This window comes from Thalassovita sp. (assembly GCF_034670005.1).
Classification (GTDB): Bacteria; Pseudomonadota; Alphaproteobacteria; order Rhodobacterales; family Rhodobacteraceae; genus Thalassobius.
The window spans coordinates 169,166-210,572 of sequence record NZ_JAXMOH010000006.1; the positions used below are offsets into that span (position 1 = coordinate 169,166).

The 41,407-nt window shown below is 58.2% G+C and carries 35 protein-coding genes, 1 tRNA gene and 1 pseudogene (1 of these 37 only partly in view); 20 read left to right on the top strand and 17 right to left on the bottom strand.

The features are described 5' to 3' along the window. On the top strand, positions 1-538 hold the end of the coding sequence (locus tag VOI23_RS12565) for an MATE family efflux transporter (protein WP_323785199.1). It extends 794 nt beyond the left edge of the window; only the last 538 of its 1,332 coding nucleotides appear in the window; the start codon falls outside the window, past its left edge; its stop codon occupies positions 536-538. A 57-nt stretch (positions 539-595) separates the two neighbouring features. On the opposite strand, the gene arsC is transcribed toward VOI23_RS12565, so the two are convergent. Genes arsC through VOI23_RS12585 form a run of 4 tightly spaced genes read right to left on the bottom strand, consistent with a single transcriptional unit; the run spans position 596 to position 3,697 of the window. Beyond that, positions 596-934, bottom strand: coding sequence for an arsenate reductase (glutaredoxin) (gene arsC, locus VOI23_RS12570; protein WP_323785200.1), 339 nt, complete (start codon positions 932-934; stop codon positions 596-598). Continuing rightward, positions 931-1,989, bottom strand: coding sequence for a quinone-dependent dihydroorotate dehydrogenase (locus VOI23_RS12575; RefSeq protein ID WP_323785201.1), 1,059 nt, complete (start codon positions 1,987-1,989; stop codon positions 931-933). Before VOI23_RS12575 ends, arsC begins: the two co-directional genes overlap by 4 nt. Then, on the bottom strand, positions 1,986-2,324 hold the full coding sequence (locus tag VOI23_RS12580; RefSeq protein ID WP_323785202.1) for a DUF952 domain-containing protein: 339 nt from the start codon (positions 2,322-2,324) through the stop codon (positions 1,986-1,988). Before VOI23_RS12580 ends, VOI23_RS12575 begins: the two co-directional genes overlap by 4 nt. Positions 2,325-2,380: 56 nt before the next feature. Continuing rightward, the gene (locus VOI23_RS12585) at positions 2,381-3,697 is read right to left on the bottom strand and encodes a hypothetical protein (RefSeq protein WP_323785203.1); all 1,317 of its coding nucleotides are present in this window, start codon (positions 3,695-3,697) and stop codon (positions 2,381-2,383) included. Positions 3,698-3,986: 289 nt separating this feature from the next. Here VOI23_RS12585 and VOI23_RS12590 point away from each other — a divergent pair, with 289 nt between their 5' ends. Continuing rightward, positions 3,987-5,546, top strand: coding sequence for a bifunctional metallophosphatase/5'-nucleotidase (locus VOI23_RS12590; protein WP_323785204.1), 1,560 nt, complete (start codon positions 3,987-3,989; stop codon positions 5,544-5,546). Positions 5,547-5,616: 70 nt separating this feature from the next. Here the strand turns inward: VOI23_RS12590 and VOI23_RS12595 are convergent, their stop codons facing one another. Next, on the bottom strand, positions 5,617-6,165 hold the full coding sequence (locus VOI23_RS12595) for a cysteine hydrolase family protein (RefSeq protein ID WP_323785205.1): 549 nt from the start codon (positions 6,163-6,165) through the stop codon (positions 5,617-5,619). 66 nt (positions 6,166-6,231) lie between these two features. Here VOI23_RS12595 and VOI23_RS12600 point away from each other — a divergent pair, with 66 nt between their 5' ends. Beyond that, entirely contained in the window at positions 6,232-7,179 is a 948-nt protein-coding gene (locus tag VOI23_RS12600; protein WP_323785206.1) for a GlxA family transcriptional regulator, read from the top strand. A 345-nt stretch (positions 7,180-7,524) separates the two neighbouring features. After that, a tRNA-Gly gene (locus VOI23_RS12605) sits at positions 7,525-7,598 on the top strand. A gap of 89 nt (positions 7,599-7,687) precedes the next feature. Here the strand turns inward: VOI23_RS12605 and VOI23_RS12610 are convergent. Then, positions 7,688-8,206, bottom strand: a complete 519-nt coding sequence (locus VOI23_RS12610) for a winged helix DNA-binding protein (protein WP_323785207.1) — start codon at positions 8,204-8,206, stop codon at positions 7,688-7,690. A gap of 276 nt (positions 8,207-8,482) precedes the next feature. On the opposite strand from VOI23_RS12610, the gene VOI23_RS12615 reads away from it, so the two are divergent. The 6 genes from VOI23_RS12615 to VOI23_RS12640 are packed head-to-tail and all read left to right on the top strand — an operon-like array spanning position 8,483 to position 13,908. Continuing rightward, positions 8,483-9,445, top strand: coding sequence for a TRAP transporter substrate-binding protein (locus tag VOI23_RS12615; protein WP_416376532.1), 963 nt, complete (start codon positions 8,483-8,485; stop codon positions 9,443-9,445). Between the two features lie 51 nt (positions 9,446-9,496). Continuing rightward, the gene (locus tag VOI23_RS12620) at positions 9,497-10,045 is read left to right on the top strand and encodes a TRAP transporter small permease (RefSeq protein ID WP_323785209.1); all 549 of its coding nucleotides are present in this window, start codon (positions 9,497-9,499) and stop codon (positions 10,043-10,045) included. Between the two features lie 7 nt (positions 10,046-10,052). Then, a complete protein-coding gene (locus VOI23_RS12625; RefSeq protein WP_323785210.1) occupies positions 10,053-11,348 on the top strand; it encodes a TRAP transporter large permease subunit in 1,296 nt (431 codons plus the stop codon). Next, entirely contained in the window at positions 11,348-12,112 is a 765-nt protein-coding gene (locus VOI23_RS12630; RefSeq protein WP_323785212.1) for an allophanate hydrolase subunit 1, read from the top strand. Before VOI23_RS12625 ends, VOI23_RS12630 begins: the two co-directional genes overlap by 1 nt. After that, positions 12,109-13,122 (top strand): biotin-dependent carboxyltransferase family protein, encoded by a 1,014-nt coding sequence (locus VOI23_RS12635; protein ID WP_323785213.1) that lies wholly within the window; start codon positions 12,109-12,111, stop codon positions 13,120-13,122. The genes VOI23_RS12630 and VOI23_RS12635 overlap by 4 nt, the downstream gene beginning before the upstream one ends. Before the next feature lie 3 nt (positions 13,123-13,125). After that, positions 13,126-13,908: a 5-oxoprolinase subunit PxpA gene (locus VOI23_RS12640; RefSeq protein ID WP_323785214.1), complete on the top strand. Its 783-nt coding sequence runs from the start codon at positions 13,126-13,128 to the stop codon at positions 13,906-13,908. A gap of 62 nt (positions 13,909-13,970) precedes the next feature. Here the strand turns inward: VOI23_RS12640 and VOI23_RS12645 are convergent, their stop codons facing one another. Together VOI23_RS12645 and VOI23_RS12650 are read right to left on the bottom strand one after the other, a co-directional pair. Then, entirely contained in the window at positions 13,971-14,591 is a 621-nt protein-coding gene (locus tag VOI23_RS12645; RefSeq protein ID WP_323785215.1) for a LysE family translocator, read from the bottom strand. Then, the gene (locus VOI23_RS12650) at positions 14,584-15,048 is read right to left on the bottom strand and encodes an Lrp/AsnC family transcriptional regulator (RefSeq protein WP_323785216.1); all 465 of its coding nucleotides are present in this window, start codon (positions 15,046-15,048) and stop codon (positions 14,584-14,586) included. The genes VOI23_RS12645 and VOI23_RS12650 overlap by 8 nt, the downstream gene beginning before the upstream one ends. 240 nt (positions 15,049-15,288) lie before the next feature. On the opposite strand from VOI23_RS12650, the gene VOI23_RS12655 reads away from it, so the two are divergent. From VOI23_RS12655 to hisG, 5 genes are all read left to right on the top strand, one after another. Then, a complete protein-coding gene (locus VOI23_RS12655) occupies positions 15,289-17,085 on the top strand; it encodes an ABC transporter transmembrane domain-containing protein (RefSeq protein WP_323785217.1) in 1,797 nt (598 codons plus the stop codon). 174 nt (positions 17,086-17,259) lie between these two features. Further along, the gene (locus tag VOI23_RS12660; RefSeq protein WP_323785218.1) at positions 17,260-19,146 is read left to right on the top strand and encodes an acyl-CoA synthetase; all 1,887 of its coding nucleotides are present in this window, start codon (positions 17,260-17,262) and stop codon (positions 19,144-19,146) included. A gap of 226 nt (positions 19,147-19,372) precedes the next feature. Further along, positions 19,373-20,863, top strand: a complete 1,491-nt coding sequence (gene hisS / locus VOI23_RS12665; RefSeq protein ID WP_323785219.1) for a histidine--tRNA ligase — start codon at positions 19,373-19,375, stop codon at positions 20,861-20,863. Next, the gene (locus VOI23_RS12670; protein ID WP_323785220.1) at positions 20,856-21,941 is read left to right on the top strand and encodes an ATP phosphoribosyltransferase regulatory subunit; all 1,086 of its coding nucleotides are present in this window, start codon (positions 20,856-20,858) and stop codon (positions 21,939-21,941) included. The genes hisS and VOI23_RS12670 overlap by 8 nt, the downstream gene beginning before the upstream one ends. Then, positions 21,938-22,633 (top strand): ATP phosphoribosyltransferase, encoded by a 696-nt coding sequence (hisG, locus tag VOI23_RS12675; protein ID WP_323785222.1) that lies wholly within the window; start codon positions 21,938-21,940, stop codon positions 22,631-22,633. The genes VOI23_RS12670 and hisG overlap by 4 nt, the downstream gene beginning before the upstream one ends. A 142-nt stretch (positions 22,634-22,775) precedes the next feature. Here hisG and VOI23_RS12680 read toward each other — a convergent pair whose 3' ends face one another. Continuing rightward, complete coding sequence (locus VOI23_RS12680; RefSeq protein ID WP_323785223.1) at positions 22,776-23,207, bottom strand: DUF1489 domain-containing protein; 432 nt, start codon at positions 23,205-23,207, stop codon at positions 22,776-22,778. Positions 23,208-23,403: 196 nt separating this feature from the next. On the opposite strand from VOI23_RS12680, the gene VOI23_RS12685 reads away from it, so the two are divergent. Then, on the top strand, positions 23,404-25,668 hold the full coding sequence (locus tag VOI23_RS12685; protein WP_323785224.1) for an adenosylcobalamin-dependent ribonucleoside-diphosphate reductase: 2,265 nt from the start codon (positions 23,404-23,406) through the stop codon (positions 25,666-25,668). 879 nt (positions 25,669-26,547) lie between these two features. Here VOI23_RS12685 and VOI23_RS12690 read toward each other — a convergent pair. From VOI23_RS12690 to VOI23_RS12720, 7 genes and pseudogenes are all read right to left on the bottom strand, one after another. Then, complete coding sequence (locus VOI23_RS12690) at positions 26,548-26,895, bottom strand: hypothetical protein (protein WP_323785225.1); 348 nt, start codon at positions 26,893-26,895, stop codon at positions 26,548-26,550. Between the two features lie 252 nt (positions 26,896-27,147). Further along, complete coding sequence (locus VOI23_RS12695; protein ID WP_323785227.1) at positions 27,148-27,609, bottom strand: hypothetical protein; 462 nt, start codon at positions 27,607-27,609, stop codon at positions 27,148-27,150. Between the two features lie 400 nt (positions 27,610-28,009). Beyond that, positions 28,010-28,753, bottom strand: a complete 744-nt coding sequence (locus VOI23_RS12700; RefSeq protein WP_323785228.1) for an HNH endonuclease — start codon at positions 28,751-28,753, stop codon at positions 28,010-28,012. A gap of 83 nt (positions 28,754-28,836) precedes the next feature. Next, the gene (locus VOI23_RS12705) at positions 28,837-30,363 is read right to left on the bottom strand and encodes an AAA family ATPase (protein WP_323785229.1); all 1,527 of its coding nucleotides are present in this window, start codon (positions 30,361-30,363) and stop codon (positions 28,837-28,839) included. 135 nt (positions 30,364-30,498) lie between these two features. After that, on the bottom strand, positions 30,499-32,997 hold the full coding sequence (locus VOI23_RS12710; protein ID WP_323785230.1) for a S8 family serine peptidase: 2,499 nt from the start codon (positions 32,995-32,997) through the stop codon (positions 30,499-30,501). An 85-nt stretch (positions 32,998-33,082) separates the two neighbouring features. Beyond that, positions 33,083-34,096 (bottom strand): ATP-binding protein, encoded by a 1,014-nt coding sequence (locus tag VOI23_RS12715; protein WP_323785231.1) that lies wholly within the window; start codon positions 34,094-34,096, stop codon positions 33,083-33,085. 321 nt (positions 34,097-34,417) lie between these two features. Beyond that, positions 34,418-34,597 (bottom strand): annotated as a pseudogene (locus tag VOI23_RS12720) (IS3 family transposase); the annotation flags it as partial. 225 nt (positions 34,598-34,822) lie between these two features. On the opposite strand from VOI23_RS12720, the gene VOI23_RS12725 reads away from it, so the two are divergent. From VOI23_RS12725 to VOI23_RS12740, 4 genes are read left to right on the top strand one after another with little or no spacing between them, the layout of a single operon-like run. Beyond that, positions 34,823-35,500 carry a hypothetical protein gene (locus VOI23_RS12725; RefSeq protein ID WP_323785232.1) on the top strand — a complete coding sequence of 226 codons (678 nt, stop codon included), beginning with the start codon at positions 34,823-34,825 and terminating at the stop codon, positions 35,498-35,500. Further along, positions 35,493-37,685: a Mu transposase C-terminal domain-containing protein gene (locus tag VOI23_RS12730; RefSeq protein WP_323785233.1), complete on the top strand. Its 2,193-nt coding sequence runs from the start codon at positions 35,493-35,495 to the stop codon at positions 37,683-37,685. The genes VOI23_RS12725 and VOI23_RS12730 overlap by 8 nt, the downstream gene beginning before the upstream one ends. Before the next feature lie 3 nt (positions 37,686-37,688). After that, entirely contained in the window at positions 37,689-38,660 is a 972-nt protein-coding gene (locus VOI23_RS12735) for a TniB family NTP-binding protein (RefSeq protein WP_323785234.1), read from the top strand. Between the two features lie 2 nt (positions 38,661-38,662). Continuing rightward, the gene (locus tag VOI23_RS12740) at positions 38,663-40,486 is read left to right on the top strand and encodes a TniQ family protein (protein WP_323785235.1); all 1,824 of its coding nucleotides are present in this window, start codon (positions 38,663-38,665) and stop codon (positions 40,484-40,486) included. Between the two features lie 706 nt (positions 40,487-41,192). Here the strand turns inward: VOI23_RS12740 and VOI23_RS12745 are convergent. Then, a partial coding sequence (locus VOI23_RS12745) for a hypothetical protein (protein ID WP_323785236.1) occupies positions 41,193-41,407 on the bottom strand: 215 nt, incomplete at its 5' end.

Sequence of the window (41,407 nt, forward strand, 5' to 3'; positions counted from 1 at the left end):
CCTGGCGGCAAATCAGGTCTTGCTGCAATTCCTCTACATCACAGCCTATGGCATGGATGGTTTCGCCTTCGCCGCCGAGGCGTTGGTCGGTGGCTACATGGGCGCGCGCGACCGCCTGAAGATGCGCCGCGCCGCGCTGCTGTCCAGTTTCTGGGGGTTGATGGTGGGGCTGGCGATGACGCTGTTCTTCGCGTTCGCCGGAGGCATGATCATCGACATCATGACCACCGCCGCACCGGTGCGCCACGAGGCACGCGTGTTCCTGATCTACATGGTGCTGGCACCGGTGTCGGGCGTGGCGGCCTGGATGCTGGACGGGATCTTTATCGGCGCTACCGGCGGGCGCGACATGCGCAATATGATGCTGGTCAGCTTCGTCGTCTATCTGGTTGCACTGGCGGTGCTTTTACCGATCTTCGGAAATCACGGCCTGTGGATATCCCTGTTGATATCCTTTGTCGCAAGAGGCGTGACGCTGGCTCTGCGATATCCGGCGCTGGAACGGCGGGCACTGCCTGCAGAGGCGGTGTCGGACTGATTTCCACAGGGATCCGCCTTTGGATAACTTGTGGAAATCCCGCCGCGCTGCTTGGTGTCACAGAATGTCCAGCACCGCCTCGGGCGGACGTCCGATCACGGCCTTGCCGCCGCTGAAAACGATTGGGCGCTCGATCAGGACGGGATTGTCCGCCATCGCCGCGATCAACACGTCGTCAGGGTCGGTTTTCGACAGGCCCAGATCCTTGAATAACTGTTCCTTCACCCGCATCATCCCGATTGCAGTGACGCCCAAAGCGTCCCGCGCGGCACGGATTTCATCCGCGCTTGGCGCGTCGTCCAGGTATTTCCGGATCGTGAAGTCGCCACGACTTTCGATCAGCGCCAGAGTCTGCCGCGATTTCGAACAGCGCGGATTGTGCCAGATGGTGATCACAGCCAGTCTTCCCTTTTTGTTGCGATAGCCTCGGACACATTGGCAAATCCATCGCGCTCCAGCAGCCGGTCGAGGCCACGGGCAATTTCAGCGCCTAGGCTGAACCCTTGATAGATCAGCGCGGTATAAAGCTGTACCGCCGACGCCCCGGCACGGATTTTGGCATAGGCGTCCTCGGCGCTGGAAATGCCACCGACGCCGATCAGCGGCAATCGGCCATCGAGCCGGGCGGACAGCTGCGCCAGCACGCGGGTGGATTTTTCGAACAAGGGCGCGCCGGACAGCCCACCGGCTTCGGACGCATGAGGGCCGTGCAACCCGTTACGGTCCAACGTCGTATTGGTGGCGATCACCGCGTCAATGCCGGTGGACAGTGCCACTTCGGCGATGTCGCCGATTTCCGTATCACTCAGGTCGGGGGCAATTTTCAGGAAGATCGGGATCGGACGGTCCAATGCGTTGCGTGCCGCGATCACCCCCGACAGCAGCCCGGTCAGGGCGGCGGCCCCCTGCAGATCGCGCAGTTTTTCGGTATTGGGCGAGGACACGTTGACGGTGGCGAAATCCAAGTTAGCGCCGCAATGGCTCAGCACCCGGGCAAAATCGCCGGCCCGGTCATCGCTGTCCTTATTAGCGCCAAGGTTCAGCCCCAGCACCATGTCGCGCGGACGCTTGGCCAGCCGCGCACCGATCGCCTCCATCCCGTCATTATTGAACCCGAACCGGTTGATCGCAGCACGATCTTCGGTCAGCCGGAACAAACGCGGCTTGGGGTTGCCCGGTTGCGGGCGCGGGGTCGCGGCGCCAACCTCGACGAAGCCGAAACCCGCGCGCGACAGCGATAGCAAAACGCTGGCATTCTTGTCGAAACCGGCGGCGATCCCGACCGGGTTGGCCATGTTCAGCCCCGCCACTTGGGTGCGCAGCCGGGGCGAGGTGACCAGACCGGACAGCGGCACCGCCCCCAACTGCAGCGCCTTGATCGCCAGCCCGTGGGCGGTTTCCGGGTCGATCCGGTGCATCGCCGTCAGACCCAGTTTTTCGATCAGTTTCATCGCACCCCCTCGGGGAACAGGTGTTCGCCATCGACCAATGGCAACGGTTTCGACCACAGCACATCGTCGAACCGCAATTGCCGGTAGAGATGCGGGAAAAGTGCGTCGCCGCGCGACACTTCCCAATGCAGCGCGTCCCCCAAAGCTTCGCTTTCCAGCGCCAGCAGGACCAGCCCGTCCTCGGCTTCGAAATGCTTGGCGGCGGTTTCGGCCACCTGTTCTGCGGTGGAAAAATGGACGAACCCGTCGGCCACATCGATGGGGGCACCATCGGTTGCGCCGTTTTCGACCAGCGATTGCCATTCCTCGGCACGGAAAATCTTGAATATCAGCATGAGGCTCAGATGCCGCGAGACGGACCTTTGGTCAAGGGGCTTGTGCCCGGACCCGGTCAGTTCGGGTCCAGCCGGTCGATGTAATCGATTGTCTTTTCGATCGAGGACAGCGTGCTGACAGGGGTTGCAAACCAAGACAGGAACATCGTCGCACGGATATCGTGGTCCTGCATGCCTCGGGCGCGCAGGCTTCTGGGGTCGGTATAAGGGCGGCGCAGCCGGTCAGCAAAGTCAAACGCCGCGTCCCAATATCCCTGATCGACCGCTTCCTGTGCTTCGACGCAGCCCGACGGTATCGTGACGCCATTTTTACCTTCATATGGCAGATAAGGGATCTGCTTGATCGAGATGATCTTGTTGGCCTGCCAGACACATGGCGCAGTGCCCTGCAAATCACCCTGCGAGATGCTCAGGGGGTGGCGATAGGCGGTGTTGGTGATGAAGGTCAGAACCGGGTTTCTGGCGTGAGGGGGGAATGTCTTGAGCCGGTTCAGGACATGCATGGTCTTGCGCTTGAAAACCGGTTCGTTCGCGGTCACCAGAACGTAAGGGTAATCGAATGCCACACCATCGACGACCAGCGGTTTGACCGATCTGGCATCCGCGCTCAGTTCGGCGCTGAATTTCATCATAACGTCATTGACCAGATCCCCGGTCGGACCAGCCGAGTGGATCGCGGGATCGCCTGCAATCGCCCAGTTCGGAAGATTGAACAACAGCGCCATTTGGACGTCCACGCCGGTGTTGGCCGGATGCAGGTTTATCAGATTGCGCAACTGCTTCATGTAAACGATGACGATCCGGGCGCTTTGGGCTGCGTTGAACCCGCCATGACGTCCCACGCCGCAGCTGAATCCCTTGGTCGAATGCGCAATTACCCTCAGGAAGGGACCATCGACATTCACCGAATGAATAGGAATGCCCTTTTGCAGAAGCCGGGAAACGATATTTTCGTATTCCCAGTTGGCGGCATTTCGGCCGACTTCAGTCGGATCGGCGCTTGATGCGCAGGCCTGGTCCGAAAGCCCGTATCCGCTGATATAGGTCAAATCGAAGTCCCGGCTGTTCCCGTCGCTCAGGACGCCTGACAGGTTTTCCAGATCCTTGTCGGACAGATAGGTGCCGCGTTTGCGGGCGGTCCGGGCAGGGGTATAGGGGGAAATCAATGCCTGAGAAATGACCAGATCGGTTACGCCTCTGGCAAAAAGGGCGGTCCACATCTTCGTCCGTTCGGGCGAAGATGCGGTATCAAACACGTCCGCAAAATCCAAAGACCGCAGATTGGGTCCGAACTGAACCTCCTGGGCGGACGGGGTTTGCGGCAAGGTCGCAATCACGACAGCGAAAATCAGGCGGGCAATCGTTCTGATCATACGTTTTGCCTTGTCTCATGAACAGTTGGGGAAACGGACCGTTGGTCGCGGCACTTACCGCTGTGGTACACCGATAACGATAGCATGGGCTAGGCCCCGTCAAAAAGGAAAACGCAGTGTTTCCCGTACATATTTCCAAGCCCGCAGTCGCCCCTGATCGGGACGACATTCTGCAAAGCACAACCTATCGTTTACTTTGGGTAAATACGAATGTTTCAAATCATAGCTTTGACTCTTTGACCAAAGCTTTGCAGGGTATTTATTATCAGTCCATTTTGGGGGGCAGATCATGCTCAGAAAAATCTTCACAACCACAGCCGCCGTGGCCCTGTCCGCAGGGGCGGCCAGCGCCGACTATTCACTGACCATTCTTCATACCAACGATTTCCATGCCCGTTTTGAACCGATCTCGAAATACGATTCGGGCTGTTCGTCAGAGGACAATACCGAAGGCAAATGTTTCGGTGGCTCGGCCCGGCTGATGACCGCGATCGACGCGGCCCGGTCGCGGAGCAACAATTCGATCCTCGTCGATGGCGGCGATCAGTTCCAGGGCACGCTGTTTTATACTTATTACAAAGGCAAGCTCGCTGCCGAGATGATGAACAAGATGCGCTATGACGCGATGACCGTGGGCAACCACGAATTCGACGATGGCCCCGAAGTTCTGCGCGGTTTCATGGATGCGGTCGATTTTCCGGTCCTGATGTCCAATGCCGACGTGTCTGGCGAAGACATGCTGGCCGGCAAGCTGGCGAAATCGACGGTGATCGAACGCGGCGGTGAAAAGCTGGGCCTGATCGGGCTGACGCCGCATGACACGCCCGAATTGTCCAGCCCCGGCCCCAATATCGTCTTCACCGATCCGGTGGACGCGGTGCAGGGCGAGGTCGACAAGCTGACCGGCATGGGCGTCAACAAGATCATTGTGCTGTCGCATTCGGGTTATAATGTCGACAAGAATGTCGCCGCCGGAACCACCGGCGTCGACGTGATCGTCGGCGGCCATTCCAACACCTATCTTTCCAACACCTCGGATCGGGCCGAAGGCCCATACCCGACGATGGTGGGCGATACGGCGATCGTATCGGCTTATGCCTATGGCAAGTTCCTGGGTGAATTGAACGTCACCTTCGACGATACCGGCAAGGTCTTGGAGGCCAAGGGCGAACCGATCATCATGGACGCCGGCGTTGCCGAGGAGGAAGCGACCAAGGCCCGCATCGCCGAGGCCGCCATTCCGCTGGATGAAATCCGCAACAAGGTTGTGGCCGAAGCCGCCGGGGAAATCATCGGCGCCAAGACGGAATGCCGCGCGATGGAATGCCCGATGGGCAATCTGGTCGCCGACGCGATGCTGGACCGGGTTAAGGCTCAGGGCATCCAGATCGCGATCCAGAACGGTGGTGGGCTGCGCGCTTCGATTGACGCCGGTCCGGTGACGATGGGCGAGGTTTTGACTGTGCTGCCGTTCCAGAACACGCTGTCCACCTTCCACGTGACCGGCGCGACGATTCTTGCGGCGCTTGAAAACGGGGTCAGCCAGATCGAAGACGGCGCCGGCCGGTTCCCGCAGGTGGCGGGGATGAGCTTTGCGTTTGACAAATCGCAGCCTGTCGGCAGCCGGATTTCCGATGTGATGATCGGCGGCGAACCGCTGGACATGGAAAAGGTCTATGGCGCGGTGTCGAACAACTTCGTCCGCAACGGTGGCGATGGCTACGCGATGTTCCGCGACGCGATGAACGTCTATGACTTCGGCCCCGACCTCGCCGATGTGACTGCCGAATTCCTGGCCAAGGATGGCGCGTACCAGCCTTACACGGATGGCCGGATCGTTTCGAAGTAAGCGCGGGACCATTCAGAAGACAGAACGCGCGCGGTTTTCCGCGCGCGTTTTTTTGTGGGCCGGTAGGGCGTCAAATCTGCGTCAGAACCTCTGCCGTCGTCGCCACCTTGGCATATGACATCGCCAACGGTGCCATGAAGGCGGCCTGTACCATTTCCGGCGGCACGGTGATGTCACCGAAAGTGGCTTCTTTCGCGCCGCAGGCATCAAAGGGCAGGGTCACCTTGAACCCGTAATCCACCGCCGCCCGGGTGGTAGCATCGACGCACATTTGGCTTTGCGCACCGCAGATTATCAGCGCCTCGATCTCGTCTCGGCGCAGCAGATCCAGCAGACCGGTTTGGTGGAAACTGTTGGGCCGGTTTTTTGTCAGCACAGTTTCGTCTGCTGTTGGGGTAACGCTGGCATGGATTTCGGCGCCTTCAGACCCGGGCTGAAAAAACGGGGCTCCGGGGGCGGTTTCGTGACGGATATGGATCACGGTCATGCCGGTTTCCCGGGCGCGGGCCAGCAACATGGCGGCATTTTCGGCCACTTTGTCCATCAGTGCCACGGGCCAATTCCCGGATGCGAAATAATCGTTCTGGATGTCCACCAGGATCAGGGCGGTTTTGCTCATCTCAAGCTCCTTTTGTACAGATACAAGGTATATGGCGGCTGTTGACCCGCAGGACGATTGGCGCATATGACCAATACTATGCAGAATCCGTCAAATCAAGATATGAGCGTCGCGCTGGTGGACTATCCCGGTGCGCAGGCCGCCGCGCTGTATGGGTTGGGTGATCTGTTCAAGGTCGCCAACCACTATGCCACGGGGCAGGGGCGGGTCGATGCTGTCCCGCTCAGGTCCCCGGGGACACAACTGTTCGACGTGGTGATCTTTCCGCCCAGCATGGACGGTGCCCGAGGAGAGGCCGACCATCCGCTGACGCAATGGGTGGCCGATCAGCACCAACGCGGCGCGCGGGTCTGTTCGGTTTGTGCCGGTGCGTTTTGGCTGGGCCATGCCGGGTTGTTGACTGGCCGACCCGCCACCACGCACTGGGCGCTTGAAGAAGAGTTTCGTACGGCTTTCCCGCAGGTGCGGCTGATTCCCGAACTGATTCTTGTCGATGACCACGATGTCGTGACGGCGGGCGGGCTGATGGCGTGGCTCGACCTGGGGCTGTTCCTGGTCGGGCTTTGGGGCGGACCACATCTGGTGTCACAGGTGGCGCGGCATCTGCTGGTCGATCCGTCGGGCCGCGAACAGCGAAATTATCGCAGCTTCCGGCCCCGGCGACAGCATGGCGATGCCGCGATCCTGCAGGTGCAGACCTGGCTTGAAGCGCAGTCGGGCGAGACCGTGACGGTCGAAGACATGGCCGCCCGCGCACAACTGAGCGACCGGACCTTTCTGCGCCGCTTCCAGACCGCGACCGGATTGTCGCCATCGGTTTATCTTCAACAGGTTCGGGTGGAAAAGGCACGTGGTTTGCTTGAACGCAGCCGCCTGCCGGTATCGCAGATCGGGTGGCAGGTGGGGTATGGCGACCCATCGGCCTTTGCCCGCGTTTTCAAGGCGATTACAGGGTTGTCCGCCGGCGAATACCGCCGCCGTTTCGGGACTCAGGCGATGCCCCGGGACGATTGAGCGGAACAGCCATCGCTACGGTCGCGGTTCACCGATGCGGACGGAAAAAGACCGCGCGATTGCTCGCGCGGCCAGTCGGGTACGGGGAGAATTTGATCCAGCGCGGCCAGGGAGGAGGTAAAACCGCGGTAAGCGTGGGCTTGGTGGATCATCCGTCTGTATTCTAGAAAACGGATGGAATCTGAATATGTTTAGCGATGCCGCCCGCGTCGGCAGACCGGTCGCGCCAGATGTGCGTAACGGCGGACCTTGGCCTGCACTCCCCTGTCAGCCAAACAGAGCAGAAACTGTCTGCGAGTGGCCTTGACGTTAAAATTTCGATGAAATAGGTAGTGGTCCTGTTGAGCGGGCGTTGTGTAGTGGTAAGACCTTAGCCTTCCAAGCTAATGACGCGGGTTCGATTCCCGCCGCCCGCTCCAAGTCATCACAAAATGACTTTGTTTTTTCAAAACAAATAGAGATCTGGCCCCGACCCATCCCCGATTTTAGTTCGCTGGGCTGATCGGGATCACAACGACGCCGCAGCCCGGCTGGCCTGATCATACTGGCCGGATAATGTTCTCAGGTTGCGGGCAACCTCGCGCAGCTCGGAGCCGTTGAAATCGGTAGGGCCGACCGCTTCAAGAAGGCATTGGCGGCGAATGTCGCGATAGGCACGGCACAGGTCGGCACCGGTGGGGGAGGTCGAATAGAAGACTTCCTTGCCGCGCTTTTCCGATGTCACCAGCCCCGCCTTGAGCAGTTTGCGCAGCGCATAGTTGACCGTGTGCGTGTCTTCGATGTTGAGCAGGAAACAGATGTCCGTGAGCCGCTTTTCGCGGTCGCGATGGTTCACGTTGTGCAGGATCAGGATGTCGAGAGGATTAAGGTCTGGCTGCCCCGCAGCCGTCATGCAACGGGTCATCCAGCGGCTGAAGGCGTTATAGGCGATGATCAGGCCGAATTCGTATTCCGATACTTCCCAGCCTTCGCCTTCGGCTAAGTGGCGCGAAGAAACGATTCTGCGGTTGTCCTGCGATCCGGTCATCTTCAAGTCCTGCATTAAGTTTACATTTTGTATATAAATTACGCAGGAAATTGGTTTCAAACAAGGGAATGTTTGACCTCTTGGACTGGGAAGATTTCGCGCAATTTTTGTGTAACTAGCAGAATATCAAAGATTTAATTTTGACTTGGCGTGTGTTGTCTGCCGAGGCGTGGTCAGAGACATTGTGATAAAACGTTGACAAATCGTCATCGTTTGCCCGACCATGACATCACCAAACGGTATTTCAAGTCCAACGGAGCAAGAAAAATGACATTGATGAAAAAGATTGGCGGCGCCGTATTTGCCGTCGCCTGTGCCACGTTACCGGTTCATGCTGAATCCTGGGATATGCCGACGCCCTATCCCGACGCGACCTTCCACACCGCGAACATCCATGAATTCGCCAAGGACGTCGCCGACAAGACCGGAGGCGCGCTTGAAATCAAGGTGCATTCGGCGGGATCGCTGTTCAAGCATCCAGAAATCAGCAAGGCTGTTCGCAGCGGTCAGGTTCCGATCGGTGAATTCTTCCTGTCGCTGCTGAACAACGACAATCCCGCATTCGGCGCGGATTCACTACCATTCCTCGCGACCAGCTATGGCGACGCGGAAAAGCTTTGGACGGCCCAGAAAGACACCATCGACGCACTTCTCGACAAGCAGGGCCTGATGGCGCTTTATGCCGTGCCATGGCCGCCGCAAGGCCTGTACACGACCAAGGAAATCAAGACCGTCGATGATCTGAAGGGGATGAAGTTCCGCACCTACAACGCGACGCTTGAACAGTTCGCGACGCTTGCGGGTGCCGCTCCGACGCAGGTCGAAGTACCGGATATTCCGCAAGCCTTTACCACCGGCCGGGTAGAAGCCATGATCACCTCGCCGTCGACCGGTGCAAACTCGAAAGCGTGGGATTTCCTGTCGCACTACACCGATATTCAGGCGTGGCTCCCGAAAAACATCGTCGTGGTGAACAAACGTTCGTTCCGCCGCCTGGATGATGCCACCCAGAAAGCCGTACTCGAAGCGGCAGCCGCCGCAGAAGCGCGCGGCTGGGAAATGAGCAAGGCGGAGACCGCCGCGAAGGTTGCCATTCTGAAAGAAAACGGCATCACCGTCGTCGAACCTTCCGCCGAACTTATGGCCGGCCTGAAGGCGATTGGGGCGCAGATGCTCGACGATTGGAAAGTCTCGGCCGGTGCAGAAGGCGAAACCCTTCTCAACGCGTACCAGAACTGAACCTGAAAAGCGGGCGGCCTTGCCGCCCGCATCCTTGTGGAGGATGGGGTCATGCGCCTGATTTTGACGGCACTCTATAAACTGAGCGGCATCGTTGCAGCGCTTTGTATTCTTTCGATTACCGGCCTCGTTTTCGCGCAGGTCTGTCTCAATCTCGTGGACAAGATTGCGGCTGCGGTCACCGGGCAGGCGATCGGCCTGACCATTCCTTCCTATTCGGATTTCACCGGCTTTCTTCTGGCCGCATCCACCTTTCTCGGGTTGGCCTACACGCTTCGGGAAGGCGGGCATATCCGTGTCACACTGGTCACCGGGTTGCTGCGCAACAAGACCCGGCACCGTATCGACGCCGTGGTCCTTGCCGTTGCGCTGGCTATGGTCGCTTACACAGCGGTCTATATGGGCCTGCTCGTCGCCGAGAGCCATACATACGGGGACAGGACCTCGGGTATGATTTCGTTGCCGCTTTGGGCAGTGCAGCTGCCGGTCGCCGTGGGGCTGGTCGTTCTGACCATCGCTCTGCTGGACGAATTGATCTGCAACCTGATGGGTTTGCCTGCCTCCTATGAAGGCAAAGGCGAAAACCTGCTGAACGAGTGAGCCAGCCATGAGCGTTCTGACACTTTCCATCATTCTTTTCGTCCTGCTCTTTATCTTGCTTGGATCAGGGCTTTGGGTGGCGCTGTCGCTGCTGGCCGTGGGCATGTCGGCGATGATGCTGTTTTCCGACGCGCCGCTGGGGCTTGTCATGGCCACGACGATCTGGGGGCACGGCAATTCCTGGGCGCTGGCCGCGTTGCCGCTGTTCATCTGGATGGGCGAAATCCTGTTCCGGTCGCGCCTGAGCGAAGACATGTTCACCGGATTGGCACCGTGGATGAGCCGGCTGCCGGGGCAGCTTTTGCATGTGAATATCTTCGGTTGCGGCATCTTCGCGGCGGTGTCGGGATCGTCCGCGGCAACGGCGGCGACGATCGGAAAACTGTCGATCCCCGAGCTGTCAAAGCGGGGCTACCCCGAAAAGATGGTGATCGGCACGCTGGCAGGGTCGGCGACGCTGGGCCTGTTGATCCCGCCGTCGATCATCCTCATCGTCTACGGCGTGGCGACCGAACAATCCATCGCGCGCCTGTTCGTGGCGGGCATCTTGCCGGGGCTTCTGCTGGTGTCGTTGTTCGTCGGATATGTCATCATCTGGGGCGTGATGAACCGCGACAGCCTGCCGGTCGAAGGCGCGCGCTACAGCTTGCGCGAAAAGCTCTACCATTCCCGCCGCTTACTGCCGGTGATCGGGCTGATCGCGGGGGTAATCGGGTCGATCTACGCAGGTATCGCATCGCCGACGGATGCGGCCGCCGTGGGGGTGGTGCTTGCGCTGGTCATGTCGTGGTCATCCGGATCGCTGACCCGTCAGAGCTTTGTCGAAGGCCTGATGGGGGCAATGGTCACGTCCTGCATGATCGCCTTCATCCTTGCCGGGGCGTCCTTCCTGACCGTCGCAATGGGCTTTACCGGCATTCCCCGGCTTCTTGCCGAATGGATTGGTTCGATGGGGCTGTCGACCTATACGCTCTTGGCGGCGCTCACGGTGTTCTTCGTGATCATGGGTTGTTTCCTTGACGGGATTTCGGTCGTGGTTCTGACCACATCGGTCATCATGCCGATGGTGCTCAAGGTTGGGATTGATCCGCTTTGGTTCGGGATCTTCGTGGTGATCGTGGTGGAGATGTCGCAGATCACGCCGCCGGTCGGTTTCAACCTTTTCGTGCTGCAGTCGCTGACCGGCCGCAATATCCTGACGGTGGCGCGGGCGGCATTGCCCTTCTTCCTTCTCATGCTTGTGGCACTGGCGATCATCGTTGCCGTGCCCGAGATCGTGACCTTTTTGCCGGATAACATGTAATGGCTGAGGGGGGGATGAAACAGGCCGCAGGGCAGGACCGTTGGCCCTGCATCCGGACCGTCGGATTCGACGGAATGCTGGTCAGCTTCGGTGACCGGCTCAACGAACCGGCGAACCGCGCGGCGCTGGCGTTCCGTGCTGCGGTGGAAAAGGAAAACTGGGACGGCGTTGAAGAGAGCTCGACCTCTCTCCTGTCCTGTTTTCTACGCTTCGATCCGCTGGCGCGCAGCCATGCCGACATCGAAGCGCGGTTGCAGCAGCTTCTGGGCCGGACGGATTGGTACGCCGAACCGCTGCCCCAAGGGCGCCGTTTGTGGCGGATACCGACCGTCTACGGCGGCGATCTGGCGCCGCAGCTTGACGAGGCCGCCAAGGTGGCGGGGATGACGCCGGATGAAGCGATCCGTTCGCTGTCTCAGGCGCGGGTGCGGGTGCAGACAATCGGGTTTGCGGCAGGGCAGCCCTATCTCGGGGAATTGCCGGAACGCTGGGACATTCCCCGGCAACAGGCGCTGACCCCGCAGGTGCCCGAGGGCGCGCTGGCGGTGGCGATCAGGCAGCTTGTCCTGTTTTCTGTCTCTACTCCGACCGGATGGCGGCATGTCGGTCAAACCGCGATCCGCCTGTTCCGCCCCGAAAGCGAAACGCCCTTTGTCCTGCGCCCGGGGGACGAGGTGTTGTTCCCGCCGGTATCGCGCGAGGTCTACGAGAACATGCGCGCCTCGGGACCAGATGGCGGCGCGGAATTCGAGACGCTGACATGACCGGGACACTGAGTATTCGCAGGGCAGGGCCGGTGATGACCCTGCAGGATCGCGGGCGGGACGGCTATCTGGCTTACGGGCTGTCGCGTGGTGGCGCGGCGGACATGACCGCGCTCGCCGAAGGGGCGGCCTTGCTGGGGCAGCCGGTTGATTTGGCGGCGCTGGAAATGGCCGGGGTCGGGGGCGAATTCGTCTCTGACGTGGATATGCGCATCGCGCTGACCGGTGCCGAGATGGGCGCGGCAATCGACGGCACGCCGGTGCGCTGGAATGTCAGCCACACCTTGCCAGCAGGGGCAGTGCTGTCGATCGGGGCCGCCAAAACCGGCATCTACGGATACCTCCATGTCGGAGGCGGCTTTGATTGTGACCCAAGCTTGGGGTCCTGTGCTGCGCATCTCTCGGCGGGGATCGGTGCGGTTTTGCGGTCGGGCGACAGGCTGCGGATCGGGACTGACAAATCCGACGAGGTTGGCCGGTTGCTCAAGCCGGAGGATCGGTTCGGCGGTGGCGAGTTGCGGGTGCTGCCCAGCCTGCAAACCGACCTGTTCCCGCAAGACATCCGCGCCGCCTTTGAGGCCACCGCTTTCCATCGGGATATGCGTGGCAATCGCATGGGCGTTAAGATGAATTTCGACGGCCCCGGGTTCCTTGTCGAAGGCGGGTTGAGCGTGTTGTCAGAGGTGATCGTGCCCGGCGATATCCAGATCACCGGCGATGGCGCGCCGTTCGTCCTGATGGCGGAATGCCAGACCATCGGCGGATATCCGAGGATCGGTACCGTTTTGCCCTGCGATCTGGCCCGGGTGGCGCAGGCCCAACCGCAAGCGACCCTTCGGTTCCGTTTCGTGACGATGGAGGAAGCGGTCGAAGCCGAACGCCGTCACGATGCCAGTCTCCGCGCGCTCAGGGGCAGGTTGACGCCATTGGTGCGCGATCCATACGACATGCATGATTTGCTGTCTTATCAACTGATCAGCGGCGCTATCGCCGGAAACGAAGAGGATTGAGCCATGGTGCTTGCTGTCGATCTGAATGCCGATATGGGGGAAAGCTTCGGACCTTGGGTCATGGGCAACGACGCAGCGCTTCTCGAAGTGGTCAGTTCGGCCAATGTTGCCTGCGGCATGCATGCGGGCGATTGGGACACGATGGGCCTGACCATGTCGATGGCGGCGAAAAACAATGTCGGGATCGGTGCGCATCCGGGGTTTGCCGATCTTCAGGGCTTCGGCCGCAACCGGATGACCCTGCCGCTGAACAGCCTTGCCAACCTCGTACGCTATCAACTGGGCGCGGCGCAGGCGATCGCGCGATCGGTCGGAGCGAAGGTGCGTCATCTCAAGCTGCATGGTGCGCTGGCCAATATGGCATCCGAGGACAAACAGATGGCACTGGCCTGTTACCGGGCGGCACTGGATGTCGACCCCGACCTCATCATCATGGTGCTGGCCGGAACGCAGCAGAATGCGGCGGTCAAGGATTTGCAATGCCGTACCGCTTGCGAAATCTTCGCTGACCGGGCCTATAACGATGATGCGACGCTGGTGGATCGCAGCCTGCCCGGCGCCGTCATTCACGATCCCGACCGCGCTGGGCAACGAATGCTGGAAATGGTCAAGGCCGGCGCGATCATCACCGAAAGCGGCACGCATATTCCCACCCGGATCGATACGATCTGCCTGCACGGGGACACGCCGACGGCAGTCAATATCGCGCAAAGCGTTCGCGGCAGGCTCGAAGCCAGCGGCGTTGTGATCGGGCAATTCGCAGGTCAGCCTTTCGTCGCGGACTAGCGATCAGATGGCGGGGCCAAGGCGATTGAGGCGGCGGCCAAACCGCCGCCCGCTTCGGGTTGTCATCCCCAGATCGCGCCAAATGTCAGGCTGATCCCCCAAACGAACAGAATCGTCCCCGCGATCAGGTCAAGCCAGCGCAACGTGTCCTGCGCGATCCGCGCCCGGGCCCAAAGCGCGGCATGAACAAGGATCAGCCACCACAGGGCCGATCCCAGAAACACCCCGGCCACCAACCAGTAAGCCGCGTTCGCCGCGCCGGATGCCGCCGCGCCAAGCCCGGCAACCATCCCGGCAAAGGCCAGAACCGTTGTCGGATTCGACAATGTCAGCAGGTAGGTGGTTGCAAAGGCGCTGAACACTGATTTGGTCGGCGGCGCGGCGATTTCCTTGGGCCGGGCAGCGAAGAAACCGCGCAGCGTCATCAGGCCCAACCAGGCGATAAGCAATCCGCCGAACAACTGCATCGGCGTCGCATAGCGGGTCAGCACCCCGGTGGCTGACACCCCGACGGCAACCAATAGCCCATAGGTGCCATCCGCCGCCGCTGCGCCGAACCCCGTGGCCAATCCGGCGCCGCGCCCATCGGCAACGCTGCGGCGGATACACAGCAATCCGATCGGGCCGACCGGGGCGGCGATTGCCAGCCCAACACCCAGACCTTTGACAAAAATTTCAACCATTTGCACCCTCCGGTATCGCTATTGCCGAGGTTTCCTTGGCGGTGTCGAGCGTGATGATGGTTTCGGTTCGCGACACAGCGGGCAGGGGTTTCACCACATTCCCGAGAAAATTCTGCAACGCCTTGGTGTCGGCCAGCCGCAGTTTCATCAGATAGGAATGCGGGCCGCTGATATGGTGCAGTTCCTGCACCTCATCGCGAAGCGACAGGGCCGCGACGGCGGTGTCTTCGCCGTCGAAATCCATGTCGATCAGAACGAAAGCGCACAGGGCGGCATCGAATCGATCCGGCGCTAGCGCGGCGCGCCAACCGGTAATTGCCCCGGTCGCGGCCAGCCGCCGGATCCGTTCATTGGCCGCTGATACCGACAGTGACACTGCCTGGGCCACTTCGGTACTGGAGGCGCGGGCGTTGTTTTGAAGCAGGGCGCAGATTTTTCGGTCGGTTTGGTCAAGCATGGGAAACTATCCGGTGGCTGATGGATTATGAGATATTTGTTGCGGAGTATGCTCCATTTTTCAAGCAATAATGTTGTTTATATCTTCCAATTCCGCAGGAAATGCGGCTCTCGTTTTGTCTTGCCTCAATCCTGCCGGTGATCCGGTGAAACGTGATCTCTGCCCCGCGACAGTCGCGCCGCTTGCCCGCGCGCGCCGTGTCGCATAAACCCGGCGGCGCAGGACAGGAAAGGAACGCCGATGGCCCGGACCCCGACCACGGTCAATGAGGACCGCGAGAAATCCAAACATGTTGGTGCATTGCGCGATCTCTGGCCGTTTTTAAGCCCTTATAAATGGATGGTGTTTGGTGCCGGTCTGGCGCTGGTGCTGACGGCCAGCGTGTCGCTGACCCTGCCCTTGGCGGTGCGCCGGGTGGTGGATAATTTCAACGGTGCCGATGGCGCATTGCTAGATCAGTATTTTGGCGCGGCGCTGGCGCTTGCCGCGTTGTTGGCGCTGGGCACCGGTCTGCGCTATTCACTGGTGACGATACTGGGCGAACGGGTGGTGGCGGATATCCGCAAGGCGGTGTTCGACCGTATCATCGGGATGAGCCCGGCGTTTTTCGAAAACATCATGACCGGCGAGGTGCTGAGCCGGATCACCACCGACACCACGTTGATCCTGTCGGTGATCGGGTCGTCGATTTCGGTGGCGCTGCGCAATGTGCTGATCGTGTTCGGCGGCTTGGGTCTGATGCTGTTCACTTCGGCCAAACTGACCGGGCTGGTGCTACTGATCGTGCCGCTGGTGATCGTGCCGATCCTGACGCTGGGGCGCAGGCTGCGCAAGCTGAGCCGGGAAAATCAGGACTGGATCGCGGAAAGTTCCGGCAATGCATCCGAGGCGCTGTTGAGCGTACAGACGGTTCAGGCCTTTACCAATGAACGCGGCGCGCGGTGCGATTTCGCCCATGTGACCGAGGCCAGCTATATTTCGGCCAGACGCCGGGTCGCCACCCGGGCGGTGATGACCGTGATTGTGATCTTCCTTGTCTTCGCCGGGGTTGTCGGTGTGCTGTGGATTGGTGCGAACGATGTGCGTTCGGGCACGATGAGCGCGGGCGCGCTGGTTCAGTTTGTGATCTATTCGGTGATGGTGGCAGGGTCGGTTGCGGCACTGTCCGAAGTCTGGGGCGAATTGCAACGCGCGGCAGGCGCGACCGAACGGCTGGTGGAACTGTTGCACGCCCAAGACAGCGTCGCCGATGCGGCCACCCCCGTGCCGGTGCCCGTGCCGGTGACCGGCCATATCCGGTTTGACGCCGTCAATTTCCGTTATCCGTCGCGCCCGGATGTGTCGGCGCTGGACGCGGTCGATCTGGATATTCGTCCCGGTGAAACCGTGGCGCTGGTCGGGCCTTCGGGGGCGGGTAAAACCACGATCATTCAAACCATTTTGCGGTTCTATGATCCGCAATCGGGCCGGATCGAACTGGACGGAACCGATCTGAAGGACATGGCACGCGGTGAATTCCGCAAACATCTGGCGCTGGTGCCGCAAGACCCGGTCATTTTCGCCACCACGGCGCGGGAAAACATCCGCTTCGGCCGCCCCGATGCCACCGATGCCGAGGTCGAGGCCGCCGCCAAGGCGGCCGCTGCGCATGATTTCATCATGAAGTTGCCCGAAGGCTATGAAGCCCAGGTCGGTGAACGCGGCGTGATGCTGTCGGGCGGGCAGAAACAGCGGATTGCCATCGCGCGCGCGATCTTGCGTGATGCGCCGGTTCTGCTGCTGGACGAAGCCACCAGCGCGCTGGATGCCGAAAGCGAACGCGCGGTACAGGCGGCGGTGGATGAGCTGTCGAAGAACCGAACAACGATCATCGTGGCGCACCGTTTGGCAACGGTGAAGAAGGCCGACCGGATCGTGGTGATGGAGGATGGCCAGGTCGTGGCGCAGGGAACCCATGACGAATTGGTTGCCGCAGGCGGGCTCTATGCCCGGCTGGCGCGGTTGCAGTTTACCGACGGCGCTGTCGAAGCGATTTGAAGTCCCCCCTCAGACCGTTTGGATAAACTGGAAAAAAGGGCGTGCTTCACGCCCTTTTTTGGTTTTGACGTTGCGCAAGCCTGTGCGTGGCAGGCTTGTTTGTTTGCCAAAACCCTTTCACATTGGCAGCCAAGGGGAAACGGCCGAACGGGCCGATTGAGGGAGGACAAAGAGATGCAGTTTGCGTCCATTGCAGATACCATCGCTATCGAACAGGAAATGTCTTGGGAAGACCGCGATGCGCCCAAGACGCTGTATCAGTTGCTGACACGCACTAAGGACGCGCATGGCAACCGCGATGCGGTCACCTTTCAGCTGCAAAGCGGCCCCAAGGACCCGGCCGAAACACTCAGCTGGACGGAATTGCACGCCCGCACCTGTCAGGCCGCCAACATGTTTCGTGATCTGGGTATCGGTGAAACCGATGTGGTGGCCTGCGTCCTGCCCAATTGCAATGAAACCGTCCTGACCATTCTGGGCGGGGCGATCGCCGGGATCATCAATCCGATCAATCCGCTGCTGGAACCGGAACAGATCAGCGCGATTTTGCGTGAAACCAAGGCCAAGGTCGTGGTCACGCTGAAATCCTTCCCCAAAACCGACGTGTCTCAGAAAACCGCCGAAGCGGTGCGCCACGCGCCGGGCGTGCATACGGTTCTGGAAATTGACCTGAACCGTTACCTGACCCCGCCGAAAAGCTGGATAGTGCCGCTGGTACGGCCCAAAAGCGAAGGCGGCAGGCATCACGCCGATGTTCTGGATTTCAACAAGACTCTGAAAAAATATCCCCGTTCGCTGGCCTTTGCCGATGCAACCGGGGACCGGGTTGCCGCCTATTTCCATACCGGCGGCACCACCGGCATGCCGAAAGTGGCGCAGCACCGTTATTCCGGGATCATCTATAACGGCTGGTTGGGCGGGACGCTGCTCTATACCTCCGAAGACAAGGTGATCTGCCCGTTGCCGCTGTTCCACGTTTTTGCCTGTCATGTGATCTTGATGGCGGTGGTCACTTCCGGGGCGCATGTGGTGTTCCCAACCCCGGCCGGGTATCGCGGCGAGGGCGTGTTCGACAATTTCTGGCAATTGATCGAACGCTGGAAAATCACCTTTATCATCACCGTCCCGACCGCGATTTCGGCGCTGATGCAGCGCCCGGTCGATGCTGATGTATCTTCGGTGAAAACCTCTTTTTCGGGCTCGGCACCGTTGCCGCAGGAATTGTTCAACCGCTTTGAAAAGGCCAGCGGCGTCACCATCATCGAAGGCTATGGCCTGACCGAGGCGACCTGTCTGGTGTCGTGCAATCCGGTCGGTGGCGAGAAAAAGATTGGATCGGTCGGTATCCGCTTCCCCTATACCGATGTCCGCATTTTCAAGGAAGTGAACGGTGAGCCGGTTGAATGCGCCGCCGATGAGGTTGGCGAAATCTGCATCTCCAACCCCGGCGTCTGGTCTGGAAATACCTACACCGAGGCGGAAAAGAACAAGCAGCTATACCATTTCGACAAATATCTGCGCACCGGCGATCTGGGCCGGATTGATCCCGATAATTACATCTGGATTACCGGGCGGGCCAAGGACCTGATCATTCGCGGCGGTCACAATATCGACCCTGCCGAAATCGAAGAGGCGCTTCTGGTTCATCACGATGTCGCTTTCGCGGGGGCCATCGGTCAGCCCGACGCCCATGCCGGCGAGGTGCCCTGCGCCTATGTCGAACTGGTCGACGGGGCCAGCGTGACTGGCGAACAGCTGATGGAGCATTGCAAGATCCACGTGCATGAACGCGCGGCGATGCCCAAATTTGTCGAAGTGATGGATGAGTTGCCCAAAACAGCCGTCGGCAAGGTGTTCAAGCCCGATTTGCGTAAACGGGCGATCACCCGGGTTTACAACGCGGCATTGGACGAAGCCAAGCTGAACGCCAAGGTGGTCAGCGTGGTCGACGATAAAAAACGCGGGCTGGTGGCGCGGGTCGAACGCACCGGCGTGGTGCATGACGACGAGGTCGGCCATGTGCTCGGGGCCTTCACCCGGCCGTGGGACTGGGCCGAGTAATCAGTTCAGATACCAGGAATGCAAAACGCGGCCCCTCGGGGCCGCGTTTCTTGTTTAGGGTGACGGGGCAGTGGGCTTCGATCCTCTTGGCCATAGGTCAATTCACCTCAGGGTATTCTTGCCCAGATGAAACTGGATTTGTCTGCCGGTTGGGCCAGTGCTAGCTTGCTCCTCGGGCCTGCATCCGCTAGAGCCGTGCGCGAGTTGAAGGCAAGGACCCAAAACGATGGCCAAGCAGAAAAAAGCCCCCCGTCCCAAGGCAGAAACGCCCAAGGGGTTCCGCGACTATTTCGGTGCCGAAGTGACCGGGCGCGCCGAGATGCTGCGCACGATTGCCGGGGTCTATCATCGATACGGGTTCGATGCGCTGGAAAGCAGCGCGGTGGAAACGGTTGAGGCGCTGGGGAAATTCCTGCCCGATGTCGACCGGCCGAACGAGGGCGTTTTCGCCTGGCAGGAAGCGGATGAAGATGGTCGCGGTGACTGGCTGGCGTTGCGCTATGACCTGACCGCGCCGCTGGCGCGCGTTTACGCCCAGCATCGCAACGATCTGCCGACCCCTTACCGTCGCTTTGCAATGGGTCCTGTCTGGCGCAATGAAAAGCCGGGGCCGGGGCGGTTCCGCCAGTTTTATCAATGCGATGCCGACACGGTCGGCACCGCTTCGATGGCCGCCGATGCCGAGGTCTGCGCGATGTTGTCGGACGCGCTCGAAGCGGTCGGCATACCGCGTGGCGATTACGTGGTGCGGGTCAACAACCGCAAGGTTTTGAACGGCGTGCTGGAGGTGATGGGGGTCGATCAGGGCGAGACCCGCGAAGCGGTTCTGCGCACCATCGACAAGTTCGACAAGGTCGGCGAACATGGTGTGCGCGAACTGCTGGGCAAAGGGCGGCTGGATGCCTCGGGTGCCTATATCGACGGGGTTGGTCTGAGCGCGGAACAGGTCGAGCCGGTGATCCGCTTCCTGACCTCGAAAGGCGCCGATAACATAGCGACTTTGGCCAATCTGCACGCCGCCGTTGGCGACAGCGCGGTCGGGGTGGAGGGCGTCGCAGAGCTGGACCAGATTGCGGGATATTTGGGCGCTCAGGGCTACGGCCCCGACCGGATCGTCATCGACCCCAGCGTCGTGCGCGGCCTAGGCTATTATACAGGCCCGGTTTTCGAGGCCGAGCTGACCTTCGAGATCACCGATGAAAAGGGTCGGCCGCGACAATTCGGATCGGTCGCAGGCGGCGGGCGCTATGACGATCTGGTCAAGCGGTTCACCGGGCAGGCCGTGCCTGCCACCGGCATTTCCATCGGCGTCGACCGGTTGCTGGCCGCGCTGCATGCCAAGGGACGGCTGGACGGGGTGGCCCAGGGGCCGGTCGTGGTCACCGTGATGGATCGCGACCGGATCGCCGATTATCAGGCCATGGTGGCCGAGCTGCGCACCGCCGGTATCCGCGCCGAGGTCTATCTGGGTAATCCGAAGAATTTCGGCAACCAGTTGAAATATGCCGACAAGCGTAATTCTCCGGTGGCGGTGATCGAAGGTGCCGACGAGAAAGAGCGCGGCGTGGTGCAGATCAAGGACCTGATCCTCGGGGCCAAGATCGCCGAGAACGCCACGTTGGAAGAATGGAAGGAACGGCCGAGCCAGTTCGAAGTGCCCCGATCCGATCTGATCGCCAAGGTACGCGAGATTCTGGAAGGGCAGGCCGATGCCTGACAAAGCCAGGATCCGGGCCGAAGCCGCACGACTACGCGCTGCGTTCGAGGCCGAGGGCGCGCAGGTCTTCGAGACTACGATATTGCAGCCCGCCGAGGTTTTGCTTGACCTGTATGGCGAAGAAATCCGCGCCCGCGCCTATGTGACTTCGGACGCGCTGCGCGGCGAACAGATGCTGCGGCCCGATTTCACCGTACCGGTGGTGCAGGCGCATATGGCCTATGGCGCGGAACCGGCGCGCTATACCTATGCCGGAGAAGTGTTCCGGCGGCAGGAAGACGATCCCGACCGGGCCAATGAATATGTCCAGGTCGGCTACGAGGTGTTCGACCGTCACAATCCCATCGATTCGGATGCCGAGGTGTTTTCGGTGATCAAATCCGCTTTGAGCGGACTGGGGTTGCGCGCCGCAACCGGCGATATCGGTATCCTGATGGCTGCGGTCGACGGGTTGCAGACGACGCAGGCGCGCAAGTCGGCGCTCCGGCGTCATATCTGGCACCCGCGCCGGTTCCGTGCCCTGCTGGACCGCTATGCCGGGCGCACAGCCGTTCCGGCGACGCGTCAGGCGCTGCTGGCCGCCGCTGATCCCTTTGCCAAGGCGGGACCCGATATCGGATTGCGGTCGCGCGCCGAGATCGCGGCGCGGATCGCGGCGCTGAAATCCGACGCCGAAGCGACCCCGATATCAAAGCGCGAAGTCGGGTTGCTCGATGCGATCCTGGAGGTTCGTGAAACCTTGCCCAATGCTTTGGAACGGCTGCGCGACATCGCGGTGGATATGCCCGCCATTGGGCCTGCCGTGGACCGGCTGGCGCGGCGCATGGCTGCGCTCGAACGGCGCGGCGTGGATGTTGCGGCGCTCGACTTCGAAGCCAGCTATGGCCGCACGTCGATGGAATATTACGACGGGTTCGTGTTCGGCTTCTATGCCGAAAATCGCCCCGATCTTCCCGCAGTGGCAACCGGCGGGCGCTATGATGCGTTGACCCGGGTGTTGGGGCAGGGCGCCGAAATTCCGGCCGTGGGCGGGGTGGTGCGACCGGGGCTGTTGCTGGAACTGGAGGCGGGACAATGAGCGTGAAGCTGGGCGTGCCCTCCAAGGGCCGGTTGATGGAAAAAACCTTTGAATGGTTCGGTGACCGCGATGTATGGCTCAGCCGGACCGGGTCGGACCGTGAATATGCCGGCCGGGTCGACGGGATCGACGGGATCGAACTGGTGCTGTTATCGGCGGGGGAAATCCCGCGCGAACTGGCCGCCGGGCGCATCCATCTCGGCGTCACCGGCACCGACCTGATTCGCGAAAAGCTGGGCCAGTGGGACCAGAAGGTCGAACCGCTGGCGGAACTGGGCTTCGGTCATGCCGACCTGATCATCGCGGTGCCCGCCTGCTGGGTGGATGTCGACACGCTGGACGATCTTGATGCAGTGGCGGCGGCATTTCGGGCAAAACACGGATTCCGGCTGCGGGTGGCGACCAAATATCACCGACTGGTGCGGGAATTTCTGCGCGATCACGGCGTGGCCGATTATCAGCTGGTCGACAGCCAGGGTGCGACCGAAGGCACGGTCAAGAACGAAACCGCCGAGGCGGTGGCCGACATCACCTCGACCGGCGATACGCTGCGGGCCAATCACCTGAAGATTCTCAGCGACGCGCTGGTGCTGAAGTCGCAGGCGACGCTGTTCCGGTCACGGGTGGCCCCGGTCACCGTCGAAGAACGGCAGACGCTCAAGGCGCTGTGTCACCTGCTGGCGGTCGATTAAGCCGGTTTCTTGCCGCTCCTGCGCGGCCCCCGGTCGAACGGCAGTATTCGAAACAAGAAGAAACTATCTTCTTCTTTTCAAAAATATCCCGGGGACATCGCGCATCGCGCGATGGGGGCAGAGCCCCTGACCCGATACGGCGTCAAAGCACCCCGATTTCGGCCAGCGCCGCTGACAATTCGCTTGGCAGCGCTTCTTCCTGTTGCCGGTGCGCCGCGATATCGGGCGGGCTGTCTTCGGGCGGCAGATAACGCCAGCCTTGGAACGGGCGGCGCGGGGCCTGGGCGGTGCGGTGCAGTTCAGGATCAAGCACGATGGCGCAGCGGCGGATACCATCTTCGCCGATCACCTCGTCGAGCCGCAAAACGCGCTGGCGGCATTGCACCAAGCCCTTGATTACCCAATAGATAGATCCGCCGTTCAGCAGCTCGGAGTCGCGTTTGGGCCACATCCGGGTGACATGCCGGGGCAAACCGTCCGCTGTCTGGGCGCGGCGCAGGGCCTGCCATTCGATCAGGTTTTCCACGCCATCCGAGCCGACGCTCAGTTTGATCAGATTGATGTGCTTATCCACAGTTTACCCACAGAGTCGTCCAGAATTATAACTCGATATTGTAGTCTTCCGGTGGCTGTGGACAAGGTGTTGTGGTACCATGGGCACAAATTTCCCGATTGTGGAAGTTTTGACGTTGAGAGTTCCGGGGTGCCTGTAGTATCGAAGCCGCCACGCCTATGCCGTTCCGATTCACCGAACTTGAAGGACCCGACACATGACCCGTTTCGCCGCGCCCATTTCCGAACAGATCTGGGATATGAAATACCGTCTCAAAGACGCTGACGGCACCCCGGTGGACCGGACGGTCGAAGACAGCTGGCGTCGGATCGCCCGCGCGCTGGCTAAAGCTGAAAAAGATCCCGAATTTTGGGAACAGCGATTCTATGACGCGCTGGAGGATTTCAAATACCTGCCCGCCGGACGGATCACCGCCGGGGCCGGTACCGGTCGCAGCGTGACCCTGTTCAACTGCTTTGTCATGGGCACCATCCCCGACAGTATGGCGGGCATTTTCGATATGCTGAAAGAGGCCGCGCTGACCATGCAACAGGGCGGCGGCATCGGCTATGACTTTTCCACCATCCGGCCACGCGGCGCGGATGTACTGGGGGTGGCGGCGGATGCATCGGGTCCGCTCAGCTTCATGGATGTCTGGGATGCGATGTGCCGCACTATCATGAGCGCCGGCAGCCGACGCGGCGCGATGATGGCTACGATGCGCTGCGATCACCCCGATATCGAGGATTTCATCACCGCCAAATCCGATTCCGCCCGGCTGCGCATGTTCAACCTGTCGGTGCTGATCACCGACGATTTCATGACTGCGGTCAAGGCGGACGGTCCGTGGGAACTGAAATTTGGCGACAAGGTCTATCACACGTTGCAGGCGCGCGACCTGTGGAACAAGATCATGCAGTCGACCTATGATTTCGCCGAACCCGGCGTGATCTTCATCGACCGGATCAACAAGGCCAACAACCTCAGCTATTGCGAAACCATCGCGGCGACCAACCCGTGCGGCGAACAACCCTTGCCGCCCTATGGTGCCTGTCTGTTGGGATCGGTCAATCTGGCGCGTCTGGTCGCCGATCCGTTTGGCAAGGGGGCCAAGCTGGATCAGGATCGACTGGACGATCTGGTGCGGGTCGCGGTGCGGATGATGGACAATGTCGTGGACGTGTCGCAATTCCCGCTGCCCGAACAGGCGCAAGAGGCGCAGAACAAGCGCCGGATCGGGCTGGGTGTTACCGGTCTGGCCGATGCGCTGTTGATGGTCGGCCTGCGCTATGGCAGCGACGAAGCCGCGCATCAGGCCGAAGACTGGCTGCGCCAGATCGCGCGCTCCGCCTATCTGGCCTCGGTCGAACTGGCCAAGGAAAAGGGGGCTTTTCCGCTGTTCGACGCGGACAAATTCCTCGCCTCTGGAACCATGCTGCAAATGGATCACGATGTCCGCGCCGAGATCGCCGAACATGGCATCCGCAACGCGCTGCTGACCTCGATCGCGCCCACCGGCACGATTTCGCTTTACGCCGGCAATGTGAGTTCCGGCATCGAACCGGTCTTTGCCTATGCCTATACCCGCAAGGTTCTGCAGAAGGACGGCAGCCGCACCGAGGAAGAAGTGGTCGATTACGCGGTGCAGATGTGGCGTGACAAATTCGGTGACAGGGAGCTGCCCGACTATTTCGTCAATGCACAGACGCTGGCCCCGCTGGATCACGTCAAAATGCAGGCGGCGGCACAGAAATGGGTCGATTCCAGCATCTCGAAAACCATCAACTGCCCCGAAGATATCAGCTTCGAAGCGTTCAAGGACGTCTATATAGAAGCCTATGAAACCGGCTGCAAAGGCTGCACCACCTACCGGCCCAACGACGTGACCGGATCGGTGTTGAGCGTGAGCGAAGTCAGCGAAAAGGCCCCCGAAGCCGATACCGGCGCTGACGTGATTTATATGTCCGAACCGCTGGATCGGCCCGAGTCGCTGGAAGGTCATACTTACAAGCTGAAATGGCCCGACAGTGAACATGCGATCTATCTGACCATCAACGATGTGGTGATCGGCGGCCACCGCCGCCCGTTCGAGGTGTTTATCAACTCCAAGAACATGGAGCACTATGCCTGGACGCTGGCGCTGACCCGGATGATCTCGGCAGTGTTCCGGCGTGGCGGCGATGTAAGTTTTGTGGTGGAAGAGCTGAAAGCGGTGTTCGATCCGCGCGGCGGCGCCTGGATGCAGGGTAAATATATCCCTTCGATCCTGGCGGCGATTGGCGGGGTGATTGAACAGCATCTGATCCATACCGGCTTTATCGAAGGCGAAGGCATGGGGCTGAAATCGGACCCCAAGGCCGTTGCTATGGCGGTGGGCGAAGCCCCGCGCGGCAAAGCCTGCCCGAGCTGCGGTCAGTTCGATTTGCGCATGGTCGAAGGCTGCATGACCTGTATGAGTTGCGGCCATTCGAAATGCGGCTGAGCGACATCTCTCTGGCTGTCTGTTGTAACTGAAAGGACTAATTGTCCTTTTTGGGTGGTTTTTTGGCCATTCTTGGAAGCATAATGTGACCACCGGGCAGAAACGCCCGGTTGTCGCGGTTTAAGCCCCGAAACACGATGCCCATGGTTCGACTCTGTCCCAAGGGATATGGTGCGGCAGGAATGCCGCCCAAAACCGAATTCGAAGAAATTCCTATCTGGTTTAGAATTCTCCAGAACAGGGGGCAAGCCCATTGCTCCTTGTCGGGGGTGGTGCGGTTGACCTTGGACCAGTGGGTCGTCCGGAACAGTGTAGCTTCCGTGGGATCAACGTGTTGAGTGGGGCAGCTGTGTCTGTTGGCCAAGGCGATAGGTTGTCTCGCCGGGAACGAAAACCCGAGGCACTTGTACTGAGCAAATCTTTTGAGCGCGGAAACGTAAATGGGGCGGCCAAAGGCCACCCCATTTATCGTTGTTTTTTTGTCTGGCTTATGAACGGCTTGTTGTTCGTGCCCGTAGCGCTGCTTCTATCCTGGCATGGGCTCTGAGGGCCTCGTGATGAGAATGTCCGCCATCACAACAGGCGCAAGGCATCAAAGCATCCCCAAGGTCCAGGATCTGATATCCGAGTGCAAGAAACGCCTCCTTCGCCGCAGCAGCCACGAGATTAAGGTGATGCTGCCATTGCATGACCGAAATGCATGCGATTTCCCGTCCTCGCTGATATGGGTGCCGGTCCACCCAGAGATGGACAAATGGCAACCGAAACTTCTGTACAAGCCACATTGAGATGTCGCAGATGTCTTGATGGAGAGGGTAATCCTCGTCGGGGACGGAGCCCAGACGCCCAGCGTGTTGCAGCTGACAGCCCGAGATGGTGTCAGTCGGCATTGCAGAACCGCGCATGCAGTTCACTGATACGAGCGCCATGCCAGCGCAGGGCACCAGAGGCATCGAAATTTCGATCCCGCGCGGCAGCATCTGCAGCTTGCGATGTCTGCTTTGCCAGAAATGTTTCAATCTCCTGAAGCGCTGTTTTAATCATTTTGGCGTCCGGGTGCTGGTTCCCGAAGATGCTATGCAGATCGCAAAGCGCATCAAAGCCCGAAGGCGCATCGAATGCGTCGAACAGATTGCACAGTGCAGGACCGTGACGGCGTAGATGCTGCTCCGTATCTGAGATACGGTCATACGCAGCCTGTGCGATGTTTTCATTGGTGGTGTCCATGGGAGATCTCCTGTTCATGTAGTTGGATTGTTTGGGGTGGGTGCCATTCTGCGGCGTCAGAAAAATCCTGCATGGAGGAGGTGGAAGGTCTGGCGGTGTGCTCCTTTTGTTTGGATCGGAAGGGGTGTGTTTGCTGGTATCAATGAGATTGGTCGTTTTGCGAAAGTACGAAGAAGAAAACTGCTCGCGCTCCAACTTTTCTTGCGAGATCCCCCGCGCCGCCGCCGAGGTGACGAGGCGCGGGGAGACACATCACGCTGGCTGAGTGGTCTCGGTTCTGAATACCCCTGCATCATGGAGGGCCTGCTCCAAGCCATCCGCGAGGAGACAGATTTCCGGAACAATTGGATCATCGGGTTCGAGCAGTGCAAGGTCCGGGCCATCGCTCCAGTCGTCATTGTAAGCGTATTCGAGGAACAGAAGGTTCCGCAGCTCAAGCAATTGACGGCGCAGACGGCGGGTAAATGGACCTGGGCGGTCCAATGCCTCGCGAACGGCATTGATCAGCCGCGCGCCGCGCCGCCCACCAATCAGCAATGCGGCGTGGCCGAGGGCTTCATCGTGGTTTTGGAAATACGCCCGACACGCGTATTCGCGTCCGTTTCCACGGGGGAGTTTGGGGTCGGGGATAATCTTGCTGTAGTACATGGTGCCTCCTGATTGAGAAAGTTGCCAGGTTTCGTCCCAGCGGGTCAGGATGTTTTGGAGGTTCATGTGATCGTCATCTGCTGAGTTGCGCGTCTCATTCTGAGGGCGCGAAAATCAGTCGATGGCGGTGTCTGTCAATTTTCCCTTCATTGCGTATCGTCCTTCTTGATGGCTCCTGGATAAGAGGTTGGCCAAAATTCCCATGACGAAGAAGATTGTGAAAAAAATTTGAAACCCGCTTTCCCTGAGACAATACAACTGCTGTCTAAGACCATCAGGATGCAGTGTGCCGAACAATACTATGACCCCGGAACGCGCAGACGATTGCATGGGGCCCGAAAATCTTGGACCCTTGTTGACGAGCGCAGGGCGCATTCACCCCATAGCCAGAACAGCGTTTCCGAGCGGCGACTTCTTCAGCAGCCTGCTAAATGTACAGGAAACCTTTTACAGCCGACAGTCCGAGTCAACTGCGATACGCTCCAGCGCAATAATTGAGGTTTTGCGCTGCAGCAAAATAGGCCGCCATTTCAATAGTGTTTCCGTGGCGACGGAACACTCTTTCGCCCTGATCTCGGAAGTGATCACTAATCCATTGCTCGCCAAAATTACTTAGGTGTTCTTCTATATCCGCCTCCATCTCAACAAGAACTTGAGCTGAGATGGATTTCATACGGCGCGGCAACTCTAACTTTGTAAAGTGAAAGCTTAAACGATCAGACAAGGCACCGTGGCGAGTATCCAACTGTGCAAAATACTCTAATACTGGCCCGCCTTCCTCAATGTTTAGTCGTGCGAACATCCATTTTTCATTTGGCAGTACATCAAAGTAAGGATGCAGTAAGCTGCGGTTCGCAGCTTCAGGAAGGGAGGTCAACTTTGTATGATTGCAGCCGTGGCATATAGGTACGAGGTTATTTGGGAGCACGTTTAGCTCAGGGAATTGATCTTTTGGTAAGTAATGGTCGACCTCCCAAACCTCTCCAAAACCGCAAAAGGGACATTTCCCAACAAGTGTTCTAATTTGGTCGTACGTTTCGCGCTCGACCCCTTTTTTTGAAACGAGCCGAGAGTCATACACCTTGCTGATCTGTTCTTTTTCTTCATCAGACATTGCCATCGCAACAACTGAATCGGGACGACCTGCCGTGAGCGCGGTTGCGTATGATTCTCCGGCATCCACAACCCGCTGCGTCATCGTTTCAAGCATTGCCCGCCTTTGTGCATTTTGCGTTTGCCCGATACAGCTCCGATAGAGGTCCTCGTGTTCTTTTTGTATGCAATTAATTGATCTCATTGGCCCTCACCCTTAGCAGTGAGCGCCCTGGCAAGAGCTCGGCCTTCAGTGCCGATATTGTTGTCAAACTGGTCAAGAAGATCTTCAAAAACACGCCCGTCGGCATTCTTTCGAATCAGATTAAAGTACCCACTCTCCTCGACTTCGAGCCCGAAGACCTTGCGGGTGAGCATGCCAACGTTTTCCGCAAATGTCTCTATTTCAGGGCGGTCTATTCGCATAGAACTTCCGGAACTGCGTAACACGGAAACGCAGCTCGACGGAACCTCCTGTAAAACAACGGGTGAGTGGGTAGCCAGAATCGCCACCCCGTTTCTTGCCATCAGCAACTCAGATAGAGCTCGAACAAATGATCCTAATAGTGGTGGGTGAAGGTGCGTCTCAGGCTCATCGATAAGTACAAGTGTCCGATCGCTAACGAGTTCTACCAAGCGCGCAATGGTTAGAAGCACAATTTTATGGCCTGAGCTGAGCTCCTCAAATTTCTGTCTAATCTCGTTTCGCATTAGGTCGTCAGGATCTTCCAAAAGGCTGGGAAAATTTAAGGCTTTTATTCCAGGGTCTGACTCCAGCACCTTAAGAGCCTTAATCCAGCGTTCCAACCGGCTGGCGTCGGCAATGATGGACCACAGACAATCATCAAACTCAGACGTCATGTCATCCGAAGATTTTAGAGTGATGTCCTCTTCCGCTTCTCCATCAGAGAATTTCTTTATTCCGACGTATTGGTATGGAACGCCACGCTTCGTGCGATTAGTTCCCTTGTTGATCGGATTTAGTCGATCGAACACGCTGTATGCGACTACCACAAGGTTGAGAAAGTCAGTTTCGGCATCGGATTCCTTGTCCAGAAATTCAAACCGCCCTGGTAGGCTGATCGTAGCAGCTTTGCTTTCTGTAAGTGCGTCCGCCATTCCTGCGATTAGGCGAGTTTTGCCAACACCGTTTCTCCCAATGAGCACATGAATATTGCTTGGCGGCAGTGTTTCTGGCTCGACCTGAAAATGGCAGAATTCTTCCTCAGCGCCAATGTATGGACGAAATAAATACTTGAAACTAAATGATGTCAGTTCGCTACTTCCAGCAAGAATCCTTGGAAAACTAACCTCTACATCTCTTACTGAAACCCATCGAAGAAGCGACGACCCCATCGCTTCTTCTTCCCGAAACTCAGCCCAAATATCAAGATTTTTAACACAATCTCGGACCCCGTCCAAATAGGAATTGCGTAGCGGCACATCAATTTCAGCAAGTCCTAAATAGTAGTCCCTGTCGCCGCCGAGCGAGCAGTAGGTTGGCCCCAAGCCATCCGAATTTCTCGGAATCCTAACTCTGCCGGACTCCATTCCCTTGGACATAATCTTTAGAGATCCCAAGTCGTAACGGGTGCCTTGAGAATCAAAAAGGGTTGCCTTGAACGCTGTCTTAAAGCCGAAGTCATCCCAGCCGTCATCAGACAAAACACAAAGGTTTTTATGTGTTTCAAAATCTCCGGGCGGATATGTCTGGTTAATAAACTTCATTTTTCACCTTCAAAAGAATTTTAAGAGTTCAGCAAGGTTCAAGGGTATTGCTGCAAGTGTGTTAGTCGTACCCGTCATTCTCCGGAATTGATCTTCCGGCTTATCGTAAAAAATATGATCTCCTCGCGGCGGGTTTCACTCCTCGGACCGTACACCAACTCTCAATTTTTCCTCGATTTCTTGGTGAATGTCGAACGAGGCTCCAGACTCGACCTCGATAGTAACTACCAGGGCAAACGGAATATCGTCGTCGGGGCTAAGGCCGCCGCCTGAGCTATCACGACACTGAACGCGAATAGGCAGGTCCAATCCTTCACCGAAACTTGGAACCGTTGCCGCATTGTGAATGAGTCTGCGGGACCAGACCGTACCTCGCCCAATTAAATTTTTATCCAGTTGGTCTGACTTCATTGCGAGAGCCCATCCATCATCTGGGATCAACTCACCAAACATGTCATAGCCATGTGCAACTGCATCGAGCGCGGCCAGTCGATACCGGGCTCTGGTCGGGCGTACCGGCGAAAACCAAGCAATGGTTGCGAGCATTGAGCGGCCTATACGCTCCCCACTCAAAGACGGGGGAAGTGGCACTTGGAAAATTGCTGCTTTGTCTTTTCGGAGCGTCCCGAGGCCTACAAGTGTAGCACCAGTAGGTGGGGCTTCCCGCATCCTGATGCTGTCGAGAAGTCCGTGTCCATAATACCGAGAGACCTCTTCGCGCGCTCTTGCATGCTGTCTTGGATTAGGTGCGCACTCTTGCGCAAAGCGTGTGACTGCTGTTTCCGGCCATGCAGACGCATTGATGCTTAACGCCTTTGTCAGCAGAGCTTTGTCGCGTGGGGTTAGTGGAGTATCAGCGTAGGGCCCATCAGACTCCATAAGAGACGCTATAGAGAAAAGACCCGCTCGGGATGCCAACGCGTTCGCACAACTTGTACCTCGTGTTCTATAACTCCCCGCAACGCCCCTTTGGACACTGGCCACATGAAGTCCAGTTCGTTGGGTTTTGTCGATCACACGTAGAGCAACCCCTGCTGACCCAGCTGATGACACCCGCAGCTCATGCTCGCCCGCTGTTGCCAGGAAATCGGGTTTGATTGATCGAAAAGCACCAAGGCCAATTGCTGATGACAAAGCTGGGAAAACTTGCCCGTTGTTATGCAACGCGATTGTTCCGGCAGGTGAAGGTGCCGCGGGTTCGGTAAGGTCTTGAGAACTTGCGCCAACAGTTAAAACGTTCATTGCTTCCGCTGGAGCCATCAGAGTACGGGTATGTCTGTTCTCCTTTAGAGCTGTTTCAACGAGCATTCGTCGTTCAGCAGGTTCTGCGTCCTCAAAATTCATATAAGTCGTGCCAGGAATAGTCAGGCTCGCTGGCACATTGCCTGCCGCAACCATGAATAGAAGCCCGTGCCGTTCGGACCACCAATCGAGTAGCCGTGCAAGAGATCCAATTTTTCCAGCAAAATGCGCATTTCTTATACCAACAGAAAAGTTAACGAGATGAGCTTCAGGCGCGAGCGCATCATCGCCGAGAAAGGCTCGTGCCAGGGCCACATGAACCAGATCTACGAAAAGACGATCGTTGGGTGACGACGCGCCATTCTCGTCGTCGACAAGGATAGGTATCGCCAGAAGGCGTGTGTCTGGGACTGGGACGCCATCAGCTTTCAAATCGCCGCGTAGGATGAGCGAAGCCATGGAAGTGGCATGGCGACGGTGTTCTACTTGAGACAGTGGTACGAGTTCATGTACATCCTCAATTATCACTCCATCGTTAAGTGCTGGGTGTGCTGCAATAGGCGTACCGTCCAGTAACACGACCCTAAAAGGAGCATTTCCGTCGAATGGTTCGAGAGGGACATCCTCAAGAACATGTTGGGTGCCGCTTTTGTCTGGGAGCGATTGTGCGACCATTTGCGGCAAAATGAACTGCAGACCGTCAAGGGTTGCGATACCTTCGGGAGCCATTGGATTATCAAGCATCGCCCGCACTGATGCATTTGGCATTTCCGCTAAGACGGCCTGATAAATGAAATCGGCCTCATCAATTGCGCTTGTAGCAAGAATTCGGCCACCGAGGCCTACAATTTTCGCTTGAGTTTCTCGCTGCCAGCGAGCCCGCAATGAGGCATTTGCGGTCGGCCAAATTTCTAACTCAAGTCGAAGCGGACTTTCATCGTCTTGATCCAATCGATAGGCGAGTTCATCGCGTACTTCGGCGGTCAATCGATCTTGAGGCCCCCAAACGCGAACATCGGAAAGCATGGCAAAGAGGTTCCACCAAGGTGCATAGCCCAGCTCTGCCTTCTCTTGTGCTTGGTAGGATCGCCATAGCGATAGTAGCTTTTCGAGTTCTGCCGTCGAAGGCATCGTGGCGTACAGAGTAGGGGCGGCGTTTTCAGCATAGTCATCAATCATCTCGTCTGGAATTTCATGGTCGTCACCCAGACGGTCTTCGATTAAGAGCTCGAAGCCAGCCTTTGCTGCTGCTTTCTGAAAATTCTGTATCGGTAACAGTGACTCGAATACCAGAGCGCGTTCCGGAGCAATCCCTGCCGGATCTTGACGAAGTAATACGTCGGCATTTTCACCACGGAAAGCATCGTCGAGTCGCGAAAACGTGTCGCCCAATCGAGCGTCCTGACCTTGTCGGCCAAGACCTTTAGGGCGGCGGCGTTTGTCCTGCCGACCAGGTAGGCGAGAATCCAAAGTGGGTTCAGGTAGTCGTAGAATCGGCCTTTCGCTCATCGCCAGCTATCTTTCCGTGCTGTGATACCCACGCATTAACGCGGTCTTTCACCAACGTTCTAAAAGTGACGTTGCCTTGTGCGAGGGCACGCCGGCGATGGATATCCATAAAAAAATCTTCTGCTTCCGAATAATTTTGTGGGCAGACCGCAGCTCTAAGACGCTTGGCCGTATATCCAAAGTTGTCTTCGAACTCCCTAATACGCAAGGCAAAAAATTCGGTCATCTGTTCGTCGCTTGGCCTGGGAAGATCGAGCTTGATCTCGAAACGCCGCCAGGTAGCACGATCAAGAAGTTCCGGGTGGTTGGTGGCTCCGATCAAGACACAATACGACGGAAGGTCATCAAGTTGCATCAGTAGAGTTGTGACTACGCGCTTGATTTCTCCGGTTTCGTGGGTATCACCGCGTTCCTTGCCGATTGCGTCAAACTCATCAAAAAAGAGGACGCACGGTTCTGTGCGAACGAAGTCGAACATGCGCCGCAGGCGAGTTGCCGTATCTCCGAGATAGCTGGTTATGATAGCGTCATATCGTACAACAAAGAGTGGGAGGGCCAATTCGTAGGCGATGCCTTCCGCCAACGACGTCTTACCATTTCCAGGAGGTCCCGTTAGCAACAATCGGTGGCGTGGCTCCAAACCATGGGCTCGGAGCACGTCAGCGCGTTGCTGCTCTTCAACCAATTCAAGACATGCGGTTCGTGTGGCCTTCTCAAGGAATAGATCCCCCATAGGTCGGTTAGGTTCGCGTCGCTGAATTCCTCCACCACCATCTCTAAGACGCGATGCAGGTGCCGCTGTGCGGGCGTTAGCAGTCGATGAGGGTGTAATCGTTAGCGCGCGCGCGATCCGGTCAGCTACACCAGTGTGTTTCTTGGCGCGCTCGTCCGCTGCTATGGCCTCCGCCATCATGCGAACTGACGCTTGATCACCCGCCACGCCAGCTTTCACGAGGTCTATGAGAAGATCGCTACGTGCCACAGTGCTCCGTATCCTTAAATCAGCCGCCTATTTTAAGAATAATAGACAGATTTGATCAATTGTCACCCGATTACCGAAATTGTTTGATACAGTTAAGCAAGATGACGCTCCACGATTGAAGCCGCCGCCGTAGACTACTTCGAAATATGGATCAAGCTGCGTAACCGCCCTTGAAAGCTTTGGAGCTGTGCGACTGGGCTGGTTAGGCAAATCAAATTTGCTCGTTGAGCCCCAAGCAGCCAAGGCCTCTCGAACCATATTTGTCCGCAAACCCCGAGCAGTACTGCTGCTCAGGGTGACCTGCCCCTGCCGGCCCCTCATTCATAGCGAGAGACTGCAGGTTGGGTTTGGGTATTCGGGTTTCCCGTCGGGCGCAAGCGCGCCGGGCGCGGGGTCCCCAAATTCCTCAAGCGTTCGGCGCGTTTGCAGCGGTGTTTGGTTGTCCAGGGACGAGTGCGGCCTGACCGTGTTGAAATCGTAGCGCGAGAGGGGGCTCTTGCGTGGCTTGCGTTGCATACGGGGAAGGTGTTGACATAAGCCATGTACCTGCAGTTCGAAGACAGTGAATGCAGTATAAATTAATAAAAACTAAATACTTATACGATTTCTGGAAAAATTCCTTCCGGAAAAATCCAATCGGCCAATCTCCTCTATAGTTCGAGGGCGGCAGGTTGTTCTCGACAGTGCAGCAATGGGCAAAGCCCCTCAGTCGAGAAGAGATCGAGCATGTTGGAATTGCCGGACGGCAACATCGTACTCCCCCGTCCCCCGCAGAACGCGCGGAAAGTCGCGAAGGGGCGCCGAAACCATTTCACGGGACAGACCAACGTCGGTGCTGACGAGGAGAGCGGAATGGACATTGAGAGCTACACGGAGCTCCAGGTCCTGCTTGCGCTGCTTGCGCGCCCCGGGACTGTGCATGTCGAGAACCAGGTCGAGTTCTCGTTCACCGCACCGGATGGTGGCAAAAATCGCCACTTCTTCGACTTTCGCGCCACTAAGGCCGATGGTTCACGAACGGCGATCATGGTGAAGGCCGCCTATCGGTTTGGGCAGGCGAAGATGCGTGAAGAGCTCAGCTACATCGCATCCAAGGTTCCGAAGAGCTTCGCCGACAGAGTCGAGGTCGTGACAGAGAAGAACCTGTTGCCCTCAGAGATTTACAACTCCGAAATGATGCACCAGATGCGTCGTCCTGTTCCGGACGCCGACGCCGCCGCGCGCCAAGCAATACGAAACATCCGCGGTCACGTGCTTATCCGCGATCTGGTCGAAGTCATAGGTTATGGCGGCGATGGGTTCCAGGCACTTGTTCGCCTGATCCGCTCCCATGAACTGAAGCTCACGCGGCAGGAACGCATCTCCTACGAAACCTACGTCACCCGGAGTCACTACGATGCTTGATTTCGTCAAGAGCGCATTCGCGCCCCGCTACACATTCGAGAACGTCGACACCATCTTCATCCGTGGGCGCCAGTATCGCTACATCTCGTCCCATGGGGATTGCCATTACTTTGTACCGGCTGACGGCCAAGGACCCCGGGAAAAATACGACAATGCCACCATCGCGGAGATGCTCGAAACTGGGCATTTCGACCACCGTCCGGACCGTGAATTCAACTACCTGACGGAAATGCCGCCCGAGATGCTGAGTCTGTTGGGTGACGAGGAAAAGCGACGCGGTTCGGAACGCGAAGCCATCGTTTTGGCATTCCTCGAAAAATATCAGGACGGAAAGATTAAACGCACGGATACATCGATCCGTGAGGGAATGGATAGCATTCTGGGTGCGGCAGCGAGAATGATGAGGGATTACGACACCCGTGCGACAATCCGCGAAACCGTGAGCCCGCGCTCCTTGCGTCGTTGGGTCTCAGCATACGAGAAGGATGGTCTGGCTGGACTATACGACGATGTCTCACAACGGGGAAACTACGGACGTAAGCTGACGGAAGAACAGCGCTTCTTTATGTATTCCAAGCTCCCGGGATACCTGAGTGAGCTGAAAAAGACGCCGGCCAACATCGTGAAGGATGTCCGGAATGCGTTTACCGCGGAAAACGCGGAGCGCGAAGCCGAGGGGCGAACGGACCTATTGAAATGCCCCTCACGCGTCACGATCCTGGCCGCAATTCATCATCTTGCACCCTTCCGTGTGAAACTGGCCCGTGAGGGCGCGGACGCAGCCATGCGTGCTTTTTCTCCGGTGGGGGAGGGGATCGATGTCGAGCGCCCGTTGCAGCGTGTGGAGATGGATGAACAGAAAATCGACCTGGTGTCTCTCATGGCGGACTCAGGGCTCCTAAAAATGATGACTGATGAAGAAAAAGCGCAACTCGGTCTGGACGGGTCGATAAAACGGTGGTGGATCACCGTTCTTCTCGATGTGCGCACGCGGTGCATCTTGGGAATGACCTTGTCGCGCACCCCTTCCGCGAAGAGCGGGTTGCGCGCCGTTGAGATGGGGATGCGCGACAAGGGGGTCTGGGCCAGCGCCGCCGATGCTCAAGAAACGTGGTCGGAACACGGTCTGATGGGGACCCTCGTCACAGACTGCGGCAAACAATTTGTAGGACATGATTTCCGAACGAGGCTCTGCGACCTCGGGATTACTCTGGTTCATTGTCCTGGTGCACGGCCGTGGCTAAAGCCCTATATCGAGCGTGTTTTCAGAACGATTTCGTCCCAGTTGATGCCGCGGCTGTCTGGCTGCACGTTCGGCAGCATCCTGCGAAAGGGCAGCAGCAAACCCAAAGAAAAGGCAGCGCTTACCGTGGACGAGCTCTGCACGGTACTCGTCCGCTGGATCGTCGATGTCTACCACAACGAACCTCATGAGGGACTGTACGAGGAAACACCGCGCGATTGCTGGAACCGGCTCACAATGCAGTACGGGGTGACGCCGCCGCCGTCTTTGCGGCGCCGACGGCTGATTTTCGGAGAAGAGCTGTCGCGGACGCTCCAGAAAGACGGGCTCACCGTTGCAGGCGTGCACTATCATTCCAAGGCACTCGCGACGCACATGCTGCACAACCCTGACCGGAAGATGGAGATCCGTTATTATCCCGAGGATATCGGCGCCATTTGGGTCAAGATCGGAACCCAGTGGACGGAGGTTTTTGCCGTCCATCGCTGTTTTCATGGGGTCTCCTATCAGAAATGGCGGATGGCACATCGTGAATTGCGGGCCAAACATACAAAGGCCGCCGAGCTCAAAAGCCGTGTCGTGCAGCAGGCGCTCGATTATATCGAGAGTCTGAACGCCGACGCGATGGCAAAGGTCGGCCTGGTCCTCGACACGATCGATGCCGAGACGATTGATCGCCATGAGCGTGAGGCTTTCATTGGCTTCCACGTCTATGACGGCTGCGATGAGGAACCTCCGCAGACTAACCTGGGCGACTTCGGTACCAGCCTTCCGACTGCCGGGGATACGGCCAGCGTCCATGCAAATGAGGCACCCCGCGCGCCTGCTGAAGAAATTTCTTCCGACCCTCCCGAGACGATCCAATTTACTGATTGTCAGCCCGCCAACGACGATGACGACGGCGAGGATGACAACTTCATCCTTCAGCTCAGGGACAAATAAAGCATGACACAGATTTCTGTCGAAGCCCAGCTGGCCGCCTTGGATCGCGCGGCCGACAAATACATTCCGACCGAACGAGACGACCAGTTCCTGCTGCGTCTCAACCGTCTTCTCGCGCGTGACAGCCAAGGAAAGTCGATTGCGTCACCGCGCAAAGATCGCGGAACAGGTGACGCGCAGGGGCTTTTCGTAATGGAGGCTGCCGGCGGAGGTAAAACCTCGCTGGTCATGCATGGTCTCAAGACGCATCCGCTTCTCCAATCCAGGGGCGAGGGCCACATGCCCTGGATCATGTTGGATGCAGCTCCGAGCCCGGCCACGACAAAAGCCCTCGGCATCGCGATCCTCGATAAGACCGGATACACGAGTGTCTCAAGATCCAGTAATGAGCAAGAGATCTGGAAGATGGTAAAGCACCGTTTGGGTCTGCTGAATACGGTAATCGTGTGTATCGATGAGGGGCACGACCTTCTCGGGACTGCCAGCGCTTTCGAGATCCGCAATATGCAAAAGCGCTTGAAAAACCTCATGCAGGGAGAGGGCGCCGTCAGCGTAATTCTCATTGGCATCGATGAACTGCGGCACCTGGCTGCCTATGACGACCAAATCAATCGCCGATACCAGAAGCTGTCCTTCGTTGATATTTCCCCGGTTCGGGACGAGCGTCTCTTGAAGGGAATCCTTCATACCTTGTGTGCGGAAGTCGGGATCGCCGCTCCGAAAGAGCCGGACCTTGTCGAACGTCTCGTGCACGCCAGCCGCCGACGGTTCGGGTGGTTTATCAAGAATACTCTCAGGGCGCTGGAAATCGCGGTTGAGGCAGGCGAGTCGCGCCTTGAGAAGGCTCATTTCGCGGAGGACTGGGCTGTACAGGAAGACGCGGAAGTCGGTAAGAACGTGTTCTTGTCGAACGCTTGGTCGAAGATCGACCTCTCTGAGAAGCCCCTTCCGCCCCGAGACAAAAAGGGCCGGTGATCATGCTGTTTCCATTCCTGTCGTTCGATCCTATCGAAACGCCTCTGTCATATGCCGCCCGCTTGGCTCGCTTTCATGCCGCCAAGCCAATGGTTCCGTTTCTGAGGGATGTGCAGATCCGCCCGGAGTCGATTGCGTCTTCAGAATCGGGCGCTATCGCAAGGCTGGCGGAGATTTCGGGTGCGCCGCTGGATGATCTGCGCCGAAATGCTGCAGTCCGCCAGGGTAAACGGACATATGATCTCCGTGGTGAGCTGGTCACCGCCGAGTTCCTGTCAAACCCGCACACCGTATTCTGCCCGGCCTGCCTGGCAGAGGACGATAAGATGGGATGGCGCCGTGGACGATGGCTCTGGACGCTTTCGGTTGTGCGGACGTGTCCCCACCACGAAATTGCGCTGGTGCGCCAAGCGCAGGCCGCTTGGGACGACAAGCTTCACGAGCTGGATTGCCGGGTCCCTGAACGGGGCGGCGAACTCCAGGCAATGATGGAGAATTCAGCGCGTCGCTCGGTCTCGCCGCTGCAGAGCTACGTGCATGGTCGCCTGGAAGGAATTGTTGGCCCAGATTGGCTGGATGCGCAAACCCTTGATCAGGCAAGCCGCGCAACGGAGCTTTTGGGTGTGCTGGTCGCCTACGGGCCGACGCAGAAGCTCCCGGAGCTCACATCTGACGATTGGGATCATGCCGGTCGCGTTGGCTTCCAATTTACGTCGCGCGGCGAGGACGGCATCCGGGAGGCGCTCATGACGCAATTCCGGAAATTCGACGACGCGACAGGCACGCCTGGTGCCCGCAAGATCTTCGGGTGCTTCTATAATGCCTTGGCGCACTCGAAATCGCTCAAGGAGCCAGGGGACATCGCGCGCATACTCCGCGACGTCATTACCGAGAACATCGCAATGCCGGCTGGGACGAAGGTGCTGGGCGTCGAACTTCCCGACCGCCTGTTGCACACGGTCGCATCCCTGGCCAAGGAGCAATCCCTCGACTCTCGGACCCTGAGCAACGTGCTGGTTGCCGCGGGGGCGATCCCGGAGAATGCACCGGCACATTTCCCGATCCCGGTGGGTGAGGGTCGCTCTATCGCAGGACGGATGAAGCGCACTGTGAACGTGATCTCGCTTTGGAAGAACATGGACTTCACACGGCCGATCGTCGATCAGCTCTTCGACGATCGGCTTCTTACTCCCATCTATTACGGGAATCCGGGAGCGAGGGGCCGGACACAGAAGGCTGTGGATCGCGAGGAGATTGCCATGCTGGTTGGTAAGCTTCAGGCGAAATCGGCCGAGCTGAATGCTGAGACCGCCGCGCTCGTGCCTATTTCGAAAGCTGCAGAAAAGGCCAAGGTGCCGGCCATTACCGTGGTGCACATGATCCTCGGTGGCTTCCTTGAGCGCGTCTTTCGTTTGAAGGGCCAAGATGGGATCAGCGCTCTTCGGGTGGATCCCGCGGAGGTCAAGCAGCACGCGGCAGCCTGCATGGCGGGTCTTCAACCGGCTGCTGCCTTCGGCGCGCTGAAGATACCGAGGGATGTTGGCTGGCGTCTGGTGGACCGATGCCCAAAGGAGGTGAGCTTGGCGGTCAATTGGGTTGTTAGCCCTGACGCCAGTCATCGGATCCCACAGTTCGAGCCGGCAGTCATCGCTGACTTCAAGGCCAGGTTCAGTCATCCGGCAAGGATTGCCGAACTTTATAACCTGCAGATCGGGGAAGTGGTCAGGCGACTGAAACGGCGGAGCATTCGGCCGGTGTTGGCCAAATCCGAGATCGGCCTGGATTTCTACCGGCATGACGATCTGAAGCCGGAGCTATTCACTTAATATATAGTGGCTTACCGGCCCGTTCATCGCATGAAATTTATGAAGCTGCCCGAGAGGGCGGCTTTTTTCATGTCTTGGTCTCGATTGGTTTGGAAAAAATGCAGTGGCCAAGTTATGCTTACAAGCAGTGGTCAGCATATGCTTCCATAGTGGCCAAATTTCATGAAAGCCTCGATAAATTATTCAATGAAATCAATAAGGGTGTTCTTCATAGTGGCCAATAAGTCCTTACCGCTACATCTGTTGTCCGACACCCAAACACCGACGTTACGACAAAAGACGGTTTTTGATCGGGGCCGCTATCACTTGCCAGAGTGGTTCTAGGGAAATATCGATCATGAGGGAGGGCTACGGCCCTTCCTTTTTTCGTCTTATCTCTCTCATGTCCCATGCGGCTGTGTAAGCGCCGATAGTGTTCGTTGACGGGCAATTTGCAAGGAGGGGATCGGGATGCGCTTAAAAAGAGGATCCGCCGAGCCCTAACAGGGGCGGATTCCCGAAGACGCCTAATCGGACTTGGTGCTGGGCACCCATTGCCGGAGCGCACCGCAAAGATAGGCACTCGGGAGCCGTTGTGGCAGCTACAGAGTTGACTACGTACGGAAGCATCCTTCCGATATGGGTAGGCTTGTGAGTCTATAGATTGTCTTTGATTGCCTGTCGCTCATAGATAGCCCCGTAGTCAATCTGAGGTGCCCCTAGTTTCCTAGACACCTGCCTTGTTCAGATTGAGCTGTCTGGTTTCGAAGTCAACCATTGCCGGCAGGTGATTGCATGCAATCACCGAGAGGGGGTGACGTGCTCCCCTGAAAAGTCCGCAGTTTGAGGTTAGTCTGTTCTCTGACGAAGGAGACAGACGATGAAGAGAAGCCGTTTCAGCGAAGATCAGATTATCGGCATCCTGAAGGAGCACCAGGCTGG

What these genes read in the sequence shown, in the direction of transcription:
- VOI23_RS12575 (WP_323785201.1), bottom strand. Translation starts at nt 1,989, where the DNA reads ATGAAACTGATCGAAAAACTGGGTCTGACGGCGATGCACCGGATCGAC.
- VOI23_RS12580 (WP_323785202.1), bottom strand. Translation starts at nt 2,324, where the DNA reads ATGCTGATATTCAAGATTTTCCGTGCCGAGGAATGGCAATCGCTGGTC.
- VOI23_RS12585 (WP_323785203.1), bottom strand. Translation starts at nt 3,697, where the DNA reads ATGATCAGAACGATTGCCCGCCTGATTTTCGCTGTCGTGATTGCGACC.
- VOI23_RS12590 (WP_323785204.1), top strand. Translation starts at nt 3,987, where the DNA reads ATGCTCAGAAAAATCTTCACAACCACAGCCGCCGTGGCCCTGTCCGCA.
- VOI23_RS12595 (WP_323785205.1), bottom strand. Translation starts at nt 6,165, where the DNA reads ATGAGCAAAACCGCCCTGATCCTGGTGGACATCCAGAACGATTATTTC.
- VOI23_RS12600 (WP_323785206.1), top strand. Translation starts at nt 6,232, where the DNA reads ATGACCAATACTATGCAGAATCCGTCAAATCAAGATATGAGCGTCGCG.
- VOI23_RS12610 (WP_323785207.1), bottom strand. Translation starts at nt 8,206, where the DNA reads ATGACCGGATCGCAGGACAACCGCAGAATCGTTTCTTCGCGCCACTTA.
- VOI23_RS12615 (WP_416376532.1), top strand. Translation starts at nt 8,483, where the DNA reads ATGAAAAAGATTGGCGGCGCCGTATTTGCCGTCGCCTGTGCCACGTTA.
- VOI23_RS12620 (WP_323785209.1), top strand. Translation starts at nt 9,497, where the DNA reads ATGCGCCTGATTTTGACGGCACTCTATAAACTGAGCGGCATCGTTGCA.
- VOI23_RS12625 (WP_323785210.1), top strand. Translation starts at nt 10,053, where the DNA reads ATGAGCGTTCTGACACTTTCCATCATTCTTTTCGTCCTGCTCTTTATC.
- VOI23_RS12630 (WP_323785212.1), top strand. Translation starts at nt 11,348, where the DNA reads ATGGCTGAGGGGGGGATGAAACAGGCCGCAGGGCAGGACCGTTGGCCC.
- VOI23_RS12635 (WP_323785213.1), top strand. Translation starts at nt 12,109, where the DNA reads ATGACCGGGACACTGAGTATTCGCAGGGCAGGGCCGGTGATGACCCTG.
- VOI23_RS12640 (WP_323785214.1), top strand. Translation starts at nt 13,126, where the DNA reads ATGGTGCTTGCTGTCGATCTGAATGCCGATATGGGGGAAAGCTTCGGA.
- VOI23_RS12645 (WP_323785215.1), bottom strand. Translation starts at nt 14,591, where the DNA reads ATGGTTGAAATTTTTGTCAAAGGTCTGGGTGTTGGGCTGGCAATCGCC.
- VOI23_RS12650 (WP_323785216.1), bottom strand. Translation starts at nt 15,048, where the DNA reads ATGCTTGACCAAACCGACCGAAAAATCTGCGCCCTGCTTCAAAACAAC.
- VOI23_RS12655 (WP_323785217.1), top strand. Translation starts at nt 15,289, where the DNA reads ATGGCCCGGACCCCGACCACGGTCAATGAGGACCGCGAGAAATCCAAA.
- VOI23_RS12660 (WP_323785218.1), top strand. Translation starts at nt 17,260, where the DNA reads ATGCAGTTTGCGTCCATTGCAGATACCATCGCTATCGAACAGGAAATG.
- hisS (WP_323785219.1), top strand. Translation starts at nt 19,373, where the DNA reads ATGGCCAAGCAGAAAAAAGCCCCCCGTCCCAAGGCAGAAACGCCCAAG.
- VOI23_RS12670 (WP_323785220.1), top strand. Translation starts at nt 20,856, where the DNA reads ATGCCTGACAAAGCCAGGATCCGGGCCGAAGCCGCACGACTACGCGCT.
- hisG (WP_323785222.1), top strand. Translation starts at nt 21,938, where the DNA reads ATGAGCGTGAAGCTGGGCGTGCCCTCCAAGGGCCGGTTGATGGAAAAA.
- VOI23_RS12685 (WP_323785224.1), top strand. Translation starts at nt 23,404, where the DNA reads ATGACCCGTTTCGCCGCGCCCATTTCCGAACAGATCTGGGATATGAAA.
- VOI23_RS12690 (WP_323785225.1), bottom strand. Translation starts at nt 26,895, where the DNA reads ATGGACACCACCAATGAAAACATCGCACAGGCTGCGTATGACCGTATC.
- VOI23_RS12695 (WP_323785227.1), bottom strand. Translation starts at nt 27,609, where the DNA reads ATGAACCTCCAAAACATCCTGACCCGCTGGGACGAAACCTGGCAACTT.
- VOI23_RS12700 (WP_323785228.1), bottom strand. Translation starts at nt 28,753, where the DNA reads ATGCTTGAAACGATGACGCAGCGGGTTGTGGATGCCGGAGAATCATAC.
- VOI23_RS12705 (WP_323785229.1), bottom strand. Translation starts at nt 30,363, where the DNA reads ATGAAGTTTATTAACCAGACATATCCGCCCGGAGATTTTGAAACACAT.
- VOI23_RS12725 (WP_323785232.1), top strand. Translation starts at nt 34,823, where the DNA reads ATGTTGGAATTGCCGGACGGCAACATCGTACTCCCCCGTCCCCCGCAG.
- VOI23_RS12730 (WP_323785233.1), top strand. Translation starts at nt 35,493, where the DNA reads ATGCTTGATTTCGTCAAGAGCGCATTCGCGCCCCGCTACACATTCGAG.
- VOI23_RS12735 (WP_323785234.1), top strand. Translation starts at nt 37,689, where the DNA reads ATGACACAGATTTCTGTCGAAGCCCAGCTGGCCGCCTTGGATCGCGCG.
- VOI23_RS12740 (WP_323785235.1), top strand. Translation starts at nt 38,663, where the DNA reads ATGCTGTTTCCATTCCTGTCGTTCGATCCTATCGAAACGCCTCTGTCA.